General features: G+C 73.8%; 51 protein-coding genes, 1 tRNA gene and 1 pseudogene (2 of these 53 running past the window's edge). 17 read left to right on the top strand and 36 right to left on the bottom strand.

Annotated features, from left to right (window positions below; genetic code table 11):
* From ABT345_RS13960 to ABT345_RS13925, 8 genes are all read right to left on the bottom strand, one after another.
* Positions 1-87: the 5' end (the start) of an STM4011 family radical SAM protein gene (locus ABT345_RS13960; RefSeq protein WP_345077634.1), read on the bottom strand. The gene continues 777 nt to the left of window position 1, outside the view; only the first 87 of its 864 coding nucleotides appear in the window; the start codon lies at positions 85-87; the stop codon falls past the left edge of the window.
* A 10-nt stretch (positions 88-97) separates the two neighbouring features.
* A complete protein-coding gene (locus tag ABT345_RS13955; protein ID WP_345077637.1) occupies positions 98-1,576 on the bottom strand; it encodes an STM4012 family radical SAM protein in 1,479 nt (492 codons plus the stop codon).
* On the bottom strand, positions 1,573-2,382 hold the full coding sequence (locus ABT345_RS13950) for an STM4013/SEN3800 family hydrolase (protein ID WP_345078543.1): 810 nt from the start codon (positions 2,380-2,382) through the stop codon (positions 1,573-1,575). The genes ABT345_RS13955 and ABT345_RS13950 overlap by 4 nt, the downstream gene beginning before the upstream one ends.
* A 103-nt stretch (positions 2,383-2,485) precedes the next feature.
* Complete coding sequence (locus tag ABT345_RS13945; RefSeq protein WP_345077640.1) at positions 2,486-3,679, bottom strand: STM4014 family protein; 1,194 nt, start codon at positions 3,677-3,679, stop codon at positions 2,486-2,488.
* Entirely contained in the window at positions 3,676-4,617 is a 942-nt protein-coding gene (locus ABT345_RS13940; RefSeq protein ID WP_345077644.1) for an STM4015 family protein, read from the bottom strand. Before ABT345_RS13940 ends, ABT345_RS13945 begins: the two co-directional genes overlap by 4 nt.
* A 160-nt stretch (positions 4,618-4,777) precedes the next feature.
* The gene (locus ABT345_RS13935) at positions 4,778-5,011 is read right to left on the bottom strand and encodes a hypothetical protein (RefSeq protein ID WP_345077647.1); all 234 of its coding nucleotides are present in this window, start codon (positions 5,009-5,011) and stop codon (positions 4,778-4,780) included.
* 21 nt (positions 5,012-5,032) lie between these two features.
* Complete coding sequence (locus ABT345_RS13930) at positions 5,033-5,392, bottom strand: ArsR/SmtB family transcription factor (RefSeq protein WP_345077650.1); 360 nt, start codon at positions 5,390-5,392, stop codon at positions 5,033-5,035.
* 61 nt (positions 5,393-5,453) lie between these two features.
* A complete protein-coding gene (locus ABT345_RS13925; RefSeq protein ID WP_345077653.1) occupies positions 5,454-6,155 on the bottom strand; it encodes a histone deacetylase in 702 nt (233 codons plus the stop codon).
* An 89-nt stretch (positions 6,156-6,244) separates the two neighbouring features.
* Here ABT345_RS13925 and ABT345_RS13920 point away from each other — a divergent pair, with 89 nt between their 5' ends.
* From ABT345_RS13920 to ABT345_RS13910, 3 genes are all read left to right on the top strand, one after another.
* Complete coding sequence (locus tag ABT345_RS13920) at positions 6,245-6,913, top strand: response regulator (protein ID WP_345077656.1); 669 nt, start codon at positions 6,245-6,247, stop codon at positions 6,911-6,913.
* A gap of 58 nt (positions 6,914-6,971) precedes the next feature.
* Positions 6,972-8,165 (top strand): sensor histidine kinase, encoded by a 1,194-nt coding sequence (locus tag ABT345_RS13915; RefSeq protein WP_345077659.1) that lies wholly within the window; start codon positions 6,972-6,974, stop codon positions 8,163-8,165.
* Positions 8,166-8,277: 112 nt separating this feature from the next.
* Positions 8,278-8,676: a hypothetical protein gene (locus ABT345_RS13910; RefSeq protein WP_345077662.1), complete on the top strand. Its 399-nt coding sequence runs from the start codon at positions 8,278-8,280 to the stop codon at positions 8,674-8,676.
* A gap of 19 nt (positions 8,677-8,695) precedes the next feature.
* On the opposite strand, the gene ABT345_RS13905 is transcribed toward ABT345_RS13910, so the two are convergent.
* On the bottom strand, positions 8,696-9,142 hold the full coding sequence (locus ABT345_RS13905; RefSeq protein WP_345077664.1) for a MerR family transcriptional regulator: 447 nt from the start codon (positions 9,140-9,142) through the stop codon (positions 8,696-8,698).
* A gap of 70 nt (positions 9,143-9,212) precedes the next feature.
* On the opposite strand from ABT345_RS13905, the gene ABT345_RS13900 reads away from it, so the two are divergent.
* Positions 9,213-10,178, top strand: coding sequence for an SDR family NAD(P)-dependent oxidoreductase (locus ABT345_RS13900; protein ID WP_345077666.1), 966 nt, complete (start codon positions 9,213-9,215; stop codon positions 10,176-10,178).
* Between the two features lie 89 nt (positions 10,179-10,267).
* Here the strand turns inward: ABT345_RS13900 and ABT345_RS13895 are convergent.
* From ABT345_RS13895 to topA, 5 genes are all read right to left on the bottom strand, one after another.
* Positions 10,268-10,341, bottom strand: a tRNA-Thr gene (locus ABT345_RS13895).
* An 80-nt stretch (positions 10,342-10,421) separates the two neighbouring features.
* The gene (locus ABT345_RS13890) at positions 10,422-12,017 is read right to left on the bottom strand and encodes an alpha/beta hydrolase (RefSeq protein WP_345077669.1); all 1,596 of its coding nucleotides are present in this window, start codon (positions 12,015-12,017) and stop codon (positions 10,422-10,424) included.
* A gap of 461 nt (positions 12,018-12,478) precedes the next feature.
* Entirely contained in the window at positions 12,479-13,714 is a 1,236-nt protein-coding gene (locus tag ABT345_RS13885; protein ID WP_345077671.1) for a DNA polymerase III subunit delta', read from the bottom strand.
* A gap of 247 nt (positions 13,715-13,961) precedes the next feature.
* A complete protein-coding gene (gene tmk, locus ABT345_RS13880; protein ID WP_345077673.1) occupies positions 13,962-17,189 on the bottom strand; it encodes a dTMP kinase in 3,228 nt (1,075 codons plus the stop codon).
* Positions 17,190-17,379: 190 nt separating this feature from the next.
* Complete coding sequence (gene topA / locus ABT345_RS13875; protein ID WP_345077675.1) at positions 17,380-20,247, bottom strand: type I DNA topoisomerase; 2,868 nt, start codon at positions 20,245-20,247, stop codon at positions 17,380-17,382.
* A 325-nt stretch (positions 20,248-20,572) separates the two neighbouring features.
* On the opposite strand from topA, the gene ABT345_RS13870 reads away from it, so the two are divergent.
* Together ABT345_RS13870 and ABT345_RS13865 are read left to right on the top strand one after the other, a co-directional pair.
* Complete coding sequence (locus ABT345_RS13870) at positions 20,573-21,355, top strand: hypothetical protein (protein WP_345077678.1); 783 nt, start codon at positions 20,573-20,575, stop codon at positions 21,353-21,355.
* Positions 21,356-21,416: 61 nt separating this feature from the next.
* Positions 21,417-21,863, top strand: a complete 447-nt coding sequence (locus tag ABT345_RS13865; protein WP_345077681.1) for a DUF2752 domain-containing protein — start codon at positions 21,417-21,419, stop codon at positions 21,861-21,863.
* 115 nt (positions 21,864-21,978) lie between these two features.
* Here the strand turns inward: ABT345_RS13865 and ABT345_RS13860 are convergent, their stop codons facing one another.
* The 6 genes from ABT345_RS13860 to bldG form a co-directional block, all read right to left on the bottom strand.
* Positions 21,979-22,383 carry a hypothetical protein gene (locus ABT345_RS13860; protein ID WP_345077684.1) on the bottom strand — a complete coding sequence of 135 codons (405 nt, stop codon included), beginning with the start codon at positions 22,381-22,383 and terminating at the stop codon, positions 21,979-21,981.
* Between the two features lie 314 nt (positions 22,384-22,697).
* Positions 22,698-24,245 carry a DUF7059 domain-containing protein gene (locus ABT345_RS13855; RefSeq protein WP_425584413.1) on the bottom strand — a complete coding sequence of 516 codons (1,548 nt, stop codon included), beginning with the start codon at positions 24,243-24,245 and terminating at the stop codon, positions 22,698-22,700.
* Positions 24,246-24,354: 109 nt separating this feature from the next.
* Positions 24,355-24,939: a small secreted protein gene (locus tag ABT345_RS13850; RefSeq protein WP_345077690.1), complete on the bottom strand. Its 585-nt coding sequence runs from the start codon at positions 24,937-24,939 to the stop codon at positions 24,355-24,357.
* 206 nt (positions 24,940-25,145) lie between these two features.
* Positions 25,146-27,563: a sodium-translocating pyrophosphatase gene (locus ABT345_RS13845; RefSeq protein ID WP_345077693.1), complete on the bottom strand. Its 2,418-nt coding sequence runs from the start codon at positions 27,561-27,563 to the stop codon at positions 25,146-25,148.
* Between the two features lie 672 nt (positions 27,564-28,235).
* Complete coding sequence (locus ABT345_RS13840) at positions 28,236-28,655, bottom strand: ATP-binding protein (RefSeq protein ID WP_345077697.1); 420 nt, start codon at positions 28,653-28,655, stop codon at positions 28,236-28,238.
* Positions 28,656-28,764: 109 nt separating this feature from the next.
* Positions 28,765-29,106 carry an anti-sigma factor antagonist BldG gene (bldG, locus tag ABT345_RS13835; RefSeq protein WP_150208987.1) on the bottom strand — a complete coding sequence of 114 codons (342 nt, stop codon included), beginning with the start codon at positions 29,104-29,106 and terminating at the stop codon, positions 28,765-28,767.
* Between the two features lie 162 nt (positions 29,107-29,268).
* Between bldG and ABT345_RS13830 the strand changes: the two genes are divergently transcribed.
* Positions 29,269-31,710, top strand: a complete 2,442-nt coding sequence (locus ABT345_RS13830) for a DEAD/DEAH box helicase (protein ID WP_486389285.1) — start codon at positions 29,269-29,271, stop codon at positions 31,708-31,710.
* 398 nt (positions 31,711-32,108) lie between these two features.
* On the opposite strand, the gene ABT345_RS13825 is transcribed toward ABT345_RS13830, so the two are convergent.
* The 7 genes from ABT345_RS13825 to ssd form a co-directional block, all read right to left on the bottom strand.
* Positions 32,109-32,489, bottom strand: a complete 381-nt coding sequence (locus ABT345_RS13825; RefSeq protein ID WP_345077706.1) for an Rv3654c family TadE-like protein — start codon at positions 32,487-32,489, stop codon at positions 32,109-32,111.
* On the bottom strand, positions 32,467-32,826 hold the full coding sequence (locus tag ABT345_RS13820; RefSeq protein ID WP_345077709.1) for a TadE family type IV pilus minor pilin: 360 nt from the start codon (positions 32,824-32,826) through the stop codon (positions 32,467-32,469). The genes ABT345_RS13825 and ABT345_RS13820 overlap by 23 nt, the downstream gene beginning before the upstream one ends.
* A gap of 583 nt (positions 32,827-33,409) precedes the next feature.
* Entirely contained in the window at positions 33,410-33,595 is a 186-nt protein-coding gene (locus ABT345_RS13815; RefSeq protein WP_351322121.1) for a DUF4244 domain-containing protein, read from the bottom strand.
* Between the two features lie 279 nt (positions 33,596-33,874).
* Complete coding sequence (locus ABT345_RS13810; RefSeq protein WP_345077715.1) at positions 33,875-34,435, bottom strand: type II secretion system F family protein; 561 nt, start codon at positions 34,433-34,435, stop codon at positions 33,875-33,877.
* Positions 34,436-34,674: 239 nt separating this feature from the next.
* Complete coding sequence (locus tag ABT345_RS13805; protein WP_345077718.1) at positions 34,675-35,763, bottom strand: type II secretion system F family protein; 1,089 nt, start codon at positions 35,761-35,763, stop codon at positions 34,675-34,677.
* Positions 35,760-36,983 (bottom strand): TadA family conjugal transfer-associated ATPase, encoded by a 1,224-nt coding sequence (locus ABT345_RS13800; protein ID WP_345077721.1) that lies wholly within the window; start codon positions 36,981-36,983, stop codon positions 35,760-35,762. The genes ABT345_RS13805 and ABT345_RS13800 overlap by 4 nt, the downstream gene beginning before the upstream one ends.
* On the bottom strand, positions 36,976-38,124 hold the full coding sequence (gene ssd, locus ABT345_RS13795; RefSeq protein WP_345077724.1) for a septum site-determining protein Ssd: 1,149 nt from the start codon (positions 38,122-38,124) through the stop codon (positions 36,976-36,978). The genes ABT345_RS13800 and ssd overlap by 8 nt, the downstream gene beginning before the upstream one ends.
* 470 nt (positions 38,125-38,594) lie before the next feature.
* Between ssd and ABT345_RS13790 the strand changes: the two genes are divergently transcribed.
* Positions 38,595-39,449: an HAD family hydrolase gene (locus ABT345_RS13790; RefSeq protein WP_345077727.1), complete on the top strand. Its 855-nt coding sequence runs from the start codon at positions 38,595-38,597 to the stop codon at positions 39,447-39,449.
* Between the two features lie 543 nt (positions 39,450-39,992).
* On the opposite strand, the gene ABT345_RS13785 is transcribed toward ABT345_RS13790, so the two are convergent.
* Positions 39,993-40,850: a Fic family protein gene (locus ABT345_RS13785; RefSeq protein ID WP_345077730.1), complete on the bottom strand. Its 858-nt coding sequence runs from the start codon at positions 40,848-40,850 to the stop codon at positions 39,993-39,995.
* A 101-nt stretch (positions 40,851-40,951) separates the two neighbouring features.
* Here ABT345_RS13785 and ABT345_RS13780 point away from each other — a divergent pair, with 101 nt between their 5' ends.
* The 7 genes and pseudogenes from ABT345_RS13780 (at position 40,952) to ABT345_RS13750 (ending at position 48,899) form a co-directional block, all read left to right on the top strand.
* Positions 40,952-41,938, top strand: a complete 987-nt coding sequence (locus ABT345_RS13780) for an ATP-binding protein (protein ID WP_345077733.1) — start codon at positions 40,952-40,954, stop codon at positions 41,936-41,938.
* Positions 41,939-42,552: 614 nt separating this feature from the next.
* Positions 42,553-43,380: pseudogene (locus ABT345_RS13775) on the top strand (carbonic anhydrase); the annotation flags it as partial.
* A 115-nt stretch (positions 43,381-43,495) separates the two neighbouring features.
* Complete coding sequence (gene acs / locus ABT345_RS13770) at positions 43,496-45,463, top strand: acetate--CoA ligase (RefSeq protein WP_345077738.1); 1,968 nt, start codon at positions 43,496-43,498, stop codon at positions 45,461-45,463.
* A gap of 261 nt (positions 45,464-45,724) precedes the next feature.
* Positions 45,725-47,119, top strand: coding sequence for a Na+/H+ antiporter NhaA (nhaA, locus tag ABT345_RS13765; RefSeq protein ID WP_345077741.1), 1,395 nt, complete (start codon positions 45,725-45,727; stop codon positions 47,117-47,119).
* Positions 47,120-47,162: 43 nt separating this feature from the next.
* Positions 47,163-47,621, top strand: a complete 459-nt coding sequence (locus tag ABT345_RS13760; RefSeq protein ID WP_345077744.1) for a phage holin family protein — start codon at positions 47,163-47,165, stop codon at positions 47,619-47,621.
* Positions 47,618-48,544, top strand: a complete 927-nt coding sequence (locus tag ABT345_RS13755; RefSeq protein ID WP_345077747.1) for an alpha/beta fold hydrolase — start codon at positions 47,618-47,620, stop codon at positions 48,542-48,544. The genes ABT345_RS13760 and ABT345_RS13755 overlap by 4 nt, the downstream gene beginning before the upstream one ends.
* Before the next feature lie 142 nt (positions 48,545-48,686).
* Positions 48,687-48,899, top strand: coding sequence for a hypothetical protein (locus ABT345_RS13750; RefSeq protein WP_345077750.1), 213 nt, complete (start codon positions 48,687-48,689; stop codon positions 48,897-48,899).
* A gap of 60 nt (positions 48,900-48,959) precedes the next feature.
* Here the strand turns inward: ABT345_RS13750 and ABT345_RS13745 are convergent, their stop codons facing one another.
* The 3 genes from ABT345_RS13745 to nth all read right to left on the bottom strand — a co-directional run bounded on the left by ABT345_RS13745 (position 48,960) and on the right by nth (position 52,257).
* On the bottom strand, positions 48,960-50,159 hold the full coding sequence (locus ABT345_RS13745) for a MarP family serine protease (protein ID WP_345077753.1): 1,200 nt from the start codon (positions 50,157-50,159) through the stop codon (positions 48,960-48,962).
* 13 nt (positions 50,160-50,172) lie between these two features.
* A complete protein-coding gene (locus ABT345_RS13740) occupies positions 50,173-50,826 on the bottom strand; it encodes an NUDIX hydrolase (protein ID WP_345078546.1) in 654 nt (217 codons plus the stop codon).
* A gap of 303 nt (positions 50,827-51,129) precedes the next feature.
* Positions 51,130-52,257: an endonuclease III gene (gene nth, locus ABT345_RS13735; RefSeq protein ID WP_386460552.1), complete on the bottom strand. Its 1,128-nt coding sequence runs from the start codon at positions 52,255-52,257 to the stop codon at positions 51,130-51,132.
* Between the two features lie 440 nt (positions 52,258-52,697).
* On the opposite strand from nth, the gene ABT345_RS13730 reads away from it, so the two are divergent.
* Together ABT345_RS13730 and ABT345_RS13725 are read left to right on the top strand one after the other, a co-directional pair.
* A complete protein-coding gene (locus ABT345_RS13730; RefSeq protein ID WP_006604164.1) occupies positions 52,698-53,372 on the top strand; it encodes a Crp/Fnr family transcriptional regulator in 675 nt (224 codons plus the stop codon).
* A 209-nt stretch (positions 53,373-53,581) separates the two neighbouring features.
* Positions 53,582-54,394, top strand: coding sequence for a nucleotidyltransferase domain-containing protein (locus tag ABT345_RS13725; RefSeq protein WP_345077757.1), 813 nt, complete (start codon positions 53,582-53,584; stop codon positions 54,392-54,394).
* A 23-nt stretch (positions 54,395-54,417) separates the two neighbouring features.
* Here ABT345_RS13725 and ABT345_RS13720 read toward each other — a convergent pair whose 3' ends face one another.
* The 5 genes from ABT345_RS13720 to ABT345_RS13700 all read right to left on the bottom strand — a co-directional run.
* Positions 54,418-55,248 carry an MBL fold metallo-hydrolase gene (locus ABT345_RS13720; protein ID WP_345077761.1) on the bottom strand — a complete coding sequence of 277 codons (831 nt, stop codon included), beginning with the start codon at positions 55,246-55,248 and terminating at the stop codon, positions 54,418-54,420.
* On the bottom strand, positions 55,245-56,147 hold the full coding sequence (locus tag ABT345_RS13715; RefSeq protein ID WP_345077764.1) for an NUDIX hydrolase: 903 nt from the start codon (positions 56,145-56,147) through the stop codon (positions 55,245-55,247). Before ABT345_RS13715 ends, ABT345_RS13720 begins: the two co-directional genes overlap by 4 nt.
* Positions 56,148-56,273: 126 nt before the next feature.
* Positions 56,274-56,738, bottom strand: a complete 465-nt coding sequence (locus tag ABT345_RS13710; protein WP_345077767.1) for a RidA family protein — start codon at positions 56,736-56,738, stop codon at positions 56,274-56,276.
* Entirely contained in the window at positions 56,735-56,893 is a 159-nt protein-coding gene (gene sp36, locus ABT345_RS13705; protein WP_020129281.1) for a Sp36 family protein, read from the bottom strand. Before sp36 ends, ABT345_RS13710 begins: the two co-directional genes overlap by 4 nt.
* 88 nt (positions 56,894-56,981) lie before the next feature.
* Positions 56,982-57,324: the 3' portion of a hypothetical protein gene (locus ABT345_RS13700; RefSeq protein WP_351322105.1), read on the bottom strand. 329 nt of this gene lie beyond the right edge of the window; 343 of the gene's 672 nt are visible here — the last part of the coding sequence; the start codon falls outside the window, past its right edge; the stop codon is at positions 56,982-56,984.

Genomic DNA, 57,324 nt, shown 5'->3' with positions numbered 1-57,324 from the left:
GCTGTCGCGGCGCTTGGCGAACGGGCAGTACGGACAGTCGTAGTCGCAGGAGGCGAGCGGACCGCGGTAGAGGAGGGTCAGGTCCATCGGGGGCGGCTCACTTCGGCTCGTAGGCGGCCATCGCGGCGCGCACCGCGGGCGAGAACAGCTCCGGGCCCAGCGCATCGGAGTGGGCCAGGCCCTCGGGCGTCAGCCGCAGCAGGCCGTCGTGCTCGGTCAGCCAGCCGCGGGCGGTGAACGCGGCCAGTTCGGCGGGGAAGTCGTCGGCCGGGTGGCTGCCGAAGCGGGCGCGGTAGCCGTCGAGCGGCATGCCGGCGGCCTGGAGCACCGACTGGAGGAGGTGCCGGCGGCGGGCCTCGTCGCCCTCGACGTACCGGCCGACCTCGGCGCGGGTGAAGTCCTCGGTGGCGGTGTACGCGTCGATGAGGGAGCGGACCTCGCGCATGCCGACGGCGTAGTCGAAGGAGTAGTGCAGCCGGGAGGTGTACGACCGGGCGCCGCAGCCCAGGCCGATCATGCCGTCGGTCTGGCAGGCGTGGTCGTCGGGGCCCTGTGCCAGGGCGCCCGGGCGGCGGAACATCCGCATCGACACCTGCTCGTAGCCGTGCGCCAGGAGGTGGTCGCGGCCCTGCCGGTAGAGGGCGAGGCGCTGGGCGTCCCAGGCGGCGTCGCCGGTGGTGTCCGGGTCGCGGCCCGGTGCGCCCAGGGCCGTGAGGGGGCGGACGTACAGCGGGTAGAGGTACAGCTCCTCGGGCCGCCAGGCGAGGGCGGCGTCCAGGGAGGTGCGCCAGGTGGCCGGGGTCTGGCCGTCGATGCCGTAGATGAGGTCGATGTTGAGGACCGGTATCCGGGCGTCGCGGATGCGGCCGAGGGCGGCCTCGACGTCGGCGCGGCGCTGCGGACGGACGGCGGAGCGGGCCTCGGCGTCGACGAAGCTCTGCACGCCGATGCTCACGCGGGTGGCGCCGCGCTCGGCGAGGACGGCCAGCCGGTCGGCGGTCGCGGTGCCCGGGGACGTCTCGACGGAGAGGGGGACGGCGCGCAGGTCGGCGCCCATCCGCCGCTCGGCGATGTCGCAGAGCCGGCTCAGCTCGCCGGCGTCGAGGTAGGTGGGGGTGCCGCCGCCGAACGCCGCCGCGGCGAACCGCACCGGCCCGCCGTCGCCGAGCGCCTCCCGGGCGGCGGTGGCCTGGCGGTCGAGCGCGTCGAGATAGCGGGTGGTGAGGTCGCCGGGGGCGCCGATGCGGGTGAAGAGGTTGCAGAAGCCGCAGCGGACCTCGCAGAACGGGATGTGGAGGTAGAGCGACAGGGCATCCTTGGGCTCGCCCGCCCACAGGTCGCGCAGCGCGGGCCGGGGCGCCAGGGGCCGGTACGCGGTCTTGTGCGGGTAGGCGTAGACGTACTGGGTGTACGGGCGCGGGGTGGCGGTCCGGTCCGCCGGCGTCGCGGAGGGCGCTGCGGCGGGCCGGTCCGCGGGTGGTATCGGAGCCGGGGTGCCGGATTCCGGCGCGGCCGGGGTCAGGGCCGGGGCCTGGGCGGTGGGCTGCGGGGCGGAGGGCAGGGGTGCGGGGGTCATCGTGCGGCCTCGTCGAGGAAGAAGTGGGCGTACGGGACGGTCCAGACGGCCTCGTGGCCGAGGCGGTGGCCGGTGTAGCCGTCGTCACCGTAGGTGGTGCCGTGGTCGGAGCAGACGACGGCGAAGCAGCGGCGGCGGCTGCTCATGGCGGCGAAGAGGCGGCCGATGTGGCGGTCGACGTACTCCAGCGCCGCGGCGTGGCTGGCGCGGGTGTCGCCCGCCTCGCGGGTGGCGCCGGGCAGGTGGAACCAGTTGGGCTGGTGGAGCGCCGAGACGTTGACGAAGAGGAAGAGGCGCCGCGCCGGGTCCAGGGCGGCCACGACCTCCTCGGCGCGGGTGACCTGCGCCGCGAAGGAGTCCGGTGCGGCCACCGAGAACTCCGGCTCCCAGTGGCTCTCCTGGAACAGCGACGGCAGCACGGAGCCGAGCGCCGCCTGCTTGTTGAAGAAGCCGACGCCGCCGATGCAGACCGTGCGGTACCCGGCGGCGGCGAGCCCGCCGACCAGATCGGGGGTGTCGAACACCCAGGTGCGCCCGGCGGTGGTCTCACTGCCCGCGAAGCGCGCCGCGAAGAGCCGGGGGTGCGGGCCGGGCGCCGCCGGGGTGGGCAGGAAACCGGCGAACATCGCCTGGTGGGAGGCGTAGGTGAAGCTGCCCGGCGCATGCCGCCGCTCCCAGACGCCGCCCGGCAGATGGCGCGCCAGATGCGGGATGCGGCCCGCGGCGGCCAGCTCGGCGGCGACGTCGTACCGCAGCGTGTCGAGCGTGACGAGGAGGAGGTCGTCGCGGCCGACGACGGCGTTCATGTCGGGGTTCATGCCGGGGTCCGGGACGGCGGGCGGGGCCCCGGGCGTTCCCGGCGCACCGGCCGCCCCGGGCGCTCCCGCCGGCTCGGCGTCTCGGTCGGGCTCAGGCAGCCGCATGGTGGTTCTCGTCCGTTCTCTTCGCCACGGCGGCGATCTGCGCCGCGTAGGTGTCCAGGCCCTCGGCGCCGCTGCCGGGCAGGCCGGTCAGGCGCGGCAGGAGGTCGCCGAAGGCGTTGACCTCGCCGACCGCGAAGCGGCGCCAGCCGGGGCCGGGCAGCAGGTCGACGCCGACGCAGTGGGTGCGGGGGAAGCAGGCGGCGGCGCGTTCGCACAGCTCCAGGGCCTCGGCCCAGCGGCGCGGACCGGCCGCCGCCACCGCATCGGCCAGCACGCCCCGGGCGCCGCCGAGATGGAGGTTGGTCATCGGCACCCGGCCGGTGCGCACCACCGCATGGGTGGCCCGGCCGCCGGTCACCACGACCCGCAGATCGGCGATGCGGCCGCCCAGGGACGCCTTGGGCAGCCAGCGTTCGAGGTGCAGGCCGTCGGGGGCGAGGGCGTCGACGATCGCGGCGATCTCGCGTTCGTCGGTGCAGGTGCGCACCCGGAGGGAGTTGACGAGGGTGCCGTCCGCGGCCCGGGCGACCGAGGTGGTGGCGCGGATGCGGCCGGGCCCGGCGGTCTCCAGGGCCAGGACGCCGGAGGCCGACGAGCCGTGCGCGGGCTTGACGAAGACCCGCGGCAGCCCGTGCTCCCGCATCAGCGCGCGCACCTGTGCCCAGCTCCGCGCCCGGTCGGTGACGCCCGAGGTCGGCGACGCCGGGACCCGTACGCCCGCGCCGTCCAGGACGCCGTGGCAGCGCCGCTTGTCGAAGAGGACCGCCAGCTCCTCGGGGTCGTCGAGGCGCCGGCCGCCGGAGAGCGACCGGACGGCGGCGAGCAGCCCGGCGTACCAGCGGGCGGTGCCGGCCACCCGGGCCGGATCGCCGGGGCCCCGCAGCACGGCGTCGACCTCGGCGTTCTCCCCGGGTGAGTCGATCCGTACGGTCTCGTGCGCGGCGAAGCGGGCGCCGCCGTCCCTCAGGACGGTGCGCCAGGGCACCACGCGCGGCGCGGGCAGCCCGGCCGCCCGCACGGCCGCGGCGAAGAGCGTGACGCGGCGGTTCTCCGGGTTTCCGACGACCGCGAAGCGGAGGCCGGGGCCACCAGGGGCGGCGGGGCCGGACGCGGCCGCCGCGGCCCCCGGCGCCGAGACGACCGGACCGGACGCCCCGGGCGCGGCCTCGGCCGTGGTCACTCCGCGACCGCCACGTACCGGTCCCCGTCCTCGTCGGCGGTCTCCGGCTCGCTGAGGTCCACCTCGACGCCGGCGGGCGCCAGGGCGGCGCGCACCCGCTCCTGCATCTCCTCGGTGAGGTAGTGGTGGTGCAGGTCGAGCCGGGTGAGGTGGGTGAGCGGCTGCCCCGCCAGCAGCGCCGCGGCGCCCGTGTCGCTCAGCGTCCCCATCGACAGGTCCAGGCTGCGCAGCCGCGCGACGACCGGGGCGGTGGCCAGGGCGGCGGCGATGTCGTCCTGGATCTCGCTGTTGTGCAGCGCCAGATGGGTCAGCCGGGGCCAGCGGCCGCCGTCCAGGAACGGTGCGAGGTCCTCGACGGTGGTGTTGGCCTCGTACCAGGACGAGCCGAGCCAGAGGTCGAGGTGTTCCAGGGCGGGCAGGTCGCTCGCCGCGACACCGCGGATCACGGCGGCGTCCACCCCGCCGGTCTCGATCGTCAGCCGCCGCAGCGCCGGATGGGCGAGGGCGGGGAACGCCAGGGACGTGCCGCCGCGGACGCCGAACTCCTCCAGGGCGGGGAACGCCGTGAGCAGCGGGGTGACATCCTCCTGGACGATCCAGGAGATCTCGCACTCCTCGAAGGTGATGTCGCCCAGGAACAGCGCCCGCAGCCCGCCGAGCCGCTCCCGCTCCTTCACCAGCGCCTCGCGGACCGGCTCGGGGCTGTTCTCGTACGACTCGCCCCAGGTGCCGATGACCAGCGCCCGTACGCGGGTCAGATCGACCGCCGCGGCGAAGCGGGCGAACAGCTCCGGCCAGCTCTCCTCCGATTCCCACTCCTCGACGGCGAGCCGCCACGCCACATCCGCCGCGCCCGGCAGCTCCCCCTCCTCGCCGGGCTCCCCGAAGTCGTGCACGGGCAGTCCGTGGAAGCGCTCCAGGTGCCGCGAGATCGTCATGTTTCCCACCCCTGACATCGAGACGGCGACCGCCGGATCACGGTCGCGCGGTGTTCGATGCCCGTTCTACCAAGCACCACTGACAACGCCTCGGCCGCGGGAACGCCGCCGGCCCGCCACCCGGTGGGCGGCGGGCCGGCGGCGTGCGGTCATCGCGTCCTCAGTCGACGCTGCGCAACAGCGTCTCCACGCCCTTGATCCGCGCCTCCAGCTCGGCCAACTGCCCCCGTAGCGACTCCTGTTGGGCGACCGACTCCTCGGCGAGCCTGCGGTACTCGGCCATCGCCGGGGCGTCGGCGCGGTGGCGCTGCAGCCGGAAGTACGCGATCACGCTCCCGGTGATGCCGCCGACGACGATCAGGACGACGGCGATGGCGATGACGGCCCCGGTCATGTGCGTTTCCCCTCCACGTCTTCAGGCCCCGTCGGTCGGCCGGGGGGCCTTGCCACCCGCCCGCTCCGACGGCGCCGCGTCGTCCGCCGCCTCGTCGGCCCGCACGGCCGCGAGGATCGTATCGATATTCACCCGCAGGTCGAACGGGGCCAGTTCGAAGTACTTGAGCGCCTTGCCGTCGTCGGACAGCTCCAGATTCCCGGTCACCAGACCGGCCTTCTCCAGGCGCTCCAGGTGCATGTAGAGCAGCGGCCGGGAGATGCCGAGACGGCGCGCCAGCTCGCTCACGTACAGCCGGCCTCCGGACAGTTCGGTGAGGATGCGGAGCCGCTGCGCATGACCCACCGCGGCGAGCACAGCCAGAAGCTCCTCGCTGGTCACGGCCCACCTCTGACATCCGGCTGAATGGTGCACCGAGAATTTCCCACCCCTCGCGCACCTGTCAAACGATCCGCCGCGGGCCCTCCACGCCCGCGGCCCCGGCCCCCTCGATCAGCTCCCGGACGGCCCGCGGGCTCCAGTGGCCCGCCGCCCCCGGGCGCGCCGCGACGTACGACGCGACCGTCGCGGCGTCCCACGCCCCGGCCGCCAGCAGCCCCGTGCCGACGCACCGCACATACGCGGCGGACGGCACCGTCCACGCCACGTCCCGCATCCGCCAGGGCGCCGTGAACGTGAGCACGGGCGCGCCGTCCAGCCACCCCGCGCAGACCAGCGTCTCGTACCGGCCCTCCCCCAGCACCGCCCGGCCGTGCGCGAGCACCTCGGTCAGGTCGAGGTCGTCGCCGGGCGGCCGGAGCATCTCCTGCGCCGCGATGTCCGCGAACTGCCCGGCCGCCAGCAGATGCGCCCGCGCCAGGACCCGGCCGCCGGCCCCCGGGTCGTAGAAGGCGCAGCCGCCGCCCCACACCGGCGACCGGGTCGCGAGGTACATCTCCCCGGCCAGCTCCACCGCGGCCGACTCCGCGGGCATCCGCCGGTCCCGGCACCCGGGATACGTGCGCGCCGCCCCGGCGGGCCGGCCGCCCTCGACGTAGCAGGCCAGCCGCTCCCGCTGCACGTTCGACCCGTAGGCGGCGTACCAGACCCGCCCGGGGGCGCGCGCCGCGCCCGCCGCCGGCTCCGGAACCCGCACCGCGTCCATGGGGCCAGTCTCCCCGCACCGGCGCGGGCGCGCACCCGGCCGCCGCCGTCCCCGCCCGCGGCCGCCCCGCCGTACGGCACAATCCGCTCGTGACCATCCGTCTACTGATCGCCGACGACCAGGAAATGGTCCGCCGGGCCATGCGCCGCATCGTGGAGAGCCAGCCCGACATGGAGGTGGCCGGCGAGGCGGCGAACGGCGTGGACGCCGTGGCGCTGGCGCGCACCCTCGCCCCCGATGTCGCGCTGGTCGACATCCGGATGCCGGGGCTGGACGGCCTGGAGGTGACCCGTCGCCTCACCGACCCCGCCACCGGCTCCCGCGTCCGCGTCGTCGTCGTGACCACCTTCGACCTCGACGAGTACGTCTACCCCGCGCTGCGCTTCGGCGCCTCGGGGTTCCTGCTCAAGCGCTCGGGTCCGGCGCTGCTGATCGAGGCGGTCCGGGCGGCGATGGCGGGCGACAGCCTGATCAGCCCCTCGGTCACGGTGCGGCTGCTGGAACACGTCACCGGCCCCGCGGCCGGCCGCCGCCCCCGGCGCCGCGACCCGCTGCTGACGGAACGGGAGGCGGAGATCGCCGGCAAGGTGGCCGAGGGCCGGACCAACGCCGACATCGCCCGCGAACTGTTCATCTCCGCGGGCACCGTCAAGACCCATGTCGCCAGCATCCAGCGGAAACTCCAAGTGCAGAACCGCGTCGGCATCGCGGTCCGCGCCTGGGAACTCGGCTACGCCACGGGGCGCACACCGGGCTGACGCGCGCCCCCGGCGCGAACCGGCTCCCCCGCCCGCGAAAGCTCCGTAGCCTCCCCCCATGGACCACGGCATCTCTCCCCGGCAGCGGCGGCGCCGAGGGTGGTGGGCGGGGGCGGCCGCGGCGGCGGCGCTCGCCCCCGCCGCCCTGAACCCGCCGGGCGCGGCCGCCTTCGCGGTCATGGCCGCGCTGGCGCTGGCCGCGGCGCTCGCGGCCTGGCCCCGCGGGCGCGTCTCGCTGGCGCACGCCGCCGGAGCGGTGGCGGCGCTCTCCCTCGCCGTGGACGTGGGCGGCTTCGGCACACCGGGCCTGATGCTGCTGTGGTACCCGTTCGAGACGCTCGCCCTGCTGGTCCTGCTGGAGCGGGTGGTTCGCCGGGTGCCCGGGCCCCGGATGGCCCTGGTCGCCGCGGTGACCGGCGCCGCCGCGGTCCTGCTGCCGCTCCGCCTCACCCTGCACGCGCCCGCCACCGGCCCGAAGGAATCGGTGGTCGCCGCCGCGCTCGCGCTCTTCCCGGCGGCCGTCGCGGCGGGCATCGGGCTGTATCTGCGCACCCTCGACCACCGCCGGGCGCACGCCGTGGCGCTGGCCCGCCGTGAGCAGCGCCTCGAAGTCGCCCGCGATCTCCACGACTTCGTCGCCCACGAGATCACCGGCATCGTCCTGGAAGCCCAGGCGGCACGGTTCACCGCCGACCCGGTCCACGAGGAGCACCACGCCCTGCTGGAGCGCGTCGAGGCGGCCGGACTGCGGGCGCTGGACTCCATGGACCGTACGGTGACCGCCCTGCGCGGCGCCGGCCACCACCCGTCACAGCCGCCGCCCACCCGCCGCCACGGCCTGGCCGACCTGCCCGAACTCGTCGACCGCTTCGCCGCGATGTCCCCCGCCGAGGTCACCCTGTCGCTGCCCGGCGACGCACCGGACGTCCTCTTGCCGGAGGCCGGGGACACCGCGTACCGGGTGGTCCTCGAGGCGCTGACGAACGTACGGCGCCATGCGCCCGGGACCGGCCGGATCGAGATAGCCGTGGCCCGGACCGCCGCCCCCGCCGTGGCGGTCTCCGTGGTGAACCACGCGGCCCCCACGGCGCCCGCGGCCGCCCGGCGCGGCGGCGGCACGGGCCTTGCGGGCCTGGACGAACGGGTCGCCGCACTCGGCGGGACGCTGACGGCGGGCCCGCACGGCCCCGGCTGGCGGGTGCACTGCCTGCTGCCGGCGCCCGGCTCCGGCCCCGGCACCGGCTCCGGCTGAGCGATATCTGCCGATCGGCAGATGTGCCGGGGCCCCGCATCCGGCACCGTCCAGGGACACGCCACGTCGCCTCCCCACCGGGGGCGCACCGCTCGTCCCCCAGGAGGAACCGATGTTCTCAGCCACCCCCGCGAAACGGCCCGCCGCGCTCCTCGCCACCGCGGCGGTGGCCGTCACCGCCGTCCTCGGCCTGTCCGGCTGCTCCGTGGACGCCTCGAAGGCCACCCCGGCGTCGAAGACCTTCCCCTACAACGGCAGCACCCTGAAGCTGACCACCCATGAGGTCGCCACCAAGGTCGTCGCCACCGACCGCAGGGACATCAAGGTCACCCGCTGGTTCGACGCCGCCGCCGGCACCGAGCACCTGGTGTGGCGCCTGAAGGGCGACACCCTCGACATCGACTCCGGGTGCAGCGGCATCGCCTTCTGCGACGCCAAGTTCAGGGTCGAGGTCCCCAAGGGGATCACCGTGACCAAGGACGGCGTCACGGCCCTGGAGGGCCGGCGCTGACCGGGACGCCCGGCGCCCGTCAGGAACGTCCGGCCGCGCCGGACTCCCCGCCGGACGGCACGGAACCGGCCCAGGGATCGCCGGCGCCGCGCGCCACATGCTCCTCGTAGGCCGCGACCTTACGGGTGATCAGGTCCAGACAGCCGGTGAGTTCGGCGATCTGCGCGGTGACCTGCTGCTGGTGCCGGCGGAGGATCGCCAGCCGGTCCTTCTCGTTGCCCGGACCGCTGCGGACGAGGGCGGCGAAGCTCCGGATGGTGGCCAGCGGCATACCGGAGGCACGGAACTTCGTGCAGTGGAGCAGCCACTCCACCTCCCACTCGCGGTAGACGCGGCGGCCGCTCGCATTGCGCCGCACCTCGTCGACGAGCAGCCCCTCCCGCTCGTAGAGCCGCAGCGCATCGACGCTCAGACCGGTGCGCTCCGCGACCTGCCCGATGGTCAACTCCCTCGCGACGCCGTCCATGCGGGGATCGTAAGGCCCACGGCCGTAAGGCGTTGACCTGGACCGCGGTCCAGCTCCTAGCGTCCGGGCCATGGGAACACCTCAGCACACCATCGGATCGGGGTTCGGCGCCCGCAGCACGGCCGACGACGTCCTGCGCGGCACCGACCTCTCCGGAAAGCTCGCGATCGTCACCGGCGGCTACTCGGGCCTGGGCCTGGAGACGACCCGCGCCCTCGCCCGCGCCGGCGCGCGCGTCGTCGTCCCGGCCCGCCGCCGCGCCCCCGCCGAGCAGGCCCTCGCCGCGATCGACGGCGCCGAGGTCGACGAGCTGGACCTCGCCGACCAGGACAGCGTCCGCCGCTTCGCCGAGCGCTTCCTCGCCTCGGGCCGCCCCGCCGACCTCGTCATCAACAACGCCGGGATCATGGCCTGTCCGGAGACCCGCACCGGCCCCGGCTGGGAAGCACAGTTCGCCGTCAACCACCTCGGCCACTACGCCCTCGTCAACCGCCTCCGTCCCGCGCTGAGGCCCGGCGCACGCGTGGTCGCCGTCTCCTCCGCGGGCCACCAGCTCTCGGCGATGCGCTGGGACGACGTGCACTTCACCCGGGGCTACGACCGGTGGCTGGCGTACGGCCAGGCGAAGACCGCCAACGCCCTGTTCGCCATGCACCTGAACACCCTGGGCCGCGACGCCGGCATCCGCGCGTACTCCCTGCACCCGGGCGCCATCATCACCCCGCTGCAACGCCACCTCTCCCGGCCCGACATGATCGCCAAGGGCTGGATCGACACCCACGGCAACGTGATCCACCCCGGCTTCAAAACCCCCGAACAGGGCGCCGCGACCGCGGTGTGGGCGGCGACCTCCCCCCTCCTCACGGACCACGGCGGCGCCTACTGCGAGGACTGCGACCTCGCGGCCCCCACCACGAGCAACGAGGCCTGGTCCGGCGTACGCGACCACGCCCTCGCCCCGTCCCAAGCCGCCCGCCTGTGGACCCTCTCGGCCGAACTCACCGGGGTGGACGCTTTCGGACCAGCGGGGGCCTAGCCACACCGATGGGCGGCCCCGCGTGGCCCGCTCCCCCAAACATCAGAAAACCCCAGGTCACAATGCATGTGACCTGGGGTCCCCATCTGAGCCGCCTAAGGGAATCGAACCCTTGACCTACGCATTACGAGTGCGTCGCTCTGGCCGACTGAGCTAAGGCGGCGTGGTGCGCGGCCCAGTCTACACATGCCGGAGGGGTGCTTCGTACTCGGTTGACGGGCTGGTCAGAGGGTGGGGGCGGGGTCAGGTGCAGCGCTTGTTCTTCGGGGGGACGGTGCCGTCGAGGAGGTAGGTGTTGACGGCCTTGTCGATGCAGCTGCTGCCGCGGCCGTAGGCGGTGTGGCCGTCGCCCTCGTACGTCAGCAGGGTGGCGCTGGAGAGCTGGTCGGCGAGGCCCTTGGCCCAGGCGTAGGGGGTGGCGGGGTCGCGGGTGGTGCCGACGACGACGATGGGGGCGGCGCCCTTGGCCTCGATGCGTTCGGGGGCGCCGGTGGGCTTGACCGGCCAGTACGCGCAGTTCAGGGAGGCCCAGGCGAACTCGTCACCGAAGACCGGGGACGCCTTGCGGAAGCGCGGCAGGTCGGCGCGGACCTGGTCGGGCGAGGTGTACGCCGGGGGCAGGTCGAGGCAGTTCACGGCGGGGTTGGCGTACATCTGGTTGGCGTAGTGGCCGTCCGGATCGCGCTCGTAGTAGCTGTCGGAGAGGGTCAGCAGGCCGCGGCCGTCGCCCTTCTCCGCCTGGGCGAGGTACTCACGCAGGACCGGCCACGCCTTCTCGTCGTACATCGCGGCGATCACGCCGGTGGTGGCGAGCGATTCGGTGAGGTGGCGGTCCTCGCCGGTGGGGAGCGGATGCGCGTCCACCTTCTTGAACAGGGCGGAGAGCCGCTTGCCGGCGTCCTCGGCGCTCTTCGTGCCGAGCGGGCAGTCGGAGTGTTCGACGCAGTCCTTGGCGAAGGCGGTGAAGGCGGTGTTGAAGCCGGCGGTCTGCTCGATGTTGACCTGGCGGGGGCCGAGCGAGGGGTCCATCGCGCCGTCCAGCACCACCCGGCCGACGTGGGACGGGTACAGCCCGGCGTACGTCGCGCCGAGGAAGGTGCCGTACGAGGCGCCGACGTAGTACAGCTTCCGGTCACCGAGGACGGCGCGCAGGACGTCCATGTCGCGGGCCGCCTCGACGGTGGAGACATGCGGCAGGAGCTTGCCGGAGCGCGCCTCGCAGCCCTTGGCGAACTTCCGGTAGGCGTTGGCGAGTTCGGTGACCTCGGCGGCGTCGTCGGGCGTCTGGTCGGTCTGGGTGAAGCGGTCCATCTCCTTGTCGGAGAGGCACTCCACCGGTGCGCTGCGGGCCACACCGCGCGGGTCCATCGCCACCATGTCGTAGCGGGCGCGGACGGCGGCGGGCTCCGGGGCGTACTGCTGGAGGTAGTCGATCGCGGAGCCGCCCGGGCCGCCGGGGTTGACCATCAGGGAGCCGATGCGCTTGCCGGGGCCGGTGGCCTTCTTCCGGGCGACGGCGAGCTTGAGGTCGCCGCCGGCGCCTGGCCGCTCGTAGTCCAGCGGCGCCTTCATCGTGGCGCACTCGAAGCCGCTGACGCCGCACGCGTGCCAGCTGAGCTTCTGGTCGTAGTACTGCCGCAGGTCGGCGGGGACGGCGGTGGGCAGCGGGGCGAGGGCGGACTTGGGGGCGCGGCCGGCCCCGGACGCGTCGGCGTCCTCGCCGCGCCCCGGGCCGGCCGCGCCGGGGGTGGACGACGGTCCCGAGGAACAGCCGGAGATCAGCAGCGCGGTGGCCGCGAAGAAGGCGGCGGAGATACGGAACAGACGGCTGGTGGCCATGGGCGGTCCCTTGTCCCTGTGGGCCCTGTGGGCGTACGGAGTACGAAGTGCTGGCGGTACGGGGCGGCGCCGCGCCCGTCGGATGGGTGGCCGGGCGTGGTGCCGGGGTCGGTGGCCGGTGCGGGGTATGGGCGCGGTGCCCGAAATCTTATGAACGGAGGGTAGCGGGGCGAGGGCGGTGTGTGCTGTACGTCGGGGGGAGTGGACGTGGCGGTGGCCTTCTGCGGCTCGGGGAGTCCGGGGATCCGGGCCTGGCGATTTCCTCGCCGGGGGCTGAGGGCTGCGGATGTGGCGTTGCCCGGCTCGGCGCGCACCGCTCCCCCGGCCGGTGTCCGGCTCAGGCGGAGCGTACGGGTCGGTTCACCGCGCCGGGACGGCCGACGCCACCCGGCTACGGCTGCCGGCCCGCGCGCCGACCCCGGCCCCAGGACCGGAACCGGGCCGAAAGAGCGCCCCGCCCCTCACCCCGCCCGCAGCGCCGCCGTCATCGCCTCGACCGCCAGCAGGGGCGCGACGTTGCGGTCCAGCGCCTCCCGGCAGGCGATGATCGCCTCTATCCGGCGCAGGGTGCGGACCGGCGTCGAGGCGCGGGCGATGCGGTCGAGGCTGTCGCGGACCTCGTCGTTGGCGAGCGGGACGGGGGCGCCGAGCTGGAGGGTGAGGACGTCGCGGTAGAAGCCGGTGAGGTCGACCAGGGCGAGGTCGAGGCTGTCGCGCTGGGTGCGGGTGGCACGGCGCTTCTGGCGGTCCTGGAGCTCCTTCATCACGCCCGCGGTGCCGCGCGGCAGCCGGCCGCCGGTGCCCGCGGCCGCGCCGAGGGCGGCCCGCAGCTCCTCGGTCTCCTTGGTGTCGACCTCCTCCGCGACCTGCTTGGCGTCCTCCCCGGCAGCGTCGATCAGCTCCTGGGCGGCCTTGAGGCAGCCGCCGATGTCGTCGATGCGCAGCGGCAGCTTGAGGACCGCGGCCCGGCGGGCGCGGGCCCGCTCGTCGGTGGCGAGGCGGCGGGCCCGGCCGATGTGCCCCTGGGTGGCGCGGGCGGCGGCCGCCGCGGCAGCCGGCTCGATGCCGTCGCGGCGCACCAGGACATCGGCGACCGCGTCGACCGACGGCGTACGGAGCGAGAGGTGGCGGCACCGGGAGCGGATGGTCGGCAGGACGTCCTCGATGGAGGGGGCGCAGAGCAGCCAGACGGTGCGGGGCGCGGGCTCCTCGACGGCCTTGAGCAGGACGTTTCCGGCGCCTTCGGTGAGGCGGTCGGCGTCCTCCAGGACGATCACCTGCCAGCGGCCGCCCGCCGGCGAGAGCGACGCCCGGCGCACCAGGTCGCGGGTCTCCTTCACGCCGATGGAGAGCAGATCCGTACGGACGATCTCGACGTCGGCGTGGGTGCCGACGAGGGTGGTGTGGCAGCCGTCGCAGAAGCCGCAGCCGGGGGCGCCGCCCAGCGCGCGGTCCGGGGAGACACATTGCAGGGCGGCGGCGAAGGCGCGGGCGGCGGTGGAGCGGCCCGAGCCGGGCGGGCCGGTGAAGAGCCAGGCGTGCGTCATCCGGGAGGCGCCCCCGGGCTCCGCGGCGGCCGGCTCACCGGGCGCGGCGGGGGCCTGCTCGGCGGAGACGAGGGCGTCCGCGTCCCGTGCGGCCGCGGCGAGTTCCTGCGTCACCCGCTCCTGGCCGACCACGTCGTCCCATACCGCCATCGCTGACCGCCGTCCCTCTCCCGCTCCGCGCCCGGGGCCGCCGGTCGCGGCCTCCGTACCTGCTGGTCGTGCGCCACCGCGCCGGGGTGCGGCTGCCGCCGCACGCGCCGCCGGGCCCGCGCTCGTTCCATTGTGGTGCACCCCACCGACAATCCGGTCCGGGCCGCCGCCCGCCCCGGTACGCGAAACGCCCGCGGCCCGCAGCGGTGAGGCTGCGGGCCACGGGCGCCGGCGGCGGTGGGAGGGGTCAGCCGCGGCGGCCCCGGCGGTCGTCGCCGTCCTCGGAGCGGCGGCCGAACAGCTCGTCGGAGAGGGTCGGCAGATCGTCCAGCGGGGTCTCCTCCGCCCACTCCGGGCGGCGCCGGGTGCGCTGCGGGGGCTCGACCGGGCGGCCGGTCTCCGGGTCCAGCTGCGGCAGCTCGCGGGTGCGCTCGGCGCCGGACTCGGCGGGCGCCGGGTGCTCGCGCGCGGTGGTGTGCGCGCCGCCGCGCTCCTCGTCCCGGAAGAGCCAGGACGGCACCCGGTCCTCGGGGGCCGCGCCGCGCTCCTCGGGGCGGACCGCCGGGAGGACGCTGGTCTCCTCGGAGTCCGGGTCGAACGTGGCGCGCGGCAGCACCGCCGTCTCGTCCGCCGCACCGGGCAGCGGCAGCGCGGCGGTCCGCTCGTTGTCGGCGTCGCCGGCCGAGTCCGTGGCGGAGCCGTCGCCGGAGCCGGGACGCGCGCCCCGGTCCGGGCCGGAGCCGGACGGCTCGGCCGACGAGCCCGTCGACGTACCGCCCTCGTGCGCCGTCCGCTTCCGCAGATCGGCGACGGGCGTCTCCGTCGTCGGCGCGTCGGCGGCCTCGGCCGCGGCCCGGGCCTGCGCAGCCGCCTTCGCCTCGGCCGCGGCAGCCGCCTCGGCCGCCGCGATCCGGGCCTGTTCGGCGCGGAGCAGCGCCTCCTCGGCCTTGCGCTGCTTCTCCTTGCGGCGCTCCTCCGCCTCGGCGCGCAGCCGGGCCTCCTCCGCGGCACGCAGCCGCAGCCGCTCCTGCTCCTCGGCGCGGGCCCGCTCCTCGGCCTCGCGGCGCCGGCGCTCCGCCTCCGCCGCGAGCCGCGCCTCCTCGGCGCGCTGCCGGGCCTCCTCGGCCAGCCGGGCCTCCTCGCGGGCCTTGGCCTCCTCGGCCTCGCGGCGCTTGCGCTCCTCCTCCTCGGCGCGCAGCTTCGCCAGCTGCTCCTGGCGCTCGCGCTCCAGGCGCTCCTCCTCGGCCTTGCGCGCGGCCTCCTCCTCGGCCTTGCGCCGGGCCTCCTCCTCGGCCGCCTTGCGCGCCTCCTCCTGCGCCTTGACCTCGGCCGCCGACAGCGGCAGCACCTGGTCGAGGCGGTGGCGTACGACGGTGGTGACGGCCTCCGGCTCCTGGCCGGCGTCGACGACGAGGTAGCGGGCCGGGTCGGCGGCGGCCAGGGTCAGGAACCCGGCGCGGACCCGCTCGTGGAACTCCGCGGGCTCCGACTCCATCCGGTCCGGCGCCTCGGTGAACCGTTCCCGCGCGGTCTCGGGGGTGACGTCCAGCAGCACCGTCAGATGCGGCACCAGGCCGTCGGTGGCCCAGCGGGAGATCCGGGCGATCTCGGTGGGCGCGAGGTTGCGGCCGGCGCCCTGGTAGGCGACGGACGAGTCGATGTACCGGTCGGTGATGACGACGGCGCCGCGCTCCAGGGCGGGGCGGATGACGCTGTTGACGTGCTCGGCGCGGTCGGCGGCGAACATCAGCGCCTCGGCGCGGTCCGACAGGCCGGAGGTGGAGACGTCCAGGATGATCGAGCGCAGCCGCTTGCCGATGGCCGTCGCGCCCGGCTCGCGGGTCACCACGACCTCGTGGCCCTTGGCGCGGATCCACTCCGCGAGCGCCTCGACCTGCGTGGACTTGCCCGCGCCGTCGCCGCCCTCCAGGGCGATGAAGAAGCCGGTGGGCGCGGGCGCCTGCGCCGGGTCGCCGCCGCGCAGCGCCTCGCGCAGATCGCGCCGCAGCGGCACCCCGTGACGGTCGTCGACCTTGCCGAGGACCCAGGCGGCGACCGGCAGCAGCAGCGCGCCGACCAGCATCAGCGCGAACGCGGCGCCGCCGTGGTCGAAGGCGAACGTGCCGCTCCCGACCCGGTGCGGGCCGATGACCGCGGCCAGCAGCGGCGCGACGATCGCGGCCACCGCGACCGCGAGCCGGACGACGGCGTGCAGCTGCCCGGTGATCCGGGCGTGGTCGCTCTCCTCGGCCTCCTGCTCCAGCAGGACGTGGCCGGTGTTGGCGGCGATCCCGGCGGCCACGCCGGCGACCAGCGCCAGCAGCACCGCGGTCGTCGCGTCCGTCACCAGGCCCATGACCAGCAGCGCCAGGCCCGTCGCGGCGACCGCGAGGGCCAGCAGACGGCGGCGGGAGAGCGCGGGCAGCACCCGGCGGGCGCCGCGGATGCCGGCGACCGGGCCGCCGGTCAGCACCAGCACCAGGAGCGCGAAGAGGACCGGGCCGCCGCCCAGGTCGGCGGAGTGCAGCACGGTGAGGGAGACCGCGGCGGCGAGGGCCGCGGCGACCGAGGCGCAGGCGAGCACCAGCAGCGGGGCGGTGCCGGTGCGGCCCTTGTCCGCGCCGGCGGCCTTCGGGCGGCGCAGCCCCTCCAGCGGGGAGCGCGGCCGGGGCGTTGCGCCACCGGGCAGCTCGATGAAGTACAGGACCGACACGGACGCGGCGAACAGACCGGCCGCCACATAGGAGCCGAGGGCGGCCTGGTGGCTGTCGAACCACGCCACGCCGGCGCCCAGCAGCTTGCCGATGAGCGTGACGACGACGAGCGCGGCGGCGGCGAGCGGCAGCGAGACGAAGGTGGTGCGCAGCGACAGCCGCCGCAGCGCGGCCATGTTGTCGGGCAGCGGCCGGACGGTGGCGCCCTCGGGCGGCGGCGCGGGCAGCAGCCCCGGCGCCGCGCTCTCCCGGGCGACGGTCCAAAAGCGCTCGGCGACGCCGGTCAGGAACACCGTGACCAGCAGCCAGGCGAGCGCGTTCGCCCGCGTCCAGTCCAGCCACAAAGGCGCGACGACCAGCAGCGCGACCCGGACGACATCGGCGACGATCATCGTCCAGCGGCGGTCGAGCGGCCCGGAGGGCGCGGTCAGCGCCGACAGCGGGCCCAGCAGGACCGCCCCGAAGAGCAGGGTCGCCAGCATCCGGGCCGCGAAGACCACGGTGACCGCGAGGGCCGCGCCCCGGTAGCCGCCGCCGAACACGGCCTGGCCTCCCAGCGGCACGTACAGCGCCGCCTGGAGGGCGAGAAGGACGAGGACCAGCATGGACAGGGCATCACCGATGGCCCCGACGAACTGGGCGCTCCACAGTCGCTTCAGTGGGGGGAAGCGCAACAGGGCTCGTACGGCGCGCTCGCGGGAATCCGCGGCAAGGGCGCCTGAAGTGGGGGTCTGGGCCGTTGGCTGCTCGGCACGCGTCATCCGCCCAGCCTATCGGCAGGCCGTCCGCCTGCGGGCCCCGCCCGAACAAAGGGGCGGGCCCGACGGGCCACCGCCCGCCTTGCCCGCCCTTGTCCTCGTACGGCGCGACGGCCGCTTCGAGGGCGCGCGGTATGCGGCCGCGCGCCGGGTTACGGCGGGGGCGGCGGACCGTGCCCGCCGCCCCCGCCGCTCACTCCTCGCCGGGCGCCTCGGCCACGGCGGTCTTCTTCGCCGCGGTCGTCTTGGCCGCCGCCGTCTTCTTCGCGGCGGTGGTCTTCTTCGCCGCCGTGGTCTTCTTGGCCGCGGTCTTCTTCGCCGCCGCCTTCTTCGCGGGCGCCTTCTTGGCCGCCTTCTTCGCCGGAGCCTTCTTGGCGGTCTTCTTCTTCGCCGGGCCCTTGGCGCGCTTCTCGGCCAGCAGCTCGTAGCCGCGCTCCGCCGTGATCGTCTCGACGTCGTCGTCGCGGCGCAGCGTCGCGTTGGTCTCGCCGTCGGTGACGTACGCGCCGAACCGGCCGTCCTTGACCACCACCGGCTTGCCGCTGACCGGGTCGGTGCCCAGCTCCTTCAGCGGCGGCTTGGCGGCGGCCCGGCCACGCTGCTTGGGCTGGGCGTAGATCGCCAGCGCCTCCTCCAGCGTGATCGTGAACAGCTGCTCCTCGCTCTCCAGCGAGCGCGAGTCGGTGCCCTTCTTCAGGTACGGGCCGTAGCGGCCGTTCTGCGCGGTGATCTCCACGCCCTCGGCGTCCGCGCCGACGACGCGCGGCAGCGACATCAGCTTGAGCGCGTCCGCGAGGGTCACGGTGTCCAGCGACATCGACTTGAAGAGCGAGGCGGTCCGCGGCTTCACGGCGTTCTTGCCGGTCTTCGGGGTGCCCTCGGGCAGGATCTCGGTGACGTACGGGCCGTACCGGCCGTCCTTGGCGACGATCTGGTGGCCGCTTTCGGGGTCGGTGCCCAGCTCGAAGTCGCCGCTGGGCTTGGCCAGCAGCTCCTCGGCCAGCTCCACGGTCAGCTCGTCGGGCGCGAGGTCGTCCGGCACATCGGCGCGCTGATGGCCCTCGGCGTCCTTCTCGCCCCGCTCGACGTACGGGCCGTAGCGGCCGACCCGCAGCTTGATGTCGTCGCTGACGGGGAACGACGAGATCTCCCGGGCGTCGATCGCGCCGAGGTCGGTGACCAGCTCCTTGAGGCCGCCGAGGTGGTCGCCGTCGCCGTTGCCGGCGTCCGAGGCGGCGCCGGAGGCGCTGTCCTCGCCGCCCTCGCCGAAGTAGAAGCGCCGCAGCCACGGCACGGACTGCGCCTCACCGCGGGCGATGCGGTCGAGGTCGCCCTCCATCCGGGCGGTGAAGTCGTAGTCGACGAGCCGCCCGAAGTGCTTCTCCAGCAGGTTGACCACGGCGAAGGAGAGGAAGGACGGGACGAGCGCGGTGCCCTTCTTGAAGACGTAGCCGCGGTCCAGGATCGTGCCGATGATCGACGCGTACGTCGACGGACGGCCGATCTCCCGCTCCTCCAGCTCCTTGACCAGCGTCGCCTCGGTGTAGCGGGCCGGGGGCTTGGTGGCGTGGCCGTCGGCGGTGATCTCCCGGGCGCCCAGCGCGTCGCCCTCGGCGACCTGCGGCAGCCGGCGCTCGCGGTCGTCCAGCTCGGCGTTGGGGTCGTCGGCGCCCTCGACGTACGCCTTGAGGAAGCCGTGGAAGGTGATGGTCTTGCCGGACGCGGTGAACTCGGCGTCCCGCCCGTCGGCGGCACGGCCACCGATCTTGACGGTGACGGAGTTACCGGTCGCGTCCTTCATCTGGGAGGCGACGGTCCGCTTCCAGATCAGCTCGTACAGCCGGAACTGGTCGCCGGTCAGGCCCGTCTCGGCCGGGGTGCGGAAGCGGTCGCCGGAGGGGCGGATCGCCTCGTGCGCCTCCTGCGCGTTCTTGACCTTCCCGGCGTAGCTGCGCGGCTTCTCCGGCAGGTAATCGGCGCCGTAGAGCTGCGTGACCTGCGCACGGGCGGCGGAGATCGCGGTGTCGGAGAGCGTCGTGGAGTCCGTACGCATATAGGTGATGAAGCCGTTCTCGTACAGCTTCTGGGCCACCTGCATCGTCGCCTTGGCGCCGAACCCGAGCTTGCGGCTCGCCTCCTGCTGGAGGGTGGTCGTCCTGAACGGCGCGTACGGGGAGCGGCGGTACGGCTTGGACTCGACGGAGCGCACCGCGAAGGCGGTCTCGGCGAGGGCGGCGGCCAGCGCGCGGGCGTTCGCCTCGTCGAGGTGGAGCACCGCGTCGCTCTTGAGCCGGCCGTCGGCGCCGAAGTCGCGGCCCTGCGCGATGCGGCGGCCGTCGACGGTGGCGAGGCGGGCGGTCAGCGTCGACGGATCGGAGCTGTCACCGGCCCGGCCGGTGGCGAAGGTGCCGGTCAGGTCCCAGTACTCGGCGGAGCGGAAGGCGATGCGCTCGCGCTCGCGCTCGACGACGAGACGGGTGGCGACGGACTGCACCCGGCCCGCCGACAGCCGCGGCATGACCTTCTTCCACAGGACCGGCGAGACCTCGTAGCCGTAGAGGCGGTCGAGGATGCGGCGGGTCTCCTGGGCGTCGACGAGCTTCTTGTTCAGCTCGCGGGGGTGCGCCACGGCGTCGCGGATGGCGTCCTTGGTGATCTCGTGGAAGACCATGCGGTGGACGGGGACCTTGGGCTTGAGGATCTCCTGGAGATGCCAGGCGATGGCCTCGCCCTCGCGGTCCTCATCGGTGGCGAGGAAGAGTTCGTCGGACTCGGCCAGCAGCTGCTTGAGCTTCTTGACCTGGTCCTTCTTGTCGCTGTTGACGACGTAGATGGGCTGGAAGTCGGCGTCAACGTTCACGCCGAGGCGGGCCCACGGCTCGCCCTTGTACTTCGTCGGCACCTCGGCGGCGCCGTTGGGGAGGTCACGGATGTGCCCGACACTGGCCTCGACCACGTATCCGGGGCCGAGATAGCCCTTGATCGTCTTCGCCTTGGCGGGCGACTCGACGATGACGAGGCGGCGGCCGCCGCCCTCTGCGGTCTCGCTGGTCGGGGACAACTTGGCTCTTCTCTCCGGTCGACGCCTGGATACCTCCAGGCGATAGCGCTGGAGGCGGACACTGCGGTGTCGCTTGACGCTGCGGAGTGTGACGGTACCTCCCGCCCCCGTGTCAAACGGAAAATCCCCGCAACGCCACTCGAACGGTAACCCGACTACATGCCTTCCTGCCGCCCGGACCGTTTTCCCCGGCGGCGCCGGTGTGCCGTCGCGATGTCCGGCGGCCGGGCTCCGTACGGCGGCCTACTGGCAGGATGACCGGGTACGGCTCCTCTTACGGACCGCCCGCCGCCGCCAGCACGCACACTCGGGGGACAGATCACTCATGGCGAACCAGCATCCCGGCCCTCCCCAGGACGAACCCAACCCGTACGCCACGCCGGCGCCACCGGCCCCGCCCGCCGCGCCGGACCCGTCGGCGAAGGCCGATCCGCTCGCGAAGCCGCAGGGGGACGCGGCGGGCGCGCCGGGTGCGGCCGCGGCCGGGCCCGGTGCGGCGCCCGGGGTTCCGCCGCAGCCCGCCACACCGCCGCAGCCCGGTGCCGCACCGGCCGCGTCCCCGTACGGATATCCGCAGGGTGGCGGCCCCGGGCAGCCCGGTTACGGCTACCCGCAGGCCGCGCCGCAGTCCGGGTACGGCTACCCGGGCGGCGCCACACCCCCGGCCTCGCCGACCGCTCCGCCGGTCGCTCCGCCGCAGCCGCAGGGCGCGCCGGGCTTCCCGCCGCCCGGCGGCGGCTTCGCGCCGGGGCCGCAGCCGGGCGCCGGGGTCGCCTTCTCCATCGGCGACATCGCGATCAGCGGCGACACGATCATGACGCCGTCCGGGCCGATGCCGCTGAAGGGCGCGATCTGGACCGCCACGGACATGTCGCGCACCGAGGAGAAGATCCCGACGCACGCGATCGTCCTGGGCATCGTCTTCTTCTTTTTCTGCCTGCTCGGACTGCTCTTCCTGCTCATGAAGGAGCGGGTGACCACCGGCTTCGTGCAGGTCACGGTGGCCAGTGGCGGACGTCATCACGCCACGATGGTCCCCGTGCAGTCCCGGGAGCAGGTCATGTACGTGCTGAACCAGGTCAACCACGCCAGGTCGCTGAGCCTGTGACCGGTCGGCCCGCGACAGGCACGCCCGTGACCTGCGGTTCCTTGTCCTGTGAGCCGGTGGCATGACCGCCACCGGCCCCGTACCGCACCCCGCCGGACCGTCCGGAGAGCCGGACGGCCCCGGCATCCGCGCAGCCACGCTCCGCCGCGCGGCCCTGGGCCTCGGCATCGGCGCGGCGGGCGCCGTCTACCTCTGGCACACCAACCCGCACGAGCCGGGTCATCTGCTCCCCGGCTGCCCGCTCCGGTGGGCGACCGGCCTGCTCTGCCCGCTGTGCGGCGGCACCCGCCTCGCGTACGACCTGCTGCACGCCGACGTCGTGGCGGCGTTCCACGACAACGCCGCCGTGCTCGTCCTGGGCGTACCGGCCGCCGGCTACGCCGTCGGACGCTGGCTGATCACCGGGCTGCGCGGCCGCCGCTACCGCCTGCGCCTGTCGAGCCGCGCGGGCGCCGCGGTCCTGGGCATCGCGATGGCGTGGATGCTCGTCCGCAACCTCGTGGGCTGATCCGCAATCCCGTGGGCTGAGCGGTCGGGCCGCATCCGCCGGCCGTCGCCGCGGCCGGCCGTGCCCGAGGGACGACCGGCCGCGGCGACGGCACCGTGGGCATACGGCAGCCGCGTCAGCGCACCGTGACCGTGAGCTCGGGCGAGACGGTGGTGTTCACGGCCATCCGCAGGTGGTTCACGCCCTTGATGCCGAGCTTGACGCGCACCGAGTAGGCGCCTGTGGCGTTCACCGGGGTCTGCGCGGGCAGCGAGACCCAGCGGGTGCCCTGCTTCTGCTGGACGGTGACCTTGGTGCCCGCCGCGATGCCGTGCGAGGTGCCCGTGATGCGGAACTCCTCCCACGCGCCCGCGGAGGAGACGCTCGCCTTGGCGGTGAGCGACGCCGTGGCCGGTGCCGTCGCCGAGACGGGGGTGGGCGAGTGCAGCTGGGCGGGCGCGGCGAACGCGGCGGCCCCTCCCCCGACGAGCAGGGAGGCGGTGATCACGCTGACGGCGGTCAAACGGAGTGCTCGGTTCATGACAGTCCTCACTGGCTGGGCTGATGGATCCGACAACCGGACTCACGGCGGAGGCCCGTCGCCTGCCCGGCGCCCCCGCCCGTCCTCATCCCGAGTGAGGGGCGGAAGAGGCGGCCGGGTTCCCCCGCCGCCTCCCGAATTCGGCGTCTCTTCCGATTTGGCCGGATCCGACCCCTCGGCGGGCGACACCGGAACGCGGGGCGGCGGCACCGGGCGCACCCTCCCGCCACGGCCACGCCGAGCACCCGGCGCACCTCACCGCCGGGCGCGCCTCACCCTCGCCGCGCCCCCGGACCCGTCAGCCCCGCGCCCCCTCAGCCATCCGTCCCCACCGGCTCCAGGAACCCCTGCTCCACCAGCATCCGGATCGCCTCCGGCGTGCGGTCGCGCAGCAACACCGGGTCCTCGCCCATGAGTTGGGCGATGGCGTCCAGGATCCGGCCCGCCGGCAGCGAGCCGTCGCAGACCCCGGCGAACCCGGCACCGACCGTGTCCACCTTGGTGGCGCGCCGCATCCCGCGGTTCTGCCGCAGCACCACATGCTCCGGGTCCTCCGCGCCCGGCAGCCCGACCTGCTCCTGCACCACCTCGCCGGCCAGCCGGAAGTGCCCGGCGAGCAGCGCCGCGTCGTCCGTCCGGCGCAGATAGTCCTGGCGCGCGAAGTGCCCGACGACGGTCTCGCCCAGCGGCTGCTCCACCGGGTGCGGCCACTCCTCGACGATGACCGACGGATCGTCCGCACCGGACTTGCGCAGCGTGATCCAGCCGAAGCCGACGGCCTTGGTGCCGCGCGCCTCGAACTCGTCCAGCCAGGCGTCGTACCGCGCGGCGTACTCCTCGGGGGAGGTCCGGTGGTCGCCGCCGTCCCGCAGCCACAGCTCGGCGTACTGGGTGATGTCCTGCACCTCGCGCTGGACCACCCAGGCGTCGCAGCCGCGCGGCACCCACGAGCGCACCCGGTCGGTCCACTCCTCGCCCTCGACGTGCTGCCAGTTGGCCAGCAGCTGGCAGTACCCGCCGTCGTTGAGATGCGCGGCGGCCTGCTGCACCAGGGTGCGGCACAGGTCGTCGCCGCCCATCCCGCCGTCGCGGTACGTCAGCCGGGCGCCGGGCGAGATCACGAACGGCGGGTTGGAGACGACGAGGTCGTACTTCTCCTCGCCGACCGGCTCGAAGAGCGAGCCCTCGCGCAGCTCGGCGGGGGCCGCACCGGAGAGCGCCAGCGTCAGGGCGGCGATCCGCAGCGCCCGGGGGTTGAGGTCCGTCGCCGTGACGTGGGTGGCGTGCCGGGAGGCGTGCAGCGCCTGGATGCCGGAGCCCGTGCCGAGGTCGAGCGCCCGGCCCACGGGCGTGGGGACGGTGATCCCGGCGAGCGTCGTGGACGCGCCGCCGACGCCCAGCACCAGCGCGGAGCGGTCCACCTGCCCGGCGCCGCGGATGCCGCCCGCGCCGCCGACCGCGCAGCCCAGGTCGGAGACGACCCACCAGTCCTGCCCCTCGGGACCGCCGTACGGGCGGACGTCCACCTGGGCGCGCACCTCGTCGCCGTCCTGGACGAGCCAGCCGTCCGCGAGGCAGTCCGCCACCGGCAGCGCCGCCTCGGCGCGGGCGCGCGGCTCCGGGCGCTGGAGGAGGAAGAGCCGCACCAGCGTCTCCAGCGGACTCTCGCCCCGGGTGGCGCGCAGCGCGGGCACCGTCTCGCTGCGGGCCAGCGCGGCGTAGGCGGGCGCGCCCAGCAGCTCCAGCAGGCCGTCGGCGGTGAAGTCGGCGGCGAGCAGCGCGGCGCGCATCCGGTCGGTGCGGGCGCGGCTCTCGGCGTCGCGGACATCTGTGGTGGGGAGGTGCGTACTCACGCCGTCCATTGTCGACCCCGCCACCGACAATCGGCGACGGCCCGGCGCCGCGCGCCTCGCGGGCGCGGCGCCGGGCCGTGGACCGGTTCCGGGTACGGGCCGCGAAACGGCCCGCCGGCTACGACTTCTTGGACGCCTCGCCCGAGGGGGAGGCGGGCGCGTTCTGGCTCTGGCAGCCCTTCTGACCGGCCATCGCCTTGCCGACGTCGCCGGACTCCAGCTTCTTGAAGGCGGCCTCGCTCTGCTTGTTCAGCTTGTTGATGCCGTTGGAGAGGTCGCGCAGCCCGTCGGCGAACTTCAACTTGTCGCCGGTGTCCAGGCCGTCGACCTGCTTCTTGAGGTCCGCGTACCCCTTGGAGAGGGCGTTGAGCTCCTTGACCGCGTCCTTCTGGGCCGCCTCGCCGTTGTCGCTCGGCGGGGGGCCCGCCTTGCTCAGGGAGGAGGCGAGGGACTTGTAGGCGTCGGAGATCTTCTGGAAGGCCGCCGAGTCGGTCTGCTGGACCTTCTTGGAGTCCGTGGTGCCGTCATCGGCCGTCTGCATCGCGGCGTTGGCATCCTGAATCTTCTTGAACTGGGCCTGCGCGGGGTCGCAGAACGTCTTGGCCCAGTCGTCGAGCTTCTTGCTGCTGTCGTCGCTGCACCCGGTCAGCGCGAGCATCAGTGCCGCACCGCCGGACAGCGCGGCCACAAGCTTCTTGTTCACCGGATCGGTCCCTTCCATGGCTCTCGGCCCCGGAACATACACGGCCAAAGGGCCTGGCCTGCGAGCGGGCCATCCGCTACGTACCGCATTGAAGCCATTTGCACCAAGGAAGGTGAGGCCTTCCGCACTCGTAAGACGACGGGTGGCGGGCGCCCTCCCCGAGCACCCGCCACCCGTCTGTCACGCCGTCAAAGACGCTTTCCCCGTCAGGACGCGGCGACCGTCTTCGCGGTCTCGGCGGCCTTCGCGGACTTCTGGGAGTTGTCTTCGTCACCCACGGCGATACCGCGCCGCTTGGAGACGTACACCGCGCCGACGATGATCAGCAGGGCGAGCGCCGCGGCGCCGATGCGCACCCCGATGTTCTTGTCGGCGCCGAAGCTGAACTTCACGACCGCCGGGGCGATCAGCAGCGCCACCAGGTTCATGACCTTGAGCAGCGGGTTGATCGCCGGTCCCGCGGTGTCCTTGAAGGGGTCGCCCACGGTGTCGCCGATGACCGTCGCCTCGTGCGCCTCGCTGCCCTTGCCGCCGAAGTGCCCGTCCTCGACGAGCTTCTTGGCGTTGTCCCAGGCGCCGCCGGAGTTCGACAGGAACACCGCCATCAGCGTGCCCGTGCCGATCGCGCCGGCGAGGAACGAGCCGAGCGCGCCGACGCCGAGGGCGAAGCCGACCGCGATCGGGGTGAGCACGGCGAGCAGCCCCGGGGTGGCCAGTTCGCGCAGCGCGTCCTTGGTGCAGATGTCGACGACCCGGCCGTACTCGGGCTGTTCGGTGTGGTTCATGATCCCCGGGCGCTCGCGGAACTGCCGCCGCACCTCGAAGACGACCGCACCGGCCGACCGGGACACCGCGTTGATGGCCAGCCCCGAGAAGAGGAAGACCACGGAGGCGCCGAGGACCAGCCCGACCAGGTTGTTCGGCTGCGAGATGTCCAGGCTCAGCCCCATCCCGCTCGCCGCCTTGCCGACGGCCTGCTTCGCCGTCGCGAGGGCATCGCGGTACGAACCGAACAGCGCGGCCGCGGCCAGCACCGCCGTCGCGATGGCGATGCCCTTGGTGATCGCCTTGGTGGTGTTGCCGACGGCGTCGAGGTCGGTGAGGACCTGCGCGCCGTCGCCGGTGACATCGCCGGACATCTCGGCGATGCCCTGCGCGTTGTCCGACACCGGCCCGAACGTGTCCATCGCGACGATGACGCCGACGGTGGTGAGCAGCCCCGTACCGGCCAGCGCCACGGCGAACAGCGCCAGCATGATCGAGGCGCCGCCGAGCAGGAACGCCCCGTAGACCGCGAGGCCGATCAGGACCGCCGAGTAGACCGCCGACTCCAGGCCGATCGAGATGCCGGAGAGCACGACGGTCGCGGGGCCGGTCAGCGAGGTCTTGCCGATGTCCTGGACGGGCCGCCGGCCGGTCTCGGTGAAGTAGCCGGTGAGCTGCTGGATCAGCGCGGCCAGCACGATGCCGATGGCGACGGCGACCAGCGCGAGGATCCGCGGGTCACCGGCCCGGCCCAGGATCTCCGGGTCGGTGACGCCCGCCAGCCCCTGATACGTCGACGGCAGGTAGGTGAACGCCGCGGCCGCCACCAGGATCAGCGAGATCGTCGCGGAGATGAAGAAGCCGCGGTTGATGGCGGTCATCCCGCTGCGGTCCGCGCGGCGCGGCGCCACGACGAAGATCCCGATCATCGCGGTGACCACCCCGATCGCGGGCACCAGCAGCGGGAAGGCCAGCCCGGCGTCGCCGAAGGCCGCCATGCCGAGGATGAGGGCGGCGACCAGCGTCACGGCGTACGACTCGAAGAGGTCGGCGGCCATTCCGGCGCAGTCGCCGACGTTGTCGCCCACGTTGTCGGCGATGGTCGCGGCGTTGCGCGGGTCGTCCTCCGGAATGCCCTGCTCGACCTTGCCGACGAGGTCCGCGCCGACGTCCGCGGCCTTGGTGAAGATGCCGCCGCCGACCCGCATGAACATCGCGATCAGCGCGGCGCCCAGGCCGAAGCCCTCCAGCACCTTGGGCGCGTCGACCGCGTAGACGAGCACCACGCAGGACGCACCGAGCAGGCCGAGGCCGACGGTGAACATGCCGACCACGCCGCCCGTACGGAAAGCGATCTTCATGGCCTTGTGCGAGACCGCCGTAAGATCCTTTTTCCCGATCCCGTCGCCGTTCCCGCCCGCGGCCGGAGTGGCTTCCCGGGCCGCGGCCGCCACCCGCACATTGCTGCGTACGGCGAGCCACATGCCGATATAGCCGGTGGCCGCCGAGAATCCGGCGCCGATCAAGAAAAACACACTGCGGCCCGCCCGCTGCGTCCAATTGTCCGCGGGCAGCAGCATGAGCAGGAAGAAGACCACCACGGCGAATACGCCGAGGGTCCGCAACTGCCGTGCCAGGTACGCTTTCGCGCCTTCCTGCACCGCCGCGGCGATCTTCTTCATACTGTCGGTTCCCTCGCCGGCCGCGAGCACCTGACGTACCAGCACCGCGGCGACGACCAGCGCCGCCAGTGCGATGGCGGCGATCACCAGCACGATGCCGCGGTTGCCCGCCGTCAGCGATGGTCCGGCGAGAAGGGAGGGGGAGTTCAGCGACTGAGGGGTGTATGGCCCCGCCATTCGTCCTCCTTGACGTTTGGCACATGGGCGCGCGCAAGCACGCTCAGGCGAACTGAGCAAGATGTGGACGGATTGTAGGGAGCCGCACGGCATCAAAACAGTGCGCCGGAAACGGAATTCGGCCGCAGCCGGGAAGATCAAAAGGACCGCGCCCGAAGAATTAGCCCGGACGATGGAAAGCGGCTAATTCGCTGACCACTGAACGATGATCTCAGTTTCCTACTGATCCCCGCTGCTCAAAGCCGCCACTCCCGCCCCGGAAGACCATTACTTCCCCCTCCGCACGGCCGTAAGGAACGTTTCTCCGATCACCGATACGACGTCCTCGCACACGGGGAGCCCTGCCTGACGTCACGTCAGATTGCGGCTGGATCGAAGCGCCGGCCGCCGGTGTGCAGCGGAGGGCGACGAGGGCCTGTGCGGGGCGGTGAAACGCGCCTGCGGCGGCGCGGAACATGACGGCAGAGCGCGGGCAGACCTCGCGTCTCAAGCCCCGGACGGACCGGAAGCCACCGAGGCCCCCGGAGAGCGGCGCAGCGGATGACCCGGCGAGTGGACGGCAGATGGCCCGGCAGGCGGCCCGGAAGGCGGGTCGTGAAGCGGCCCGAGAGGCAGATAGGCAGATAGACAAGCGCTCCGAAGCGCCGCCTCGAAGAGTCCGGCCGCGGAGTGCTACGGGGCGGCTGTGGCCGCAGCGGTCGGCCAGCTCATGCGGATCAGGCCGCCGTTCGCGCCGGAGGTGACCTCGACGTCGTCGACCAGCCCGCTGATGACCGCGAGGCCCATCTCGTCCTCGCCGTCCCCCTCGGAGCCGTCGTCGGACGCATGCTCCCCGGGGCCGCTCGGCACGTCGTCGCCGACCTCGATCGCGAACTTCTTCTCGTCCTCGATCAGGGCGACATGGACCGGCGCGTCGATGCCGTGCGCCAGATGCAGACCGACGGCCCGGCTGCACGCCTCACCGACGGCGAGCCGCACCTCGTCCAGCACGGCCTCGTCCACCCCGGCGCGCCTCGCCACCGCGGCCGCGACCAGACGCGCGGTCCGGACGTGCTCGGGCAGGGCGCTGAAACGGAGTTCGACGGTGGCCATGCCATCCCCCTCGATTTGCGGACGTGCAACGCAGGGGGCCGGACGGCTTCGCCCGGTACCCCCCACACTTCTTCCTCACCCACGCCTGGGCGCGGGCACCGCGGAGCCGTCAGTCGGTCGCTGCGACGGCGTCGTCGACCGAGGTGTGAATCGGGAACACCTTGGTCAGTCCGGTGATTCGGAAGATCTTGAGAATGCGCTCCTGGTTGCAGACCAGGCGCAGCGAGCCCTCGTGGGCACGCACACGCTTGAGCCCGCCCACCAGGACGCCGAGCCCGGTGGAGTCCAGGAAGTCGACACGCTCCATGTCCACCACGAGGTGGTAGCTGCCGTCGTTCACAAGCTCGACCAGCTGCTCGCGCAGCTTGGGCGCGGTGTATACATCAATCTCGCCACCGACCTCGACGACCGTACGGTCGCCAACGGTCCGGGTCGACAGGGACAGGTCCACGGATCCTCCAGCACCTTGCTATCGAGCGGTCGCCCCCCTGGGGCCTCCCCACCGAAGGTAGGGGACGGATCGGCAGCCGCGAGGGCATTCAATCACTTACCAGCAGGCGTGCACGACGCCCTTTCAGCATTGTCCGTCACACCGGTGACAGACTCGGTGCCGATGGCCTCCAATCGACTCCCGACGGATGCGGGCGCAAACCCCTCCCCCGGCATCATTCTCGACCGTCTCGCCAGGGGCGCGACCCGCGCTGCACGCATCACTCATACGGAGCACCTGCCCCCGCGTCCGGGCAGCCATGCCGACTGGCCGGAACGGATCAGGCCGGAAGTGATCGCCGCCCTCCGGGACGCCGGGATCGACCGCCCCTGGACCCATCAGGCCGTCACCGCCGAGCACGCGCTGAACGGCACCTCCGTCGTGATCGCGACCGGCACCGCCTCGGGCAAGTCGCTCGCCTATCTGACGCCGGTGCTGTCCACCCTGCTGGACGGCGCCCGGCCCACCGCGACGGGCCGGCTGCCGCGCGATGGCGCGCCACCGGTGGGCGGGCGCGGCGCCACGGCGCTCTATCTCGCCCCCACGAAGGCGCTCGCGGCCGATCAGCGACGCGCCGTACGGGAGCTGGCCGCCCCGCTCGGCGACGCGATCCGCCCGGCGGTCTACGACGGCGACACCCCCGTGGAGGAGCGCGAATGGGTGCGCCAGTACGCGAACTACGTGCTGACCAACCCGGACATGCTGCACCGCGGCATCCTCCCCGGGCACCCGCGCTGGGCCTCCTTCCTGCGCGCGCTGCGCTATGTCGTCATCGACGAGTGCCACACCTACCGCGGCGTGTTCGGCTCGCACGTCGCCCAGGTCATCCGGCGGCTGCGGCGGCTGTGCGCCCGCTACGGCTCCGAACCGGTCTTCCTGCTCGCGTCCGCGACCGCCGCCGAGCCCGCCGAGGCCGCCGGCCGGCTCACCGGACTGCCCGTGGTGGAGATCACGGACGACTCCTCGCCGCGCGGCGAGACGGTCTTCGCGCTGTGGGAGCCGCCGCTGACCGAACTCCACGGTGAACAGGGCGCGCCCGTCCGCCGCACCGCCACCGCCGAGACCGCCGACCTCCTGACCGACCTGGCCGTCCAGGGCGTCCGCAGCGTCGCCTTCGTACGGTCCCGGCGGGGCGCCGAGCTGATCGCGCTGATCGCACAGGAGCGGCTCGCCGAGGTGGACCGCACGCTGCCCGCCCGGATCGCGGCGTACCGCGGCGGGTATCTGCCCGAGGAGCGGCGCGCCCTGGAGCGGGCGCTGCACGGCGGCGAACTGCTCGGACTCGCCGCCACCACCGCGCTGGAGCTGGGCGTGGACGTCTCCGGTCTGGACGCCGTGCTGATCGCCGGCTATCCGGGCACCCGCGCTTCCCTGTGGCAGCAGGCGGGACGGGCCGGGCGTGCGGGGCAGGGGGCGCTGGCGGTGCTGGTGGCCCGCGACGATCCGCTGGACACCTATCTCGTCCACCATCCCGAGGCGCTCTTCGACCAGCCGGTCGAGTCGACGGTGCTCGACCCCGACAACCCCTACGTCCTCACCCCGCACCTGTGCGCCGCCGCCGCGGAAATCCCGCTCACCGAGGCGGATTTCCCCCTCTTCGGCCCCACGACGGCTTCTCTGATGCCGCAGCTGGAGGCGGCGAACCTGCTGCGGCGGCGCGCCCGGGCCTGGCACTGGACGCGCCGCGAGCGCGCCTGCGATCTGACCGACATCCGCGGGCAGGGCGGCTCCCCGGTGCAGATCGTCGAGACGGGTACGGGGCGGCTGCTCGGCACGGTGGACGCGGCCGCGGCCCACACGACGGTCCATGACGGCGCCGTCCACCTCCACCAGGGCCGTACGTACGTGGTCGAGCGCCTCGACCTGGCGGACGACGTCGCGCTCGTCTCGGAGGCGAATCCGCCGTACTCGACGACCGCCCGGGACACCACGGCCATCTCCGTCCTCGAAACGGAGACCGAGGTGCCCTGGGGCGCGGGACGGTTGTGCTTCGGCTCTGTCGAGGTCACCAATCAGGTGGTCTCCTTCCTGCGGCGCAAGCTCGTCACCGGTGAGGTCCTGGGCGAGAGCAAGCTGGATCTGCCGCCGCGGACGCTGCGGACCCGCGCGGTGTGGTGGACGGTGACCGAGGACCAGCTCGACGCCGCCCGCGTCAATCCCGAGCAGCTCGGCGGTGCGCTGCACGCCGCCGAGCACGCCTCGATCGGTCTGCTGCCGCTCTTCGCGACCTGCGACCGCTGGGACATCGGCGGCGTCTCCGTACCGCTGCATCCCGACACCCTCCTTCCCACGGTCTTCGTCTACGACGGCCACCCGGGCGGCGCCGGCTTCGCCGAGCGTGCCTTCCACACGGCCGCCGACTGGCTCACGGCCACCCGCGACGCCATCGCCGCCTGCGAATGCGAGGCCGGCTGCCCGTCCTGCATCCAGTCCCCCAAGTGCGGCAACGGCAACGAACCGCTCCACAAACGCGGCGCGATCCGCCTCCTGACGGAACTGCTGCGCGGAGCGCCGGAGGGGGCGGCGGCATCGGAGGGATCCGAGGCGGCGGGAGGCGGCGGGTAGCCGGGGCGGGGCTGCGGCTTGCGGGGTACCTGCGCGCGGGGCGGGGGCGGGCTCCTCGTGGTCCTCGTGGTCCTCGTGGCCCTCACGGCGGAGCGAGCCTGCGCGCGGGGCCGGAGCCGGGGCCCAGCCGTTCCGGGGCCGGGCCCGGTGACGACGGACGGTCCATGGCGGGCTCGCCCCGGCGTCGCCGTTGCGACCGGCGGCGCGGGCTTCCCTGGGCGCCCCGGCCTCAAGCGACGTTGCCCCAGGAGACACCGCCTCCACCGCAGCATCGGCCTCGCGCGGTACCTCCTCATGCGGTCCGACCCCAGCTGGCCCAATCCCAGCTGACCCGATCTCCTCCGGATCAACCGCGCACGGCCCCTCCTTGGCCGACCGGCCGCCTCCCATTCGGTCCCCTACAGCCCCTCCGCCGACGGCCTCTCCGTCGACGGTCCTGCCTCCGGCGGCCCGGCCCGGGAGCGGACCCGGGCCGTGAAGGGGGCGTCCCCCGCCTCGGCCGACACATCGGCGATGGCCGCGGTCAGCGCGCAGCGCACCAGGCGGGCGTGTTGCGCCGCCGCCACCCGCCGGGCCTCGGCGCAGGCCACCGCCGGTCCCCGCGCCGCCCGGTCGGCCGCGGCCAGGGCCGCCAGGTCGGCGGCGCCGCCCGCCCGGTGCCGGGCCACGACGGCCTGCCCCAGGGCGAGCAGGGCGATGAACACCGCGCACAGCGCCGCCGCGGCGAAGACCGTCCACACCGTCGCCGAGCCCCGGTCATCGCACCGTGTCCTCCGCAAGAGCCACCGCCTCTCCGCCGATCCGCACCGTCAGCCGCCCGATTCCCGGCAACTCCGCCGCGACCCGCACCCGCACCAGATCGCCTTCGCGGGACACCACCACGCGGGCATCCGCCGGTGCCGTGCCGCGGGCCGCCCGGAGCACCGCGGCGTGCGGCTCCGAACGGGCCGCGGCCCGCGCTCCGGCCCTCGCGGCATCCACACACTCGATCCGGGCACAGGCCGCCATCAGCCCCCAGATGAGCGCCGCCACGACGGCCACCAGTACCGGCATCACCAGCGCGGCCTCCGCCGTGACGAAGCCCGCGTCCTTCCCCGGCGGGCGCCTGGGACGCAACGACCGGTACGGCGCGTCCGGAAAGGGCGGGCCGCCCCGGGAGGCCGGTTTCCTGGGACGCCGCTTACGCTCCCCGCCCGCGGTGTACCGCAGTCGTGCGGTCTCCCAGGCCCGTGACCAGCCGTCGGCAGCCCGCTCACCGGCGGCCTCACCCCGCGCGCCACCCGCCGACCTGGGCCCGTCCCTCCCGGCGGCCCTGCCCATGTTCCTGCGGGCCGTGCAGCAAGGAGCGGCCGGCCCGGCGCGGCCGTCCCGCTCCGGCTCCTGCGCCCGCCGGGCGACGCCCCTTGGCGTGCCTGCCCCCGGGGCGAAGGCGCGGCCATCCGCCCCGAAGGCGCCGGCGGCTCCCCTTCGCGGCGGACGCGTGCCGTTCCCCGCCTGCCCGATGCCGTTGGCTCGTCCTGACCATGTCCGTCCCCGCTCTCCCCGGGCCGCCCGGCGGCCGTTCACGCGTCGTCCATTCGTCGCGATTCGCGGCCCGTCCGCCGCGCGCCGCGTTCCTTTCGCGGTGCGTTGCATTCCTTTCGCGGTGCGCCGTATTCCCGTTCCTGCCGCCGCGCGTCGCCGTGTGCCCCGGCGCGCCTCAGAACTGAACATCGAGCGCCCTCTCGATCACCGACCGAAGCGCCGACTGCACCGCCCCGCTGGTCACCACCTTGTAGAGCACCGCTGCCAGTGCGCACGCGGCCAAGGTCCCCACCGCGTACTCGGCCGTGGTCATCCCGCGATCGCGACACCCACGCACCGCCGCCCGAAACCTTCGGAACATCTCTGCTTCCTCCTTGTCTCCATGCCTTGTGGAAAAGACCGCTTGCGAAAAACCGCTTGTGGAAGGTCGCTCGCCATACGAGCCACTTGCCGACGAGCGCAATTGACGAATTGGTGAGGTGAAGGGGATTGCTGAAGGGAGCGGATGGCGGGGACGGGTGAGCGGCGATCCGAGCACCGCCGTACCGGCCCCGCTCCGGGAGCACTCCCCGGGCATCGGCTCACCGCCGCCGCACGGCCCCGCCCCGCCGGCCCCCGGCAGGCCCCCTCCCGGGAGGCCTCACCGATGCCCCAACAGGCCCCCGGCGAGCCCCATCAGCACCGGTGCCACGCCGAGCGTCAGGAACGCCGGGAGGAAGCACGCGGCCAACGGCAGCGTCACCAGTACGCCGGCCCGTCGGGCCCGTGACGCCGTGGCCCGGGCCGCTTCCGACCGCAGTTCGGCGGCGAGCCGGGCGACCGAGTCCACGGCGGGCGCGCCGGATATCCCGGCGCGCGCCATGCACCGCGCCAGCCCCTCGGCCCCGGGGAGCTCCGCCAACCGCTGCCATACGGCTGCCGGTTCGCCGCCCAGGCGCAGTTCGGCCGCGACGCTGCGCAGCCGCTCCCCGACCGCGCCGTCCAGCGAGCGGCCGACCGCCTCCGCCGCCTCCCGCGGCCCCGCGCCTGCCGCCAGGCACGCGGCCAGCAAATCCCCCGCCGGAGCCAGTTCGGCCCGCACCGCGTATCGGGTCAACCGGTCGGCGTCTGAGGCGCGTTGCCGCAGCTGCCAACGGTGGGCGGCGTACCCGGCGACAACACCCGCCGCGACTCCGGGCATCCCGTCGACGATCAGGATCACGAAGCACGCCACGCCCAACGGCCCCAGCCACTCCCCGATCCGCCCGGGCCCCGGCCTCCACCGGCGGCCGCGCCCCGCAGGGCCCCGTCCACCGGGGAGCCGGTGCCCCAGGGCGATCGCCCTGCTGCGTACGATCCGCCTTCGGCGGGTGTGACGAAGGCAGGCCCACGATCGCTCTGCCGCGAGGACCACAAGCGCCACCGCAACAATCATCCACAACCTGTGGACAACTTCCGTACTCACGCCGGAACTCCTTCCGTACGCCGCGCCTGCGGTGCCGCGCTTTCCGACAGCAGGCTGTAGCGGACGCCAGGCCTCCGCCCGGCGGGCCGGCCCGCCGACGCCGCGCTCCGCCGTCCGCTTCCCTGCCGTACCCCGGTGGGCGGCAGCGCTCCGGCGACGATGCGGGCAGTCCAGGCGATGCCGGCCCACTCCAGGAGACCGCCGACCACCAGACAGACCCAGCCGAACGGGGTGTGCAGCAGGACCCGAACAGGGTCGGCGCCGAGGGCCGTTCCCATCAGAAGCCCACAGGCGGGGAGCAGTGCGAGCATCAGCGCCGTGGCGCGCGGGCCCGCCAACTGGGCGTTCAGCTCCTCCCGTTGATCGCGACCGGCCCGGAGCGCCGCGGCGATGCGTTCCAGGCCGTCGGCCAGTCCGGCGCCGCCCTCGACCGCGACCCGCCAGCACGCCGCGACGCCGTTCAGCCCGTCGGCCCCCGGAAGCGCCGCGGCGGCCCGGAACGCCCGGGGCACATCGCCTCCGTACCGGGCGGCGGCCATGATCGCGGAGCCCGCCTCGCCCAGGTCCGGCACCCCGGCGGCGAGGAGCGCACGGTTCGGCTGGCGTCCGGCGCGCAGCTCGGTCGCCGCGGTCGCGCAGAGCGTGATCACCGCCGCCGCGCGCCGGTCCCGCGCCCGCGCCGCCTGCCGTGCCGCCAGGATCCGGCGCACCACGAACACCGCCCCCAGGGAGGCGAGCACCGGCAGCACCGATCCGCCCACCGCCCCGAACAGCAGCCCGCCGGGCAGGCACCACAACTCCCGCCCCGCGCCCGGCCACGACGGGTGCCGCCCCGCCCAGGGCCCGCCGCTCCACCACTTGGCGTCCGCCTCCCGCGCGCGGCCCGATGGCGCCCACGCGCCGCCGAACCGCCTGCGAGCAGCCGCCACCGGAGCGTCCGCCCCGGCCACCGCTGCCAGCCACCGGACCCGCCGCCGCAGCTGCCGCCGCCGGGCAACCGCCGGCCACCAGGCGGTGCACGCCCACCACACCAGTGCTCCCACCGCCACGGAAGCGATCACCGCGTCCCCCACGTCCCCCGTCACCGTGCCACCTCCGTCACCGGCGCGCCGTCCGCCGTACGTGCCCCCATCGGGCCTTCGATCGACCGGGCGCGCGGCCCGCCGCGCTCGCAGAGCCGCATCAACCGGCCCCAGCCGTCCGCCGCCACGAAGCCGTCCGGGCTCCATACGGCGGCCGGTCGGGTCACCACGAAGCCGTCGCGGTCCCGCTCCAGGACATGGATCTCGGCGATCCGCCGCCGCCCTTCCCGGTCCCTTACGAGGTGCAGCACCACCGACAGCGCCGCCGCCAACTGGCTGTGGAGCGCGGCGCGGTCCAGTCCCGCCGTGGAGCCGAGCGCCTCCAGCCGGGCGGGGACGTCGCAGGCGGCATTGGCGTGGATCGTGCACGACCCGCCCTCGTGGCCGGTGTTGAGGGCCGCCAGCAGGTCGGTCACCTCGGCGCCGCGCACCTCCCCGACGACCAGCCGGTCCGGTCGCATCCGCAGCGCCTGGCGGACGAGGTCCCGCAGCGTCACCCGGCCGACGCCCTCCTGGTTTGCCGGGCGGGTCTCCAGCCGCACCACATGGGGATGGACCGGCCGCAGCTCCGCGGAGTCCTCGGCCAGCACGATCCGCTCGGCCGGACCGACCAGCCCGAGCAATGCGCACAGCAATGTCGTCTTGCCGCTGCCCGTACCGCCGCTGACCAGGAAGGACACCCGGGCCGCCAGCAGCGCCCGCAGCAGCGCGTCGCCGCCCGGCGGCACCGTCCCGGCCGCCACCAGCTCCGCCAGCCCGAAGACGCGCGGCCGCAGGACCCGTAGCGACAGGCAGGTGCCCGCCACGGCCACGGGCGGCAGCACCGCGTGCAGCCGGGTGCCGTCCGGGAGCCGGGCGTCCACCCAGGGCCGCGCGTCGTCGAGGCGCCGCCCGGCCACCGCGGCCAGCCGCTGCGCGAGCCGCCGCACCTCCGACGCGTCCCGGAAGCGCACCGGCGTCCGCTCCAGCCCGCCGCCGCGGTCCACCCAGACCTCGTCCGGGCCGGTGACCAGGACGTCCGTCACCTCCGGCGCGGCCAGCAACGGCTCCAGCGGGCCGCTGCCCACCATCTCGGACCGCAGGGCCGCCACCACGCCCAGCACCTCGGCGTCCCCCAGGACCCGGCCTTCCTCCCGAAGGGCGAGCGCCACCCGGGCCGCCGTAGGCTCCGCACCCGCCTCCGCGAGCCGCCGCCGCACCGCGTCCAGCAGTACGTCACTCATCGCCGTCCCTCCCCGCATCCCGTGCCGGCCCCGGAGCGCCGCCCGCCTCCGGCAACGCCCGCTCCCAGAACGCGGCGCAGAACCGGGCGAGCGGTCCCCGGGCGCGGGCCCCGGGCGGGACGCCGCGGGCCGTGCCGTCAACGGGATCGGGATCCCACGGCAGTTCGCCCAGCAGCGGCAGGTCCACGAGGGCGGCGATCTCCTCGTCGCCCAGCCCCGGCGCCGCACCGGACACGCCCCGGACGACGACCCGCAGATCCCGCGGCACCCCGGCCGTGCCCGCCACCACCCGCCGGGCCGCGGCGACGGCCCGCAGCTCCGCCGGCACCACCAGCAGCCCCAGATCCACCTGTTCCAGCGCCTCCGCCACCGCCTCGTCGACCCGGCGCGGCAGGTCCACCACCACGACCCCACCGCGTCTGCGGGCCGCCGCCAGCACCGCTCGCATCGCCGCGGGCCCGATCGCCACCTCGGCGCCGCGGTCCCAGCTGAGCACCCGTAAGGAGTGCGCCCGGGGCAGCGAACCGGCCAATGCCCCGGACGCGACCCGGCCGCGGGACTCGCGGAACGCCGGCCAGCGCAGCCCCTCCTCCCGCTCGCACCCGAGGAGGACGTCGAGACCGCCGCCCAGCGGATCGGCGTCCACCAGCATCGTGCGCAGGCCCTTGCGCGCCGCCGTCACCGCGAGTGCGCAGGCCAGGGTGGACGCCCCGGCGCCGCCGCGACCACCGAGCACGCCGACGGTGAGCGCGGCGGGCCCGGTGCCCTCGACCGCGTCGGCGATCCGGTCGGCGAGCCACCGCTCCCCCTCGGGCAGCGTGATCACCCGCTCCGCTCCCAGCGCCACGGCCGACTGCCAGACCTCGGCCCGCTCCGCGTCCCGTGCGACGAGGACGACGCCGTCGCGGCGCCCCGCCCCGCGCAGCCGTGCCGCGCTGTCCTCCCCGATGATCACCAGCGGCGCCTGCGGCCACCGCTCCCCCCGTGCCGGCAGATCCGGCCACGCCTGCGGCACCACATCCGCCGCGGCGCAGAGCCGCACGAGGTCGTCCAGCAACTGCTCGTCCTCGGTGACGAGAAGCGGTCCCGGACGCTCCTCGTCCGTTACGCCTGCCTCACCGGCCACCATGGATCCAGGCATGTTCCATCCCCCTTGTCGCCTCGCGCAGCGCTCTTCCGCGCTGTCGCGGACTTTTAGCGTGCGGCGATCGGGAAATCCGCGGGGATCTTGGTCAAAACCTGTGGACAACTCCGTGTTGTGAATATTCCCGTCACCTATTCCGGCGACCGCGCGCTCGCCTTGCGGCGGATTGGTGAGCATCCACAGAGCAGCACGGCGGATACGAAGAGTGACCGGCGAGGTGCGTCGGCCGCGCAGGCCAGGCAGCGTGAAGAAGAGGGGGAATGAAGAGCGGCGCCCCGGCCGGGTGCCGAGAAATGCATCCGGACATGCGACGACCCCCGCCGGGGGGGAGAGCGGGGGTCGTCTTCCTCGGCCGACTCGGGGGGGGAGGAGCCGGACCGGGTTAGCACGGTCGCGAACGATCCGTGACTTCCATGGTGTACCCGAGAGCCTTCTCAAGCAAACCCACGCGCAGTCCTTACCCCCGAATGGAGGGAGCCTATGCTCGGCCTGTGGAAAACCCCTCCGTGCGCCACTCGATGCCCCGTACCGCCGCCTTCTTCGACCTCGACAAGACGGTCATTGCAAAGTCCAGCACGCTGACGTTCAGCAAGTCCTTCTACCGCGGTGGCCTGATCAATCGCCGGGCCGCGCTGCGTACCGCATATGCCCAGTTCCTCTTCCTCGCGGGCGGCGCGGACCACGACCAGATGGAGCGGCTGCGCGCCTATCTCTCGTCGCTGTGCCGCGGCTGGGACGTCGCCCAGGTCCGCGAGATCGTCGCCGAGACGCTCCACGACCTGATCGACCCGATCATCTACGACGAGGCCGTCTCCCTGATCCAGGAGCACCACGCGGCCGGCCGGGACGTCGTGATCGTGTCCACCTCGGGCGCGGAGGTCGTCGAGCCGATCGGTGAACTGCTGGGCGCCGACCGGGTGGTGGCGACGCGGATGGCCGTCGGCGCCGACGGCCGGTTCACCGGCGAGATCGACTATTACGCCTACGGGCCCACCAAGGCGGAGGCGGTCCGGGAGCTGGCCGCGACCGAGGGGTACGACCTCGCGCGGTCGTTCGCGTACAGCGATTCGGCGACGGACATTCCCATGCTGGAGGCCGTCGGCCGGCCCTTCGCCGTCAATCCGGACCGGGCGCTGCGCCGGGAGGCGGCCGCCCGGGAGTGGCCGGTGCTGTCGTTCAGCCGCCCGGTGCCGCTCACCCGGCCGCTGCCCGCACTGCCCTCGCGGCCGGTGCTCGCGCTGGTCGCGGCGGTGGGCGCGGCGGCGGTCGGCGCGAGCCTGGTGCGGTACGCGGCGCGGCGGCGCCGGAGCGACGTGGCCTGAGCTGCCCGGGGCGCGAAGGACCGGGAACCCCGACGCGCCCCGGATCCGGCCCGGAAAATCCCCTGACGCCTTCACGGCCGGACCCCGGACATCTCCCGGAAAGGCCGCGCCGGGCCGGTGGAATCCCCGGCGGACGGGGCACCGTATATCCGACAGGCCACCATCCGCTTTACCCTCATTGCCCGTTATTGAAGGCAAAAGTAAAGATCCGAGGTGAAGGGTTCCACTTGTCCGGGGGCTGGGGTACAAAGGAATCACGGCCCGCGAGACCAAGGACGTCCGAGAGGATCACCTGTAACGCAGCAAGGCCCACGGACCGATGCATGAATGCCGCGCACCCACGCGACGCCGACCCGTCGATTACGGGCCAGCCGCACCAGGCGACGGACAGAGTTCTCCGGCCTGATGGGCAAAGCAAGTGCACGCATGGTCACGCGGCGGACGTGCCAGCGGCGGTACGTATCAGCACCACGTACCGCCGCAACTCCTGCCCGGCCCGGCCACCGGCGCCGGACATCCCGGCAGCGGCAGGGCCGCCGCGGCTCAGGCGGCGCCGCGCTGCAGCGCCTCGCAGACCGCCGTGGACTCCCGGACCCCCAGCTCCACCGCGCGGCCGCAGTGCGCGATCCACGCGGCCACCCCGTCGGGCGTTCCGGAGACGTACCCCGCCAGCGCAGCCGCGTAGGCGGCCCGGCCCTGTTCCGCGTGGCCGACCTCCGCCGGGCAGATGGACTTGGGGTCGAGACCGCTGCCGATCAGCACGATGCGCTCCGCGGCGCGCGCGACCAGGCCGTTGTGCGAACCGAAGGGTCGCAGCGCCAGCAGTTCGCCGTGGACCACGGCGGCGGTGACCAGCGCGGGTGCCTCGCTGCCCGCGAGCAGCAGCCGCGCCAGGCCGTCCAGCCGCCCCGCCACCTCGTCCGCGCCGGGCAGCGGCAGTTCGATCAGCGGCTCGTCGACGCCCTCCCCGGCCAGCCGCGGCCGGCCGACGGTGTCGTCCGCGCCGCCGCCACCGGCCGCCACCAGGTGCAGCCGCGCCAGCACCCGCAGCGGCGACTGCCGCCACACGCTGAGCAGTTGGCCCGCCTCGGCGGTCAGCCGCAGGGCCGCGCCGACCGTCGCCGGTTCGCCGTCCGCGCTGAAGTCGGTGCGCCGCCGGACCTCCTCCAGTGCCCAGTCGGCTCCGGCGAGCGCGGCGGAGCCACGCGCTCCGCGCAGCGCCGCCTCGGAGGTGACCTCCACGCTGCGGCGGCGCATGATCCGGTGACCGTAGAGCCGGTCCACGCCCTTGCGTACGGAGTCCACCGCGTCGACGACGCCCGGGAGCGACGCGAGAGCCGCCAGCGGATCGCCGCCCGCCTGCGGGGTTTTCGGGGTCGTGCCCCGGGTGTCTGCAGCCATGGGTACGACCCTACGCACCAGGTGGCCACGCCCCCCGATGGAGTGGTCTTCTTCACGTGGGCTTCTCACTGAGCGCGATAAGCAGATTACTGTTGGTGAACATGAAGATCGCTTTCGTAGGAAAGGGCGGCAGCGGCAAGACCACCCTGTCCTCCCTGTTCATCCGCCATCTCGCGGCCGCCCGCGTCCCCGTGATCGCCGTGGACGCCGACATCAACCAGCACCTCGGGGCCGCCCTGGGCCTGGACGAGGCGACCGCCGCCGCGCTGCCCGCGATGGGCGCCCATCTGCCGCTGATCAAGGAGTACCTGCGCGGCAGCAACCCGCGGATCGCCTCCGCCGAGACGATGATCAAGACGACGCCCCCCGGGGACGGCTCGCAGCTGCTGCGCGTCGGGGGCGACAACCCCGTCTACGACGCCTGCGCCCGCACGGTGCCCCTCGACGACACCTCGGTGCGGCTGATGGCCACCGGCCCGTTCACCGAGTCCGACCTGGGCGTCGCCTGCTACCACTCCAAGGTCGGCGCGGTCGAGCTGTGTCTGAACCACCTCGTGGACGGCCGGGAGGAGTACGTCGTCGTCGACATGACCGCAGGCTCGGACTCCTTCGCCTCCGGGATGTTCACCCGCTTCGACATGACGTTCCTGGTCGCCGAGCCGACCCGTAAGGGCATCGCCGTCTACCGCCAGTACAAGGAGTACGCACGGGACTTCGACGTCAGCCTGAAGGTGGTGGGCAACAAGGTGCAGGGCCCCGACGACCTCGCGTTCCTGCGCGCCGAGGTGGGCGACGACCTGCTGGTGACCGTCGGCCACTCGGACTGGGTGCGGGCCATGGAGAAGGGCCGCACCGCGCCCTTCGCCGAGCTGGAGGACGCCAACCGCCGCGCCCTTGCGACCCTGCACGACGCCGCCGACGACACGTATCCGCAGCGCGACTGGCAGCGTTACACCCGCCAGATGGTCCACTTCCATCTGCGGAACGCGGAGAGCTGGGGCAACGCGAAGACCGGCGCGGATCTCGCCGCTCAGGTCGACCCGGCATTCCTCCTCTCCGAGGGGACGGCGGCCCCGCAACCGGTCTGATCCCCCGCCGGCGGTGGCAACCGCGTCACCGCCGGCCGCACCCGCGCCTTCACGGACTCCAGCCGGGCGCAAACAGCCTTGACCGGCTTTACCGGAAGAAACCCTTCAGGGCCGGAACTCACCGAATTGAGGGAGCAAAAGGCAAGGCGACGCCACGCATATTCACCCACCAGGGTGAATACATAGTTCACTTGCGCGAAAAGACTTCTCTCGCTCTTTGCTCGACATTACGCTCCATTTACTGAACACGGAGAGTGACCGAGCCGCCGTGCGCAACGCTTCACCGGCCGGCTCGCGCCTCCACAGCGCCACCGCGGCCCGCGCGCCTCGCGCGAGCGCGCCGCTCCGAGGAGCCGTACATGTCGCAGACCGAGCAGCCGACACCACAGACACCGCAGTCGCAGACCACTCAGCACCTGCACGACCCGCCACCCGGCACCACCCGGCGCCCCGCCCTGCCACACGGCCTCGCCGCCCCCGTCACCCTCTTCCCCCTCGCCGTACCGCTGTCGCTCTGCATCGCCCTCGCGACCGGCGCCCCGCTCCGGGCGGGCCTGGTGGCCGCGGCCGTCGGTGGCATCGTCGCCGGGCTGCTGGGCGGCCTGCCGGTCTTCGGAGGCGCGCTCCACGGCTCGGCCGGCGTCCGGGCGGACGCCACCCGCCACCCCTGGACGCCCTGGCGTCACCACCACTGCGCCCGCCCCGTCCCGGACCGCGAGGCCGCGTCCGGGATCGCCGCAAGCCCGCTGTGGGGCGGGGTGAGCGCCTTCCAGCGGCACACCGCGCCACTGGTGCGCGAGGAGCTGTCCCGGCTGGCGCGCGAGGGCCAGCGCCCCACCCAACTCTTCCTGACCTGCTCGGACTCCCGGCTGGTCACGAGCATGATCACGTCCAGCGGTCCGGGGGACCTCTTCACCGTCCGCAACGTCGGCAACCTCATGCCGCCGCCCGGCTCCGACGCCGCCTGCGACTCCGTGGCCGCGGCCGTCGAGTACGCGGTCGACATCCTGCGGGTCGACTCCCTCACCGTCTGCGGCCACTCCGGATGCGGCGCGATGAAGGCACTGCTCACCGCCGCCGAACGGGCCACGTCCGTCGATGTCCCGGGAAGGCCGCTCGATCCGACGGCGCTGGAGCGCTGGCTGCGGCACGGCGCCCCGAGCCTGGCCCGCATGACGGGCGCCCCGGGCCGCGCCGCCGACGACACCGCCCTGGCCTGCCGCCCGGTGGCCGACGCGCACGAACGGCTGGCGCTGGTCAACATCCGCCAGCAGCTGGATCATCTGCGGGCCTACCCGTGCGTGGCCCGCCGGGTGGCGGACGGCTCGCTCACCCTCCACGGCATGTATTTCCATGTCGGCGAGGCCCAGGCGTACGTCCTGGACGACGTCGGCGGGCGGTTCTGCGCCGTACGCGCCGAAGCCGCGCCGATACCGGCCTGACCTGCGAGCTTTACAGGTCTACACCAATTTTTCCCGGCAACCCTTGTCAGGGCGTACCGCGGGCTGATGAGCTATGAGCCGGGACACACCGGACGCCCTGGGAATGGGAGATGTCGTGAGCAACGAGAGCAGTCTGGCCAATCTTCTCAAGGAGGAGCGGCGGTTCGCACCCCCCGCCGAACTGGCCGCGCACGCCAACGTCACGGCAGCGGCGTACGAGCAGGCGGCGTCGGACCGGCTGGCCTTCTGGGCGGAGCAGGCCAAGCGCCTGAGCTGGCAGACGCCGCCCACCCAGACGCTCGACTGGTCGAACGCGCCCTTCGCGAAGTGGTTCGCCGACGGCAAGCTCAACGTCGCGTACAACTGCGTGGACCGGCACGTGGAGAACGGCCTGGGCGACCGCGTCGCGCTGCACTTCGAGGGCGAGCCCGGCGACAGCCGCGCGATCACCTACGCCGAGCTGCAGCGCGAGGTCTCCCAGGCGGCCAACGCCCTGACCGAGCTGGGCGTCACGGCCGGCGACCGGGTCGCGCTGTACATGCCGATGATCCCGGAGACGGTCATCGCCATGCTGGCCTGCGCCCGCCTGGGCGCCCCGCACTCCGTCGTCTTCGGCGGCTTCTCGGCGGACGCGCTGGCCACCCGCATCCAGGACGCCGACGCCCGCGTCGTGATCACCGCCGACGGCGGCTACCGCCGCGGCAAGCCGTCCGCCCTCAAGCCCGCGGTCGACGAGGCGCTGACCAAGCCCGGCACGGAGAACGTCCGCAACGTCCTCGTCGTCCGCCGCACCGGCCAGGAAACCGCCTGGACCGAGGGGCGCGACCTGTGGTGGGACGAGATCGTCGGCCGCCAGAGCGAGACGCACACGCCCGAGGCGTTCGACGCCGAGCACCCGCTGTTCATCCTCTACACCTCCGGCACCACCGGTAAGCCCAAGGGCATCCTGCACACCACCGGCGGCTACCTCACCCAGGTGGCCTACACCCACCACGCCGTCTTCGACCTCAAGCCGGAGACCGACGTCTTCTGGTGCACCGCCGACGTCGGCTGGGTGACGGGCCACTCGTACATCACCTACGGTCCGCTGGCCAACGGCGCGACGGAGGTGCTGTACGAGGGCACGCCGGACACCCCGCACCAGGGCCGCTGGTGGGAGATCGTCCAGAAGTACGGCGTCACGATCCTCTACACCGCGCCCACCGCGATCCGCGCCTGCATGAAGTGGGGCGACGACATCCCCGCCAAGTTCGATCTGTCGTCGCTGCGCGTCCTGGGGTCGGTCGGCGAGCCGATCAACCCCGAGGCATGGGTCTGGTACCGCAAGCACATCGGCGCCGACAAGGCCCCGATCGTCGACACCTGGTGGCAGACCGAGACCGGCGCGATGATGCTCAGCCCGCTGCCGGGCGTCACCACCACCAAGCCCGGCTCGGCGCAGCAGCCGCTGCCCGGCATCGCCGCGACCGTCGTGGACGACGAGGGCCGCGAGGTGCCCGACGGCGCCGGCGGCTACCTCGTGCTGACCGAGCCGTGGCCGTCGATGCTCCGCACCATCTGGGGCGACGACCAGCGCTACCTCGACACGTACTGGTCGCGCTTCGAAGGCAAGTACTTCGCGGGCGACGGCGCCAAGAAGGACGAGGACGGCGACATCTGGCTGCTGGGCCGGGTCGACGACGTCATGCTCGTCTCGGGCCACAACATCTCCACCACCGAGGTGGAGTCGGCGCTGGTCTCGCACCCGAAGGTCGCCGAAGCCGCGGTGGTCGGCGCCACCGACCCGCAGACCACCCAAGCGATCTGCGCCTTCGTGATCCTGCGCGGTTCGGCGGACGCGGAGGACGAGGGGCTGGTCGAGGAGTTGCGGGCGCATGTCGCGCAGCACCTCGGGCCGATCGCCAAGCCGAAGCGGATCATGCCGGTCGCGGAGCTGCCCAAGACCCGTTCCGGCAAGATCATGCGCCGGCTGCTGCGGGACGTCGCCGAGAACCGCGACCTCGGTGACGTGAGCACGCTCACCGACTCCTCCGTCATGGACCTCATCCAGGCGAAGCTGCCGGGCGCCTCCAGCGAGGACTGACCGACGGCGCGACGACGCGCACCGCCCGTGGGGGCACCGGCGAGACGGCCGGTGCCCCCACGGCGTTCCCGCCCCTCCGGCGAGGATCCGCGGGCCTCCCGATACGCCCGTAAAGTGAAGAACGCCCCACCCCACCTTGCACTCGCCCGGTACAGTGGGAGCGGCGTCAAGAAAACGCCAAGATCTCAAGGGTGCGCCGGGAAGTCTGGTCGGCAACTGCCACAGCCGTACTCAGCTGCCGAAACCCGGAGGTCAGCCCGCGTGAGCGCCCCCCAGAACCGCCGTTCCCTCTTCCTCGGCCGGCTGCCGCTGCCGGAGCGGAATTTCCTCACCAACGCGCTCCGCACCGAGACCGTCGGCGGAGTCCTCCTGCTCATCGCCGCCGTAGCGGCCCTGATCTGGGCAAACGCCTTCGGCGACAGCTACGAGGCGGTCCGCGGCTTCCACCTCGGCCCCGCCTCGCTCGGCCTCAACCTCTCCCTGGAGCACTGGGCGGCCAACGGCCTGCTCGCGATCTTCTTCTTCGTCGCCGGGATCGAGCTGAAGCGCGAACTCGTCGCCGGTGAGCTGCGCGATCCCAAGGCCGCCGCGCTCCCGGTGATCGCCGCGCTCTGCGGTATGGCGATGCCCGCGATCGTCGACCTCGTCGTCAACGGCATAGGCCACGGCTCGCTCGACGGCTGGGCGGTGCCCACCGCCACCGACATCGCTTTCGCGCTGGCCGTCCTCGCCGTCATCGGCACGTCCCTGCCGTCCGCGCTGCGTGCCTTCCTGCTCACCCTGGCCGTCGTCGACGACCTCTTCGCCATCTTGATCATCGCGGTCTTCTTCACCTCGCAGATCAACTTCCTGGCCCTCGGCCTGGCCGTCGTCGGCCTGGGCGTCTTCTACCTGCTGCTGCGCAAGGGCGTCCGCGGCTGGTACGTCTACGTGCCGCTGGGCCTGGTCATCTGGGCGCTGATGGAGAACAGCGGCGTGCACGCCACGATCGCGGGCGTCGCGATGGGCCTGATGCTGCGCTGCACCCCGCGCGAGGGCGAGACCCACTCCCCCGGCGAGCACATCGAGCACCTGGTCCGTCCGCTCTCCGCGGGCCTGGCCGTGCCGCTCTTCGCGCTCTTCTCCGCCGGCGTGTCCATCTCCGGCGACGCCGTCCGCGAGGTCTTCACCCGCCCCGAAACCCTCGGCGTGGTCCTCGGTCTCGTCGTCGGCAAGACCCTCGGCATCTTCGGCGGTACGTGGCTGACCGCCCGCTTCACCCGCGCCCGGCTCAACCCCGACCTCAAATGGCCCGACCTCTTCGCCGTCGCCACCCTCGCCGGCATCGGCTTCACGGTCTCCCTCCTCATCGGCGAGCTCGCCTTCGGCGACAACCCGGCGCTCGCCGAGGAAATCAAGGCGTCCGTCCTGCTCGGCTCGCTGATCGCCGCGGGCTGCGCCACCGTCCTGCTCAAACTCCGCAACAACAAGTACCGCGCCCTCATCGCCGAGGAGGAGCGCGACGAGGACCTGGACGGCGTCCCGGACGTCTACGAGGAGGGCGACCCCGCGTACCACCTGCGGATGGCCGCGCTGCTGGAGGCGAAGGCCGCGGAACACCGGCGGCTTGCCGAAGTGGCCTCCGGCGCCGAGGCCGGGGACGATGGTCCGGCATGATCTGAGAGGCTTTGCCTACGCAGCAGACACAAGGGAGACGGCGATGAGTTCAGCCGACGACGGCGCAGACCGCAGCCTCGGCCAGTTGGTGGCGACGGCCACCGCCGAGTTGTCCGCACTCGTGCACGACGAGATCGCACTGGCCAAGGCCGAGCTGCGACTGGACGCGAAGCGGGCGGGCATCGGCGGCGCCGCCTTCATCGTCGCCGGCGTGCTGATCCTCTTCGCCCTGCCGGTGCTGAGCTTCGCGGCGGCGTACGGCATCCACAACCTCGGCCTCGGTCTGGCCTGGTCCTTCCTGATCGTCGGCGGCGCCTTCATCGTCATCGCGCTGCTGCTGGCGCTGATCGCGCTGGCCAAGGTGAAGAAGATCAAGAAGCCGGAGAAGTCGATCGCCTCCGCCAAGGAGACCGCGGCCGTCCTGCAGAAGGCCAAGCCGCACCCGCGCCCGGAGCCCGCGGACCACCCGGTCCTGGAGTCCGTGACACGCACCTCGGCATGACGGTCCCCGACAGCACCGCACCGGTCGTACGCCCCGACGGACCCTGGACGCACCGGGACGTCGCGGCGAACGGCGCCCGTTTCCACATCGCGGAGATGGGCGACGGCCCGCTGGTGCTGCTGCTGCACGGCTTCCCGCAGTTCTGGTGGGCCTGGCGGCACCAGCTGCCGGCGCTCGCCGAGGCGGGCTACCGGGCCGTCGCGATGGACCTGCGCGGCGTCGGCGGCAGCGACCGCACCCCGCGCGGCTACGACCCGGCCAACCTCGCCCTCGACGTCACCGGCGTCATCCGCTCCCTGGGCGAGCCGGACGCCGCGCTCGTCGGCCACGACCTGGGCGGCTACCTCGCGTGGACGGCGGCGGCGATGCGGCCGAAGCTGGTGCGCCGCCTCGCCGTCGCCTCGATGCCGCACCCGCGGCTGTGGCGCCGCGCGATGCTCGCCGACGCCCGGCAGAGCAGGCGCAGCGCCCACATCTGGAGCTTCCAGCGGCCCTGGCTGCCCGAGCGGGCGCTGGTCGCCGACGACGCCGCCCGGGTCGGCGAGATGCTCCACGACTGGTCGGGCCCGCAACTCCCGGACGAGGACGCCGTCACCGTCTACCGGCGGGCCATGGCCATCCCCTCGACGGCGCACTGCTCCATCGAGCCGTACCGCTGGATGGTCCGCTCGCTGGCCCGGCCCGACGGCCTCCAGTTCAACCGCCGGATGAAGCTGCCGGTCCGCGTTCCGACGCTCCATCTGCACGGCTCGCTCGACCCGGTGATGCGCACCCGCACCGCCGCGGGCTCCGGTGCCTACGTCGAGGCCCCGTACCGCTGGCGGCTCTTCGACGGGCTCGGCCACTTCCCCCACGAGGAGGACCCGGTGGCGTTCTCCACGGAGCTGGTCAACTGGCTCAAGGACCCCGAACCGGACCGCTGACGAAGCCGCCCCGCGCCCCGGAAGCGGCCCGGCGAACCGGGAGCGAACGGGGCGGTGACGGGTGGCCAATTGCCCGGCGCATAGGCCGATTGGCGGGCCGCCCGGCGGTTACGGACCTCGGCCCACGGGCAGAGTCGAGGGTATGGGCTGGACGCACGACTACCGTGACGTGGCACGCAACCGCCGCAGCAGTGCCGCTGCCGTGGGCACGCGGGACAGGGGCACCCCCGACCTCCGGGCCGGTGGGCCCGCCGGTCCCCCGGGCCCGGATTCCGCGCATCCGATGGGCATCCCCCGCATCCTCCGCCGCAGAGCGCGGTGGATGAGCGCCCGGCTGCGCCATCCCCGCGGCTGAAAACGCCGACGGCGGGCACCGCGCGGAGCCTCCGCCGATGCCCGCCGCCCTCCGGGTGGTTCAGATCGCGCATCCCTGACTGTCGACGGGCCGGGTGGCCTGCCGCCCCTTGACGATGTCCTGGCGGACCTCGTCGGCGGTCAGCGCATAGCCGGTCTGCGCATCGTCCAGGGACTTGGCGAACACCACGCCGTAGACCTCGCCCCGCGGGGTGAGCAGCGGGCCGCCGGAGTTGCCCTGCCGCACCGTCGCGTACAGGGAGTACACATCGCGGGCGACCGTGCCCCGGTGGTAGATGTCCGGGCCGTTGGCCTGGATGCGGCCGCGGATGCGGGCCGCGCGGACGTCGTAGCCGCCGTTCTCCGGGAAGCCCGCGACGATGGCGCTGCGGCCGCTCTCCGCGTCGGTGCCGGCGAACTTCAGCGCGGGCGCCCGCAGCGCCGGCACGTCGAGGACCGCGATGTCGCGCTCCCAGTCGTAGAGCACGACCTTGGCGTCGTACGTGGCGCCCTCGCCGCCCACCTGCACCGTCGGCTCGGAGACGCCGCCGACGACGTGGGCGTTGGTCATCACGCGGTGCGGCGCGAAGACGAAGCCGCTGCCCTCCAGGACCTTGCCGCAGCTGGGCGCCGTGCCGACGACCTTGACGATGCTCTGCCGGGCGCGGCCCGCGACGGGGCTCTTCGCCAGCTGCGGGTCGGGCGCCGGGACGGAGGTGATCGGCTCGCTGGAGAACGGCGTGAAGACCTGCGGGAAGCCGTTCTGCGCGAGCACCGAGGAGAAGTCCGTGAACCACGTCGTGGCCTGCTGCGGCATCACCCGCGAGACGCCCAGCAGCACCTTGGAGTTGCGGACCTCCTTGCCGAGCGTCGGCAGCGACGTACCGGCCAGCGCGGAACCGATCAGCCAGGCCACCAGCAGCATCGCCACGACGTTGACGAGCGCGCCGCCGGTGGCGTCCAGCGCCCGCGCCGGTGTCCAGGTGATGTGGCGGCGCAGCTTGTTGCCCAGATGGGTGGTGAGCGCCTGGCCGACCGAGGCGCAGATGATGACGATGGCGACGGCGGCGATGGCCGCGAAGGTGCCGGGGGTGGCGTCGTCGGTGACCTCGTTCCAGATGACGGGGAGTACGTAGACCGCGATCAGGCCACCGCCGAGGAAGCCGAGCACGGACAGGATGCCGACGACGAAGCCTTGCCGATAGCCGACGATCGCGAACCACACGGCGGCGACCAGCAACAGGATGTCCAGGACGTTCACGCCGGACACCGTCTCACGCGCTCCGGTCGAGCGGGACCTGCTTCGTGCGGTCCCACGGAATCTCCCAACCCGCGAAGTGCAGCAGGCGGTCGATGACCCCGGCGGTGAAACCCCAGACCAGGGCCGACTCGACGAGGAACGCCGGACCGGTGTGACCACGCGGATGGCGGGCCGTCACCCGGTGGGCCGGGTCCGTGAGATCCGCCACGGGCACCGTGAACACCCGGGCCGTCTCCGCCTGGTCGACCGCGCCGACCGGGCTGGGCTCGCGCCACCAACCGAGCACCGGCGTCACCACGAAGCCGCTGACCGGGATGTAGAGCCGCGGCAGCACGCCGAAGACCTGCACCCCCGCCGGGTCGAGCCCGGTCTCCTCCTGCGCCTCCCGCAGCGCGGCCCGCACCGGACCGCTGCCTTCCGGGTCGCCGTCCTCCGGATCGAGCGCGCCCCCGGGAAACGAGGGCTGCCCGGCGTGCGAGCGCAGCGTCCCGGCGCGCTCCATCAGCAGCAGCTCGGGGCCGCGGGCGCCCTGCCCGAAGAGGACCAGCACCGCGGACTGGCGGCCGCCGTTCTCGGGCGGCAGGAAGCGGCTGAGCTGGTGCGGCTCGACGGTCTGCGCCGCGCGGACCACCGGATCCAGCCACTTCGGCAGCCCCTCGGTGCTCACCCGTGCCTGCGGGAGCCGCCCGGCGCCCGCGGTCCGGGGCGCGGCGGACGGCGCACCGGGGCCGTCCGGGCCCGCCGGGCCGTCGCCGGGCGGGGTCCGGCCGCTCTCCGGGGCGGCTCCCCCGGCGGGGTGCCCCTCCTCGCCCCGCCGGTCGCCGGTCCGTTCGCCGTACTGCTCCCGTGCACTCGTCATACGCGCCCCCTCAAGGCCCTGGTTCGGTGTGCGGCGCCCGGTGCGGGGCCGCGCGGCCCGCCTCCGGGGCCGTGGGTGCGGCCCGTACCGCCGGTGCGGCCGTGGCCGGTGTCATGAGGCCGGGGCCCCCAGCGGGGGCGCGGGCCTGCCGGGGAAACCGGCGGGTGGGTTGAGCCGCTGCCCCGGCTGCCCGCCCAGCTCGTACTTGAGCAGCTTCTTCGCCTTCTCCGGGTCGGTCTCGCCCTCGCCGTACGACGGGCAGAGCGGGGCGATGCCGCAGGCGCCGCAGGCGGGCTTGCGGGAGTGGCAGACGCGGCGGCCGTGGAAGACCACGCGGTGCGACAGCATCGTCCACTCGCTCTTGGGGAAGAGCGCGGCGACGTCCGCCTCGACCTTCTCCGGATCCTCCTGGGTGGTCCAGCCGAAGCGGCGCGCCAGCCGGCCGAAGTGGGTGTCGACGGTGATGCCGGGGACACCGAACGCGTTGCCGAGGACGACGTTGGCGGTCTTGCGGCCGACGCCGGGCAGCGTGACCAGGTCCTCCAGGCGGCCGGGCACCTCACCGCCGAAGCGGTCCCGCAGCGCCGCCGACAGGCCGAGCAGCGACCGTGCCTTGGCCCGGAAGAAGCCCGTCGGCCGGATCAGCTCCTCCAGCCGCTCCGGGTCCATCGCCGCCATGTCCTCCGGGGTGGGGCAGGCGGCGAAGAGCGCCGGGGTGGTCTGGTTGACCCGCAGGTCGGTGGTCTGCGCGGAGAGCACCGTCGCGACCAGCAGCTCGAAGGGGTTGGTGAAATCCAGCTCCGGGTGGGCGTACGGATACAGCTCGGCCAGCTCCCGGTTGATCCGCCGGGCCCGCCGCACCAGCGCGACCCGCGATTCCGGCTTACGGGCGGGAGCCTTGGCGGCGGCCGGCTTCTCGGCGGCGGTCTTCTTGGCGGGCGGAACGGTCTTTGAGGCGGCCGCCGTCGCCTTCTTGGCCACGGTCTTCTTCGCCGTGGCCTTCTTCGTCACGGTCTTCGTCGCGGTCTTCGTCGCGGTCTTCTTGGCCGCGCCCGCCCCGGCGGCCGTCTTCTTGGCCACCGTCTTCTTGGCCGCCGCGCTCCCGGCGGTCTTCTTCACCGCGACGGCCTTCTTCGCCGCCGCCTTCTTGACCGCCGCCCGCGACGTGGCCGCCTCCGCGCCGTTCCGCCCGGCCGGGGGTGCGGTCGCTTCCGTCGTCTTCGCTGGGGTGTGTTTCACGCCGCCCTCTTCCGTACCGACTCGTGCCGTGCCGACTTCCGTACCGGTGCCGCTGCCGGACGCCTCGCCGGGCGCGCCGCGCCGAGGGTTTGCGGCGTCCGCGCCGGCCGCCGCGCGCGCCTCGGCGGGACCGGCGATTTGGTGCTTACGTTCGCTTCCGGGGCGTTCACGGGCGGCCGTTCGCCCAGAGCGGAATCGCGTTCGGCGGTCACTCGCTCAGCCCCCCTCGTCCCGTGCTCTCACCGGCGTGTTGGACACTCGGCCAGACTACGACCACCCACCGACATCCGACTCGATCACCGGATTTCACCACCCCGATCGGCCCCCTGGCGTAGGGCTCGGGCCATCGGTCCGGCAAACTTGTGATTGATCGCACTGTTTTGCATTCCGGCATGATGGGGACCACAGTCCCCCGGAGCATGTCGACAAGGAGAGATCTCGTGGACGACGTTCTGCGGCGCGCACCGCTCTTCGCGGCGCTCGACGATGAGCAGGCGGCGGAGCTGCGCGCCTCGATGGGAGAGGTCACGCTCGCTCGCGGCGACGCCCTGTTCCACGAAGGGGACCCCGGCGACCGCCTGTACGTGGTCACCGAGGGCAAGGTGAAGCTGCACCGCACCTCCCCGGACGGCCGCGAGAACATGCTCGCCGTCCTCGGCCCCGGCGAGCTGATCGGTGAGCTGTCGCTCTTCGACCCGGGCCCGCGTACCGCCACCGCCTCCGCCCTCACCGAGGTCAAGCTCCTCGGCCTGGGCCACGGCGACCTCCAGCCGTGGCTGAACGCCCGGCCCGAGGTGGCCACCGCCCTGCTGCGCGCCGTCGCCCGGCGCCTGCGCAAGACCAACGACCAGATGTCCGACCTGGTCTTCTCGGACGTCCCCGGCCGGGTCGCCCGCGCCCTGCTGGACCTGTCGCGCCGCTTCGGCGTGCAGTCCGAGGAGGGCATCCACGTCGTGCACGACCTGACGCAGGAGGAGCTGGCCCAGCTGGTGGGCGCCTCCCGCGAGACGGTCAACAAGGCCCTCGCCGACTTCGCGGGCCGCGGCTGGCTGCGCCTGGAGGCGCGCGCGGTGATCCTCCTCGACGTCGAGCGGCTGGCGAAGCGCTCCCGCTGACCCCCGGGCGCCGCCCCCGCGGCGGCGCCCCGTTCCCGGCCCGTACGGCGCCGCAATTCCGCGCGCCGCGCCCCGGCCCGCCCGGGGCCGGGAAAACCGCCTGAGCGGCCGTATACGGCGCCTCAGCGGCATGTACACGTCCGCCGCGCCGCACGCGGGGCCGGGAAATCCGGTGGCCCGCGCAGCGGACGCGTCGTCATGCTGACGCCATGACCGACTCCACGGGCCCGGGACTCGACCAGGACGGCTGCTTCCTCCGGGAGGGCTCGCTCGCCCGGATCTCCGCCGAGTTCGCGCCCGTCGCCGCGGCCGCCCGGGAGCGCAGCGCCGCGCGCTTCGGCGACCGGCTGCACAGCGCCTACCTCTACGGCAGCATCCCGCGCGGCACCGCCGTCCCCGGGGTCTCCGACCTCGATCTGCTGCTCGCGCTCCACTCGCCGCCCACCCCGGACGACCACGCCGCCGCCGAGGCCCTGGGCGCGGAACTCGACGCGGCCTTCCCGCAGATCGACGGCGCCGGGGTCCTGATCGACGGCGTGGCGCGGCTGCTGAGCGAGCGGGAGCGGTACGACCTGGGCTGGTTCGTGGCCTGCCTGTGCACCCCGCTCAGCGGCCCCGACCTGGCCGAGCGGCTGCCCCGCTACCGTCCGACCTCGCTGCTGGCCCGCGAGACCAACGGTGACCTCTTCCGCGTGCTGCCCGGGATGCGCGAGCGCGCCGCGGCGGCGCGTACGGAGGCGGAGCGGCGGCGGCTGACCCGCGGGATGAGCCGGCACCTGGTGCGTTGCGGCTTCACGCTGGTGATGCCGCGGTGGGGCGGCTGGACCAGCGATCTGACCGAGATGGCCGAGGTGTTCGGCCGCTACTACCCGGCGCGCGCCGAACAGATGCGCGCCGCGGCCCGCGCCGCCCGCGCCCCGGCGGACCACCCCGCGCTGCTCGACGAGCTGCTGGCCGATCTCGCGCCCTGGCTGGCCGACGAGTATCTGGCCGTCCACGGTCCGAAGGCGCCCCGCCCCTGAGCGGCCCGGACGCCCCGGGCGCCTCAGATCAGCCCGTGCTCCCCCAGGTACTCCAGCTGCGCCCGTACCGACAGTTCGGCGGCGGGCCACAGGGAGCGGTCGACGTCGGCGTAGACCGCGGCGACGACCTCGGACGCCGTCCGGTGGCCGTTCTCCACCGCGGTCTCCACCTGGGCGAGCCGGTGGGCGCGGTGCGCCAGGTAGAACTCCATCGCCCCCTGGGCGTCGTCGAGCACCGGGCCGTGTCCGGGCAGCACCGTCGTCACCCCGTCGTCGACGGTCAGCGAGCGGAGGCGGCGCAGCGAGTCCAGGTACTCGCCGAGCCGCCCGTCGGGGTGGGCGACCATCGTGGTGCCGCGCCCGAGGACGGTGTCGCCGGTCAGGACGGCGGCGTCGGCGGGCAGATGGAACGAGAGCGAGTCGGCGGTGTGCCCCGGCGTGGGGACGACGCGCAGCTCCAGCCCGCCGGTGGTGATCACATCGCCGGCCGCCAGCCCCTCGTCCCCCAGGCGCAGCGCCGGGTCCAGGGCGCGGACGGCCGTACCGGTCAGCTCGGCGAAGCGGGCGGCACCCTCGGCGTGATCGGCGTGCCCATGGGTGAGCAGGGTCAGCGCGATGCGCTTGCCGGCCTGCTCAGCAGCATCGGCGACGGCCCGCAGATGGCCCTCGTCGAGCGGCCCGGGGTCGATGACGACGGCCAGCGGGGAGTCGGGCTCGGCGACGAGCCAGGTGTTGGTGCCGTCCAGGGTCATCGCCGACGGGTTGGGCGCCAGGACGCACCGGGCGCGGTCGGTGGCGGGCCCGGAGACCACCGTGCCCCGGGGCTGTCCGGGGAGCGCTACCGCGTCGGTCATGCCCGGCCTCCTTCCGGAGCGTCGCCCGGGGCCGTCTCCCCCGGCGCGATGTGCTTGGTGAACTCCTCGTGCCCCGGCCAGCTCAGCTCGATCTCGCCGTCGCGCAGCCGGGCGCGGGCCAGCACCGGCGTCAGATCGCGCCGCCCCGCAGCCTCCAGGGCAGCCGCGGCGGACCCGTACGGCTCCAGGGCGCGCAGGGTGGCGAGGGTCGGCGGCATCATCAGCAGCTCGCCGCGCTCGTATCCGGCGACGGCGTCGGCCGGGCGGGTCCACACGGTGCGGTCCGCCTCCGTCGAGGCGTTACGGGTGCGCTGCCCCTCGGGGAGCGCGGCGACGAAGAACCAGGTGTCGTAGCGGCGCGGTTCGAACTCGGGGGTGATCCAGCGCGCCCAGGCGCCCAGCAGGTCGGAGCGGAGCACCAGCCCGTGGCGGTCGAGGAAGTCGGCGAAGGAGAGTTCGTGGGCGACCAGGGCGGCGCGGCCGGCCTCCCAGTCGTCGCCGGTGGTGTCCGCGACGACGGTGGTCGCGGACGGGCCCGCGAGCAGCACCCCGGACTCCTCGAACGTCTCGCGGACGGCGGCGCAGACGACGGACTGCGCGACGGCCTCGTCGACGCCCAGCCGCGCGGCCCAGGCGGCGCGCGAGGGCCCGGCCCAGGCGACCGGCCGCTCGTCGCGCGGATCCACGGAGCCACCCGGATAGGCGTACGCGCCTCCGGCGAAGGCCATGGAGGCGCGGCGGCGCAGCATGTGGACGGCGGGGCCGCCGTCGCCGTCCCGCAGCAGCAGGACGGTCGCGGCGCGCCGGGGCTCGGCGGGGGTCAGCTCGCCGTTCACGAGCGCCCGGATGAGGCCCGGCCACTCCGGCGGATACCACTGGCCATTGGTCGTCGACGACATGGCCGGATGCTATGCGCTCACGCGCGGATGTTCGAGGGGCTCTTTTCGGCGCCCCGCGCAGACGTACGCCCGGCCGCGCCCGGTTTTCCCGGAGCGGCCGGGCGTACGGACGACCGGAGGCGCGGACTACTCCGCGATCTCGACCTGGATCTCGACCTCGACGGGCGCGTCGAGCGGCAGCACCGCGACGCCGACCGCGGACCGGGCGTGCACGCCCTTGTCGCCGAGGATCTCGCCCAGCAGCTCGCTGGCGCCGTTGATGACCCCGGGCTGGCCGGTGAAGTCAGGAGCGGATGCGACGAAGCCGACGACCTTCACGACGCGCTGGATCCGGTCCAGATCGCCGGTCACGGACTTCACCGCGGCGAGCGCGTTGAGCGCGCAGGTCGCCGCCAGTTCCTTGGCCGCCTCCGGGCCGACCTCGGCGCCGACCTTGCCGGTGGCCGGCAGGGCGCCGTTCACCATGGGCAGCTGGCCGGAGGTGAAGACGTGGTTCCCGGAGCGCACCGCGGGCTGGTACGCGGCCAGCGGCGGCACGACCTCGGGGAGCTTCAGCCCCAGCTCCGCGATCCTCGCCTCGACGGCGCTCACGCCTTCGCCCGCTTCAGGTAGGCCACCAGCTGCTCGGGGTTGTTCGGGCCCGGAACGACCTGGACCAGCTCCCAGCCGTCCTCGCCCCAGGTGTCCAGAATCTGCTTCGTCGCGTGTACGAGAAGCGGCACAGTCGCGTATTCCCACTTGGTCATGGAGCGAGCGTAATGCCTGCCCCGGCGGCCTCGGACGCCGCCGCCCCCACCGCCGCGGCAACCGGCGGCCCCCGTCGGGACCTGCGGCTCAACCGGCCGGAGCGTGCCGTTCCGCCCCCTCTTCTCCCTCCGCCGCCCGGCGCCGCCGGCGCTCCAGGTGTTCGACGAGGGGGACGGCCCCCGCCAGCACCGCGAGGACCCCGGCGAACCACTGCCACGAATCGCCGATCATCCCCCAGAAACTCCACTCCTTCTCGACCTCGATCACCTGCGCAAGGGGAGAAGTCTCCGCCAGCACCTCTTTTGTGTCCTCGTAATACGCGGTGAGGGTGAGCGCGACACTCGCTTTTCCCGCTTCCGGGGTGGCGATCGTCCACTCCCATTCCGCGGAGTCCTGCGGGGTGAGTACGGGCTGACGCTCCGAGGAATTC

Origin of the sequence: Streptomyces sp. NPDC000404, from assembly GCF_040300365.1 — a bacterium.
Taxonomy (GTDB): domain Bacteria; phylum Actinomycetota; class Actinomycetes; order Streptomycetales; family Streptomycetaceae; genus Streptomyces; species Streptomyces ramulosus.
Note: the sequence above shows the minus strand (reverse complement) of the source record. Positions and strands in the feature narration are given on the sequence as shown.

Coding starts and splice junctions, on each gene's coding strand:
- ABT345_RS13910 (WP_345077662.1), top strand. CDS start 8,278: ATGTTCTCAGCCACCCCCGCGAAACGGCCCGCCGCGCTCCTCGCCACC.
- ABT345_RS13845 (WP_345077693.1), bottom strand. CDS start 27,563: ATGGCGGGGCCATACACCCCTCAGTCGCTGAACTCCCCCTCCCTTCTC.
- ABT345_RS13900 (WP_345077666.1), top strand. CDS start 9,213: ATGGGAACACCTCAGCACACCATCGGATCGGGGTTCGGCGCCCGCAGC.
- ABT345_RS13720 (WP_345077761.1), bottom strand. CDS start 55,248: ATGACCGACGCGGTAGCGCTCCCCGGACAGCCCCGGGGCACGGTGGTC.
- ABT345_RS13815 (WP_351322121.1), bottom strand. CDS start 33,595: ATGTTCCGAAGGTTTCGGGCGGCGGTGCGTGGGTGTCGCGATCGCGGG.
- ABT345_RS13890 (WP_345077669.1), bottom strand. CDS start 12,017: ATGGCCACCAGCCGTCTGTTCCGTATCTCCGCCGCCTTCTTCGCGGCC.
- ABT345_RS13855 (WP_425584413.1), bottom strand. CDS start 24,245: ATGGACGGCGTGAGTACGCACCTCCCCACCACAGATGTCCGCGACGCC.
- ABT345_RS13715 (WP_345077764.1), bottom strand. CDS start 56,147: ATGTCGTCGACGACCAATGGCCAGTGGTATCCGCCGGAGTGGCCGGGC.
- ABT345_RS13925 (WP_345077653.1), bottom strand. CDS start 6,155: ATGGACGCGGTGCGGGTTCCGGAGCCGGCGGCGGGCGCGGCGCGCGCC.
- tmk (WP_345077673.1), bottom strand. CDS start 17,189: ATGACGCGTGCCGAGCAGCCAACGGCCCAGACCCCCACTTCAGGCGCC.
- sp36 (WP_020129281.1), bottom strand. CDS start 56,893: ATGACCAAGTGGGAATACGCGACTGTGCCGCTTCTCGTACACGCGACG.
- ABT345_RS13830 (WP_486389285.1), top strand. CDS start 29,269: ATGGCCTCCAATCGACTCCCGACGGATGCGGGCGCAAACCCCTCCCCC.
- ABT345_RS13725 (WP_345077757.1), top strand. CDS start 53,582: ATGACCGACTCCACGGGCCCGGGACTCGACCAGGACGGCTGCTTCCTC.
- ABT345_RS13790 (WP_345077727.1), top strand. CDS start 38,595: ATGGAGGGAGCCTATGCTCGGCCTGTGGAAAACCCCTCCGTGCGCCAC.
- ABT345_RS13885 (WP_345077671.1), bottom strand. CDS start 13,714: ATGGCGGTATGGGACGACGTGGTCGGCCAGGAGCGGGTGACGCAGGAA.
- ABT345_RS13935 (WP_345077647.1), bottom strand. CDS start 5,011: ATGACCGGGGCCGTCATCGCCATCGCCGTCGTCCTGATCGTCGTCGGC.
- ABT345_RS13860 (WP_345077684.1), bottom strand. CDS start 22,383: ATGAACCGAGCACTCCGTTTGACCGCCGTCAGCGTGATCACCGCCTCC.
- ABT345_RS13940 (WP_345077644.1), bottom strand. CDS start 4,617: ATGACGATCTCGCGGCACCTGGAGCGCTTCCACGGACTGCCCGTGCAC.
- ABT345_RS13780 (WP_345077733.1), top strand. CDS start 40,952: ATGAAGATCGCTTTCGTAGGAAAGGGCGGCAGCGGCAAGACCACCCTG.
- ABT345_RS13870 (WP_345077678.1), top strand. CDS start 20,573: ATGGCGAACCAGCATCCCGGCCCTCCCCAGGACGAACCCAACCCGTAC.
- ABT345_RS13840 (WP_345077697.1), bottom strand. CDS start 28,655: ATGGCCACCGTCGAACTCCGTTTCAGCGCCCTGCCCGAGCACGTCCGG.
- ABT345_RS13950 (WP_345078543.1), bottom strand. CDS start 2,382: ATGAACGCCGTCGTCGGCCGCGACGACCTCCTCCTCGTCACGCTCGAC.
- ABT345_RS13750 (WP_345077750.1), top strand. CDS start 48,687: ATGGGCTGGACGCACGACTACCGTGACGTGGCACGCAACCGCCGCAGC.
- ABT345_RS13760 (WP_345077744.1), top strand. CDS start 47,163: ATGAGTTCAGCCGACGACGGCGCAGACCGCAGCCTCGGCCAGTTGGTG.
- ABT345_RS13755 (WP_345077747.1), top strand. CDS start 47,618: ATGACGGTCCCCGACAGCACCGCACCGGTCGTACGCCCCGACGGACCC.
- ABT345_RS13905 (WP_345077664.1), bottom strand. CDS start 9,142: ATGGACGGCGTCGCGAGGGAGTTGACCATCGGGCAGGTCGCGGAGCGC.
- ABT345_RS13955 (WP_345077637.1), bottom strand. CDS start 1,576: ATGACCCCCGCACCCCTGCCCTCCGCCCCGCAGCCCACCGCCCAGGCC.
- ABT345_RS13800 (WP_345077721.1), bottom strand. CDS start 36,983: ATGAGTGACGTACTGCTGGACGCGGTGCGGCGGCGGCTCGCGGAGGCG.
- ssd (WP_345077724.1), bottom strand. CDS start 38,124: ATGCCTGGATCCATGGTGGCCGGTGAGGCAGGCGTAACGGACGAGGAG.
- ABT345_RS13785 (WP_345077730.1), bottom strand. CDS start 40,850: ATGGCTGCAGACACCCGGGGCACGACCCCGAAAACCCCGCAGGCGGGC.
- ABT345_RS13865 (WP_345077681.1), top strand. CDS start 21,417: ATGACCGCCACCGGCCCCGTACCGCACCCCGCCGGACCGTCCGGAGAG.
- ABT345_RS13915 (WP_345077659.1), top strand. CDS start 6,972: ATGGACCACGGCATCTCTCCCCGGCAGCGGCGGCGCCGAGGGTGGTGG.